43 protein-coding genes are annotated in these 43,240 nt (G+C 42.1%); 30 read left to right on the forward strand and 13 right to left on the reverse strand.

All coding sequences use genetic code 11. The features are described 5' to 3' along the window. Nucleotides 1-119: 119 nt before the first annotated feature. Nucleotides 120-725 (forward strand): HTH-type transcriptional regulator Hpr, encoded by a 606-nt coding sequence (locus DCC82_RS05595; RefSeq protein WP_012749335.1) that lies wholly within the window; start codon nt 120-122, stop codon nt 723-725. On the opposite strand, the gene DCC82_RS05600 is transcribed toward DCC82_RS05595, so the two are convergent. Beyond that, nucleotides 718-1,059: a YhaI family protein gene (locus DCC82_RS05600; protein ID WP_012749336.1), complete on the reverse strand. Its 342-nt coding sequence runs from the start codon at nt 1,057-1,059 to the stop codon at nt 718-720. The two genes, DCC82_RS05595 and DCC82_RS05600, sit on opposite strands and share 8 nt — an antisense overlap. Nucleotides 1,060-1,243: 184 nt before the next feature. Here DCC82_RS05600 and DCC82_RS05605 point away from each other — a divergent pair, with 184 nt between their 5' ends. Next, the gene (locus DCC82_RS05605) at nt 1,244-1,423 is read left to right on the forward strand and encodes a hypothetical protein (protein ID WP_012749337.1); all 180 of its coding nucleotides are present in this window, start codon (nt 1,244-1,246) and stop codon (nt 1,421-1,423) included. Nucleotides 1,424-1,489: 66 nt separating this feature from the next. Here the strand turns inward: DCC82_RS05605 and DCC82_RS05610 are convergent, their stop codons facing one another. Next, complete coding sequence (locus DCC82_RS05610; protein WP_073967926.1) at nt 1,490-1,576, reverse strand: YjcZ family sporulation protein; 87 nt, start codon at nt 1,574-1,576, stop codon at nt 1,490-1,492. Between the two features lie 185 nt (nt 1,577-1,761). Here DCC82_RS05610 and DCC82_RS05615 point away from each other — a divergent pair, with 185 nt between their 5' ends. Continuing rightward, the gene (locus DCC82_RS05615) at nt 1,762-2,592 is read left to right on the forward strand and encodes a peptidylprolyl isomerase (protein WP_062677430.1); all 831 of its coding nucleotides are present in this window, start codon (nt 1,762-1,764) and stop codon (nt 2,590-2,592) included. A 44-nt stretch (nt 2,593-2,636) separates the two neighbouring features. Here the strand turns inward: DCC82_RS05615 and DCC82_RS05620 are convergent, their stop codons facing one another. Continuing rightward, the gene (locus tag DCC82_RS05620) at nt 2,637-3,059 is read right to left on the reverse strand and encodes an HIT family protein (protein ID WP_012749339.1); all 423 of its coding nucleotides are present in this window, start codon (nt 3,057-3,059) and stop codon (nt 2,637-2,639) included. A gap of 520 nt (nt 3,060-3,579) precedes the next feature. Between DCC82_RS05620 and DCC82_RS05625 the strand changes: the two genes are divergently transcribed. From DCC82_RS05625 to DCC82_RS05665, 9 genes are all read left to right on the forward strand, one after another. Then, entirely contained in the window at nt 3,580-4,317 is a 738-nt protein-coding gene (locus tag DCC82_RS05625) for an ABC transporter ATP-binding protein (RefSeq protein WP_012749340.1), read from the forward strand. Then, nucleotides 4,314-5,528 (forward strand): ABC transporter permease, encoded by a 1,215-nt coding sequence (locus DCC82_RS05630; RefSeq protein ID WP_097354173.1) that lies wholly within the window; start codon nt 4,314-4,316, stop codon nt 5,526-5,528. The genes DCC82_RS05625 and DCC82_RS05630 overlap by 4 nt, the downstream gene beginning before the upstream one ends. Then, nucleotides 5,525-6,031, forward strand: coding sequence for an antibiotic biosynthesis monooxygenase family protein (locus tag DCC82_RS05635; protein WP_097354174.1), 507 nt, complete (start codon nt 5,525-5,527; stop codon nt 6,029-6,031). The genes DCC82_RS05630 and DCC82_RS05635 overlap by 4 nt, the downstream gene beginning before the upstream one ends. Before the next feature lie 156 nt (nt 6,032-6,187). Next, nucleotides 6,188-7,588, forward strand: a complete 1,401-nt coding sequence (locus DCC82_RS05640) for a hypothetical protein (RefSeq protein WP_097354175.1) — start codon at nt 6,188-6,190, stop codon at nt 7,586-7,588. A gap of 339 nt (nt 7,589-7,927) precedes the next feature. After that, on the forward strand, nt 7,928-8,965 hold the full coding sequence (gene hemE / locus DCC82_RS05645) for a uroporphyrinogen decarboxylase (protein WP_012749344.1): 1,038 nt from the start codon (nt 7,928-7,930) through the stop codon (nt 8,963-8,965). A gap of 15 nt (nt 8,966-8,980) precedes the next feature. Further along, nucleotides 8,981-9,913: a ferrochelatase gene (hemH, locus tag DCC82_RS05650; protein ID WP_012749345.1), complete on the forward strand. Its 933-nt coding sequence runs from the start codon at nt 8,981-8,983 to the stop codon at nt 9,911-9,913. Between the two features lie 18 nt (nt 9,914-9,931). Next, nucleotides 9,932-11,356, forward strand: coding sequence for a protoporphyrinogen oxidase (gene hemY, locus DCC82_RS05655; protein ID WP_012749346.1), 1,425 nt, complete (start codon nt 9,932-9,934; stop codon nt 11,354-11,356). A 94-nt stretch (nt 11,357-11,450) separates the two neighbouring features. Then, nucleotides 11,451-12,023 carry a TetR/AcrR family transcriptional regulator gene (locus DCC82_RS05660; RefSeq protein ID WP_012749347.1) on the forward strand — a complete coding sequence of 191 codons (573 nt, stop codon included), beginning with the start codon at nt 11,451-11,453 and terminating at the stop codon, nt 12,021-12,023. A 71-nt stretch (nt 12,024-12,094) separates the two neighbouring features. Further along, nucleotides 12,095-14,488, forward strand: coding sequence for a YhgE/Pip domain-containing protein (locus tag DCC82_RS05665; protein ID WP_097354176.1), 2,394 nt, complete (start codon nt 12,095-12,097; stop codon nt 14,486-14,488). A 149-nt stretch (nt 14,489-14,637) separates the two neighbouring features. On the opposite strand, the gene yhfH is transcribed toward DCC82_RS05665, so the two are convergent. Further along, nucleotides 14,638-14,775, reverse strand: coding sequence for a protein YhfH (gene yhfH, locus DCC82_RS05670; protein ID WP_012749349.1), 138 nt, complete (start codon nt 14,773-14,775; stop codon nt 14,638-14,640). A gap of 149 nt (nt 14,776-14,924) precedes the next feature. Here yhfH and DCC82_RS05675 point away from each other — a divergent pair, with 149 nt between their 5' ends. The 5 genes from DCC82_RS05675 (at nt 14,925) to DCC82_RS05695 (ending at nt 20,336) form a co-directional block, all read left to right on the forward strand. Further along, nucleotides 14,925-15,659 (forward strand): MBL fold metallo-hydrolase, encoded by a 735-nt coding sequence (locus tag DCC82_RS05675; protein ID WP_108430277.1) that lies wholly within the window; start codon nt 14,925-14,927, stop codon nt 15,657-15,659. Between the two features lie 190 nt (nt 15,660-15,849). Then, complete coding sequence (locus tag DCC82_RS05680; protein WP_012749351.1) at nt 15,850-17,388, forward strand: fatty acid--CoA ligase family protein; 1,539 nt, start codon at nt 15,850-15,852, stop codon at nt 17,386-17,388. A gap of 136 nt (nt 17,389-17,524) precedes the next feature. Next, complete coding sequence (locus DCC82_RS05685) at nt 17,525-18,517, forward strand: ABC transporter substrate-binding protein (protein ID WP_012749352.1); 993 nt, start codon at nt 17,525-17,527, stop codon at nt 18,515-18,517. Between the two features lie 54 nt (nt 18,518-18,571). Further along, nucleotides 18,572-19,576: an ABC transporter permease gene (locus DCC82_RS05690; RefSeq protein WP_097354178.1), complete on the forward strand. Its 1,005-nt coding sequence runs from the start codon at nt 18,572-18,574 to the stop codon at nt 19,574-19,576. Further along, nucleotides 19,542-20,336: an ABC transporter ATP-binding protein gene (locus DCC82_RS05695; protein WP_012749354.1), complete on the forward strand. Its 795-nt coding sequence runs from the start codon at nt 19,542-19,544 to the stop codon at nt 20,334-20,336. Before DCC82_RS05690 ends, DCC82_RS05695 begins: the two co-directional genes overlap by 35 nt. 30 nt (nt 20,337-20,366) lie before the next feature. Here DCC82_RS05695 and dat read toward each other — a convergent pair whose 3' ends face one another. After that, complete coding sequence (dat, locus tag DCC82_RS05700; RefSeq protein WP_012749355.1) at nt 20,367-21,233, reverse strand: D-amino-acid transaminase; 867 nt, start codon at nt 21,231-21,233, stop codon at nt 20,367-20,369. 333 nt (nt 21,234-21,566) lie between these two features. On the opposite strand from dat, the gene DCC82_RS05705 reads away from it, so the two are divergent. After that, the gene (locus tag DCC82_RS05705) at nt 21,567-22,286 is read left to right on the forward strand and encodes an AzlC family ABC transporter permease (RefSeq protein WP_012749356.1); all 720 of its coding nucleotides are present in this window, start codon (nt 21,567-21,569) and stop codon (nt 22,284-22,286) included. Continuing rightward, nucleotides 22,279-22,584, forward strand: a complete 306-nt coding sequence (locus DCC82_RS05710) for an AzlD domain-containing protein (RefSeq protein WP_062753883.1) — start codon at nt 22,279-22,281, stop codon at nt 22,582-22,584. The genes DCC82_RS05705 and DCC82_RS05710 overlap by 8 nt, the downstream gene beginning before the upstream one ends. Nucleotides 22,585-22,853: 269 nt before the next feature. Here DCC82_RS05710 and DCC82_RS05715 read toward each other — a convergent pair whose 3' ends face one another. Continuing rightward, nucleotides 22,854-23,444 (reverse strand): SCO family protein, encoded by a 591-nt coding sequence (locus DCC82_RS05715; protein WP_041269821.1) that lies wholly within the window; start codon nt 23,442-23,444, stop codon nt 22,854-22,856. Between the two features lie 84 nt (nt 23,445-23,528). Here DCC82_RS05715 and DCC82_RS05720 point away from each other — a divergent pair, with 84 nt between their 5' ends. The 10 genes from DCC82_RS05720 to DCC82_RS05765 all read left to right on the forward strand — a co-directional run bounded on the left by DCC82_RS05720 (nt 23,529) and on the right by DCC82_RS05765 (nt 40,378). Next, a complete protein-coding gene (locus DCC82_RS05720) occupies nt 23,529-24,215 on the forward strand; it encodes a M48 family metalloprotease (RefSeq protein WP_012749359.1) in 687 nt (228 codons plus the stop codon). Nucleotides 24,216-24,326: 111 nt separating this feature from the next. After that, nucleotides 24,327-25,613 (forward strand): isocitrate lyase, encoded by a 1,287-nt coding sequence (gene aceA / locus DCC82_RS05725; RefSeq protein ID WP_012749360.1) that lies wholly within the window; start codon nt 24,327-24,329, stop codon nt 25,611-25,613. 259 nt (nt 25,614-25,872) lie between these two features. Further along, the gene (locus DCC82_RS05730; protein WP_012749361.1) at nt 25,873-26,079 is read left to right on the forward strand and encodes a hypothetical protein; all 207 of its coding nucleotides are present in this window, start codon (nt 25,873-25,875) and stop codon (nt 26,077-26,079) included. A gap of 219 nt (nt 26,080-26,298) precedes the next feature. Next, entirely contained in the window at nt 26,299-26,841 is a 543-nt protein-coding gene (locus DCC82_RS05735; protein WP_108430278.1) for a competence protein ComK, read from the forward strand. 215 nt (nt 26,842-27,056) lie between these two features. After that, nucleotides 27,057-27,677, forward strand: coding sequence for a TVP38/TMEM64 family protein (locus DCC82_RS05740; RefSeq protein ID WP_012749363.1), 621 nt, complete (start codon nt 27,057-27,059; stop codon nt 27,675-27,677). A gap of 20 nt (nt 27,678-27,697) precedes the next feature. Beyond that, entirely contained in the window at nt 27,698-28,246 is a 549-nt protein-coding gene (gene lepB / locus DCC82_RS05745; protein WP_041269824.1) for a signal peptidase I, read from the forward strand. Between the two features lie 297 nt (nt 28,247-28,543). Beyond that, nucleotides 28,544-32,044: a helicase-exonuclease AddAB subunit AddB gene (gene addB, locus DCC82_RS05750; protein WP_286170429.1), complete on the forward strand. Its 3,501-nt coding sequence runs from the start codon at nt 28,544-28,546 to the stop codon at nt 32,042-32,044. Nucleotide 32,045: 1 nt separating this feature from the next. Further along, nucleotides 32,046-35,780: a helicase-exonuclease AddAB subunit AddA gene (addA, locus tag DCC82_RS05755; RefSeq protein ID WP_097354181.1), complete on the forward strand. Its 3,735-nt coding sequence runs from the start codon at nt 32,046-32,048 to the stop codon at nt 35,778-35,780. Between the two features lie 69 nt (nt 35,781-35,849). Continuing rightward, entirely contained in the window at nt 35,850-37,031 is a 1,182-nt protein-coding gene (locus DCC82_RS05760) for an exonuclease SbcCD subunit D (protein ID WP_097354182.1), read from the forward strand. Then, nucleotides 37,028-40,378, forward strand: coding sequence for an AAA family ATPase (locus DCC82_RS05765; protein WP_097354183.1), 3,351 nt, complete (start codon nt 37,028-37,030; stop codon nt 40,376-40,378). The genes DCC82_RS05760 and DCC82_RS05765 overlap by 4 nt, the downstream gene beginning before the upstream one ends. A 55-nt stretch (nt 40,379-40,433) precedes the next feature. Here DCC82_RS05765 and DCC82_RS05770 read toward each other — a convergent pair whose 3' ends face one another. From DCC82_RS05770 to DCC82_RS05800, 7 genes are all read right to left on the reverse strand, one after another. After that, complete coding sequence (locus tag DCC82_RS05770) at nt 40,434-40,655, reverse strand: spore germination protein (protein ID WP_012749369.1); 222 nt, start codon at nt 40,653-40,655, stop codon at nt 40,434-40,436. Further along, nucleotides 40,655-41,080, reverse strand: coding sequence for a spore germination protein GerPE (locus DCC82_RS05775; RefSeq protein ID WP_062677222.1), 426 nt, complete (start codon nt 41,078-41,080; stop codon nt 40,655-40,657). The genes DCC82_RS05770 and DCC82_RS05775 overlap by 1 nt, the downstream gene beginning before the upstream one ends. A 2-nt stretch (nt 41,081-41,082) precedes the next feature. Then, nucleotides 41,083-41,265, reverse strand: a complete 183-nt coding sequence (locus DCC82_RS05780) for a hypothetical protein (RefSeq protein WP_012749371.1) — start codon at nt 41,263-41,265, stop codon at nt 41,083-41,085. Further along, nucleotides 41,262-41,864, reverse strand: a complete 603-nt coding sequence (gene gerPC / locus DCC82_RS05785; RefSeq protein WP_041269825.1) for a spore germination protein GerPC — start codon at nt 41,862-41,864, stop codon at nt 41,262-41,264. Before gerPC ends, DCC82_RS05780 begins: the two co-directional genes overlap by 4 nt. 84 nt (nt 41,865-41,948) lie before the next feature. Next, a complete protein-coding gene (locus DCC82_RS05790) occupies nt 41,949-42,176 on the reverse strand; it encodes a spore germination protein GerPB (RefSeq protein ID WP_012749373.1) in 228 nt (75 codons plus the stop codon). 14 nt (nt 42,177-42,190) lie between these two features. Continuing rightward, nucleotides 42,191-42,412 carry a spore germination protein gene (locus tag DCC82_RS05795; protein ID WP_097354184.1) on the reverse strand — a complete coding sequence of 74 codons (222 nt, stop codon included), beginning with the start codon at nt 42,410-42,412 and terminating at the stop codon, nt 42,191-42,193. 64 nt (nt 42,413-42,476) lie between these two features. Next, nucleotides 42,477-42,701, reverse strand: coding sequence for a spore germination protein (locus tag DCC82_RS05800; protein ID WP_097354185.1), 225 nt, complete (start codon nt 42,699-42,701; stop codon nt 42,477-42,479). A 136-nt stretch (nt 42,702-42,837) separates the two neighbouring features. Here DCC82_RS05800 and DCC82_RS05805 point away from each other — a divergent pair, with 136 nt between their 5' ends. Then, nucleotides 42,838-43,062, forward strand: a complete 225-nt coding sequence (locus tag DCC82_RS05805; RefSeq protein ID WP_062677224.1) for a spore germination protein — start codon at nt 42,838-42,840, stop codon at nt 43,060-43,062. Nucleotides 43,063-43,240: the final 178 nt, after the last annotated feature.

Below are 43,240 nucleotides of genomic sequence, written 5' to 3' on the forward strand. Positions count from 1 at the left end.
ATGAACGGCGGGGAATGGTCACAAAAATAAAAAAATTAAACATTTTTATCTTTATTAATTTTTATTTTACTGGCATAATAGAAAGTAAAAAACACGGTGAGGAAAGAGTGGGTGGAACGATGAAAACGACAGAGCAAAATTATTCTATAAAAGAGGCGATGCTATTTAGCCAACGAATTGCTCAGTTAAGCAAGGCGCTTTGGAAATCGATCGAAAAAGACTGGCAGCAATGGATTAAACCATTTGACTTAAACATTAACGAACATCATATTTTATGGATTGCATATCATTTTAAAGGGGCGTCGATTTCGGAAATTGCAAAATTTGGAGTGATGCATGTATCCACAGCGTTTAATTTTTCAAAAAAATTAGAAGAGAGAGGCTTGCTTTCCTTTTCGAAAAAACAAGACGATAAACGCAATACGTACATTGAACTGACAGAAAAAGGAGAAGAAGTATTATTGAAATTAATGGAATCGTATGATCCAACGCAAAACGCGGTGTTTAACGGAGCATTGCCGCTGCGCGAGCTATATGGAAAGTTTCCAGAAATTTTAGAAATGATGTGTATCATCCGCAACATTTATGGCGATGACTTTATGGAAATTTTTGAAAGAGCGTTTGAAAACATTAAAAACGATTTCGTGGAACAAGATGGAAAACTAGTGAAACGAAACGCGAAATCGCAAGAAAAAGAAAAGGAGCTAACAAGTCAGTCTAGCTAACGGTTTTCATTAACTTTTTCAATTCCGTCATTAGGGGGACAAACATTTGCTGCTTAAGGAGAGCGTCAACTGTCTGTTCGAGCGGAAGGCTAGGATGGAGCATTCCCGCGAAATGAAGGAGAAGCGGGGTGAAAATCGTCAACCCTTCCGCTTTTTGTTTTTCATATTCCTCGCTTAACTGTTCGCAAAGGGCAAGCACTTCATCTACTTCTTCTTTTGTTAAATTTGCTTTAATAACAAGATAATAAAACGGTTTTTTTGTTTCATCGACCATTTCCATTAACAACGATCGATGGAATTCCAATTTGGCGATTCGTTCCTCTAGTGTTCCCATATGCGCGCTCCTTTTGCCGAACATAATGGACAAGTTTTTACGTATATTTTACCTAATTTATGAAAAACAACCAATAAAAAAGTTTTTTTCAGGGGAGAAGAGTTTTTCTGTAAAAATCATATTGATTTATAAAAAGAAACGTTGTAAAGTAAATGAGTAATTATGAATAGGAGGGGAAACAGGTTTGACGGTGTACTTTATACCCCTTGCTGTCATTATTTTATTTCTTATTAATCAATTAACATCTCGCCTTTGCGCGCAAAGGGAAATACCAGAAGAAAAGCAACCAAGTGTTTTTCGAACAATCAACGTTCTTATTACGATTTTATTAATTTCTTCCTATTTTGAAGTGTTATTTACATAGAAAAAAGCTGACAGCTTGTGCTGCCAGCTTTTTTGTAGATGTGTTGTAGACAAGGGGAAGGGGTTATTAGAATAAACATGAGCATCCAACAATAATTAACAAAATAAACAACACAACAATTAACGCAAAGCCTCCTGCATAAGGTGCGCCCATTGTAACACCTCCTTTCAAAAAGGAGCAATTCAGCCTCAGATGCTTCATCATCATCATATGTAAGGCAAAAACACATGTATGGGCGTATGACTAAAAGGAAAAAGTTTTTTTCTTTATGAAAAATATGTTATAGTTATTGTTGTAATTTTTTTTGTCAAAAAATTGGTGTGGGAGTTGTGGAACAAATGAGAAAATGGATGATCGTTGCAGCCGTCGCCGCTGTTTTTGGGCTTTCGGCCTGCAATAACGGCGATTCTGAAGTCATTGTAAAAACAAAGGACGGCAACATCACAAAAGAAGAATTTTATAATGAAATGAAGGCCCGCGTAGGCAAGGAAGTGATTCGTGACCTTGTTCATGAAAAAGTATTAAGCAAAAAATATAAAGTGACGGACAAGGAAATCGATAAAGAAATCGAGAACTTAAAAGAAATGTATGGAACGCAATATGATTTAGCCGTTCAGCAAAATGGAGAAAAAGCGATTCGGGATATGGTGAAACTGGATCTTTTGCGGCAAAAAGCAGCAATGGAAGATATAAAAGTAACGGATAAAGAGTTAAAAGACTATTATAAGAATTATAAACCGAAAATTAGAGCGAGCCACATTTTAGTAAAAGACGAAAAGACAGCAAAAGAAATTAAAGCGAAGCTTGATAAAGGAGAAGATTTCGCAAAGCTTGCGAAACAATATTCACAAGATCCAGGGTCAGCATCGAATGGCGGCGATTTAGGATGGTTTGGACCTGGAAAAATGGTGAAAGAATTTGAAGATGCAGCATATAAGTTAAAAGTTGGACAAGTGAGCGATCCGGTGAAAACAGACTATGGCTACCATATCATCAAAGTAACGGATAAAGAGGAGAAAAAGCCGTTTAACGAAATGAAAGAGGAAATCGAATTCGAAGTAAAACAAAGCAAATTGGATCCAGCAAAAGTACAATCAAAAGTAGAAAAACTGATAAAAGATGCAAAAGTGGAGATTGAAGATAAAGATTTGCAAGATGTGTTAAAATAACGGTCAAAAACAAAAGGAAGCGGGTAAGAATCGCTTCCTTTTGTTTATTCCAATCCTTTTTGAATTGTTGCGGCAATGGTTTGTAAATCGTCAAACGTATAATCGCTTGCATGGGATTTCCATACAGCGCCAAATCCATCTCCTTTGCCGTAACGAGGGATTAAGTGAACATGATAATGAAAGACAGTTTGCCCTGCTTGTTCACCGTTATTGTTTAGTAAATTTAAGCCGGCTGGGGAAAATTGTTTTTTGATCGCGTTTGCGATTTTTGGAACAACGGTAAAGACGTGGCTTGCAACATCTGGAGTGAGTTCAAAAATGTTTTCTTTATGTACTTTTGGAATGACAAGCGTATGCCCTTTCGTTACTTGGCTGATGTCGAGAAAAGCCAATACATGTTCATCTTCATACACTTTTGCCGCTGGGATGTCTCCGTTTACAATTTTGCAAAAAATGCATTCACTCACTAGAAAAAGCCACCTTTCCTATTTTTTCTTCCATTTTACCATAAAAAGAGCAGGATGTAATCTTGTATTGATTACATCCTGCTTTAGTGAAAAGGGGAGAGGGTTTATTCAAACAAAATGGCGTTTGATGAACACCCCATTTGCAAAAAAAGTTGTTAAAGAGTGAGTTTTCCTTTGTTCAAGATGACCATCCCCTTTAAGCTCTTACATAGAGGTTCGTTGCTTCATAGCAATGGAACGATGGTCTTGTCTTTCACAAACACCTCATTTACTTAAGGAGTTTCGCGCTTCCTCACTGCATTACAATGGTGTTACTTCGACAAGTGTGTCTTTCGTGAACACCTCATTTCTAAGTGGATGATTCATCATTTGCGCTGTTCCTCATCCCCTCTTCGCTATTTATCATGCCCGAGAAAAAAGGATGTATGCAAAAAGGAGAGAGATAATTTTTGGAAAGTATTTGTTGCTTTGATAAAATGAAAATGTAATCCGTAATTTATGAATAGAAAGGAAGCAGGCGATGGCGCTTTTGGAAGTTCAACATTTATACGGGGGATATACGAAGCAAAACGTGCTCGAAGATGTTTCGTTTACCGTCGATCGTGGGGAAATAGTTGGTTTAATCGGTCTAAACGGCGCGGGAAAAAGTACGACGATCAAGCATATTATTGGGCTGATGGAACCGAGGAAAGGGACGATTACGATTAACGGAAAAACGTTTTCGGAACAGCCGGATGTATATCGTTCGCAATTTACATATATACCAGAAACACCTATTTTGTACGAGGAACTGACATTGGAGGAACATTTGCAATTAACGGCGATGGCTTATGGTTTGGAAAAACATGAATACGAACGGCGTCTTCCGCCGTTATTAAAAGAATTTCGCATGGAGAAAAGGTTAAAATGGTTTCCTGCTCATTTTTCCAAGGGAATGAAGCAGAAAGTCATGATTATGTGCGCCTTTTTAGTGGAGCCAGAGCTTTATATCATTGACGAGCCGTTTCTTGGCCTTGATCCGTTAGGGATTCATTCTTTGCTTGAACAAATGCAGCAAATGAAGAAAAAAGGGGCGGGCATTTTAATGTCGACACATATTTTGGCGACAGCAGAAAAATATTGTGATTCGTTTGTCATTTTGCATAACGGAAAAGTAAGGGCGAAAGGAACGCTCGAGGAGTTACGTGAACAATTTTCTTCTCCAGCGGCAACGTTGGATGAACTATATATTGCGTTAACAAAGGAAGAAAGCGTATGATGGATGGAAAAAAACTATGGAACGACCGCCTTTATCAAGAAGTGCGAAAAATGCGGCGCTATTTGCGCTATATGCTGAATGACCATCTATTGTTTATATTGCTCATTGGCATCGGTCTAGGGGCGGTCGCCTATAATCATTGGGTACAAACGCTGTCTCCGCATTTTCCTTATCCAATCGTTGCTGCGCTGATTTTCTCTTTCGTATTAACGTTCGGTTCGCTGCGTACGTTATTTCGGGAAGCGGATATCGTGTTTTTATTGCCGTCTGAGACAAAGCTTCGTCCATATATTCAACGGGCTTTTTTGCTGAGTTTTCTTTTGCAGGGATATGGGCTGCTTCTTGTATGGTTGGCAATTGCGCCGCTTCACCGGAAGTTTTCCGATGTTTCTTTATGGCTGCTGTTTTTCGTGTTGCTCGTTTTGAAAGGATGGAATTTGTTTATAATCTGGAAAGGAAATTATTTTATTGAACCGCTTGCCCATCGTCTTAGCATGGTCGCACGGTTTGGGGTCAATGCTCTTTTTGTTTACTTTTTGCTTGTTCCTGCTTCGGTTTTGTTTTTGCTTGCTCTATGTGCCATTATTGCAGGCATAACGGTTTATTTGGTGCAAGCAACAAAGCGAAAAGGATGGAAATGGGAGCGTCTCATTGAACAAGAAACAAGTGCGGTGCGCACATTTTACCGTATCGCCAATTTATTTACCGATGTTCCACAATGGAAAGAGGAGGCGAAACGCCGGCGCTGGCTTGATTTTCTAGTTTCTATGATTCCATATCATCCAAAAAATACGTTTCTTTATTTGTATGCAAGAACATTCATCCGTTCGGGCGGATATTTAGGCCTTTATATCCGCTTAATCGCCATTGGATTGTTATTTCTTTATATTGTTCCATCCGAATACGGAAAAATCGCCGCGTCGTTATTTTTTCTTTACATTACAGGTTTTCAATTATTCTCGGTAATCGACCATCATCGGACAAACTTGTTGATCCGATTATATCCGCTTCCAAACGATGTGCGGAAACAAGCATTATGCCGCCTCCTCTTTTTCTTATTAATCGTGCAAAACAGTGTGTTCAGTTTGTTTTTATTCCTGCTTTATGCCGGCTGGATATGGATCGCGTCATGGACGGCAGGAGCTGTTTTTAGCTATTGGCTATTGTTTCATTATCTTTCCAAACGCCGCAATAGGAGGGAAAAACGATGAAAAAAATGTATATTACGACAGGAACAACGGATTATTTGCAAAAGGTGAAGGGCATGCATGCAAATGAAACGATGTTGTTGTTGGAAAGGGAAGAAGATGCTGTTTTGCTTCATGAAACAGATGGCGAAACGGTGTTTAAAGAGCCGCGCCGTTATGAGGTGATCGATGCAGTTGGTGAGTTGGGCGGAGCGTTTGTTGTATGCAACAATATTCCGGTGACCGACGAAGGGCGGCCGATCTTTGAGTACCGTTTTCAGCAGCGGGCAAGACTGATTGAAAACGAACCTGGGTTTGTTGCGATTCGCGTGCTTCGTCCGCTTTCTAACGATACGTATATCATTATGACATTATGGGAAGGAAAAGAACACTTCGAAAATTGGCAGCGTTCAAAAGCGTTCACAAAAGCGCATGAGCAGCGGAAAGAAGAACAAAAACCATCTCAACAAAAAATATTTCTGCGTCCATCTTATATAACAGTCTATTCGGTCGTTCAAGAAAGATAAAACAGTTTTTTACCTCCGCTTTTTCGAATGAATAAGCGGGGGTTTTTTGTATATAAGTGTTTCACACCTTTATTCTCCTTTCATATGCTGTAGTACATCCATGTTGGGAAAATGTCCTATTTAACAATGGAAAGCATATAGGAAAGGAGAATATAAATGGGTGTGGAATTAACGGTGCTGCACTGGATTTACTTAGCGTTTATCGTGTTTATTATCGGATTTATGATCGCACGAAAAGATACATCACTTATTTGCATTATCGGGATCTTTTTGTTAGCCGCTACAGCGACCCATTCGTTAAGCGCGGCGATCAGCGGGGTGTTTAATAGCTTTATTTACGCGATTACAGAGCTTTTGCCAACCATTTTAGTGATTTCCATTATTGTGGCAATGAGCAAAGTGATGACAACAACAGGAATTAATGATGTGATGATTTCGCCGTTTATCCGGTTTATCCGCACTCCGGGATGGGCGTATTGGACGATTGGGATTTTGATGATGATCATTTCTTGGTTTTTCTGGCCATCTCCCGCAGTTGCGTTAATGGGTGCAGTGTTACTGCCTGTGGCCATTCGTGTTGGGTTGCCGGCGTTAGGAGCGGCGATGGCGATGAATTTGTTTGGTCACGGTATTGCTCTATCAGGAGATTTTATTATTCAAGGAGCGCCAAAACTGACAGCAGATGCCGCTGGTCTTTCTGTCTCCGAAGTCATTTCTGCCAGCGTGCCGCTTGTGTTTGTGATGGGAGTTGTTACTACGGTTGCTGCCTTTCTATTGCTTCGTCGTGATATGAAAAGGGGCCATTTCGCTAATGAAACGAATGAAGTAGCGGCGACAGCGGATGAGGCAATCGAAAAGGCAAAACAATTGTTGTCTAATCAAGCGAAAAATATATTGGCGATCATCATTCCGATTTTATTTGTTCTAGATGTCGTCGCAATGTTTTATTTACGCCTGCAAGGTGGAGATGCGACTGCGTTAATCGGTGGAACAGCGATTTTTATTTTAATTCTTATTTCCATTTTTGCTTATAAACAAGAAAGTTTTAGTGAAATTACGAATTATTTAATCGAAGGATTTCAATTTGGCTTTAAAGTGTTTGGACCAGTCATTCCGATCGCGGCGTTTTTTTACCTCGGTGACGCAGGGTTTGTCAAAATCATCGGAGAACACTTGCCTAAACTATCGCAAGGAATTGTAAACGATCTAGGAATTGCGCTCGCTCATGTCGTACCGCTCAGCGATGGAGTTGGAGCGGTCACGTTAGCGATTGTAGGAGCAATCACAGGATTGGATGGTTCAGGATTTTCTGGTATTTCGTTAACGGGGTCGGTTGCTCATTTATTCGCGACAGCGATTGGCGGCGGTGCCGCGACATTAACTGCGCTTGGACAAATTACGGCAATTTGGGTTGGAGGCGGCACGCTTGTTCCGTGGGCGCTTATTCCAGCGGCAGCTATTTGCGGTGTAGACCCGTTTGAGCTGGCGCGCCGAAACTTGGTTCCGGTGGCGATTGGACTTGTTGTGACAACCATTGTAGCGATGTTTTTGATTTAACATTGACGAAAAAGCTGTCTCGTAGGAGTGAGCGAGGCAGCTTTTTTGATATAATAATAAAGGAACACGAATGATTTTTTGATATAACCATGAAAAGTATAAAAAACGGAATGACTGGCTATTTATTTCTGAAATCAGACGAACGAAGCGGTATTGTGCAGAAAGTCAGTAACAAACGAAAATAAATCGTCAATTTTTTGACAGTTTCCCCCCATTGCTATACATTGTCATAAGAACCTTGTATAGTTATAATTGTAACTTTGTATACAATTGCTTTGATGAAAAATTTTTTATCTTTTATAGATCTATCGATGTTGAATGAAAGAAAGGCGGATGAGGATGTCAAAACAAAAGAATGATACATTTTTACGCGCCTGCCGCGGCGAAAAGACAGATTATGTTCCGGTTTGGTATATGAGACAAGCGGGAAGGTCCCAGCCGGAGTATCGGGCGCTTAAGGAGAAATATTCGTTATTTGAAATTACCCATCAACCAGAGCTTTGTGCTTATGTAACAAGATTGCCGGTCGAACAATATCATGTGGATGCGGCCATTTTATATAAAGATATTATGTCCCCGCTTCCGGCGATTGGTGTTGATGTAGAAATTAAAGCAGGGGTTGGACCGGTGATTGCTAATCCAATCCGCTCTCTTGCGGATGTAGAAAAACTTGGAGAAATTCATCCGGAAGAAGATGTGCCATATGTATTGGAAACCATCAAACTGCTGACGACTGAACAATTAAATGTTCCGCTCATCGGATTTGCGGGTGCGCCGTTTACGCTTGCGAGCTATATGATTGAAGGCGGTCCATCGAAAAACTACAATAAAACGAAAGCGTTTATGTACGCAGAACCAAAAGCGTGGTTTGCTCTGATGGACAAGCTTGCTGATATGACGATTCGCTATGTGAAGGCGCAAATTCGTGCTGGCGCGAGCGCGATTCAAATTTTTGATTCATGGGTTGGCGCGGTGAATGTTGACGATTACCGCACATTTATTAAACCGACAATGGCTCGTATTTTTGCGGCGCTTCGCGAAGAAAACGTTCCGCTTATTATGTTTGGGGTTGGTGCGAGCCATTTAGCGAAAGAATGGAACGATTTGCCGCTTGATGTAATCGGACTCGACTGGCGGCTTTCGATTCGCGAGGCGCGGGAAAGAGGGATTACAAAAGCGCTTCAGGGAAATTTAGATCCAGCAGTTCTTCTGGCTCCTTGGGAAGTAATTGAAAAACGCGTGAAACAAATTTTGGACGAAGGCATGGAACAGCCGGGATATATATTCAACTTAGGCCACGGCATTTTTCCAGAGATTCAGCCAGAAACGTTAAAACGGTTAACGGCGTTTATCCATGACTATACGTCAAGAAAATAAGAGGTGTTAGTAAAGATGGCAAAAAAGAAAATGGGATTATTAGTGATGGCGTACGGAACTCCATATAAAGAAGAAGATATTGAACGATATTATACGCACATTCGTCATGGCCGAAAGCCTTCTTCGGAACTATTGGAAGATTTAAAACAACGCTACAAAGCGATTGGCGGAATTTCTCCATTGGCAAAAATTACTCTGGAACAAGCAAAACAATTGGAAAAGCGGCTTAACGACATTCAAGATGACATTGAGTTTCAAATGTACTTAGGATTAAAACATATTGAGCCGTTCGTGGAAGATGCCGTTCGCCAAATGCATGAAGATGGCATAAAAGAAGCTGTGAGCATTGTGCTTGCACCGCATTTTTCAACGTTTAGCATTCAATCGTATAATGAACGGGCAAAAGCGGAAGCAAAAAAATTAGGAGGACCGGTCATTTATACGATTGACAGCTGGCATGATGAACCGAAATTTATCGATTATTGGGTGGAAAAAGTAAAAGAAGTATACGCGTCCATGACCGAAGAAGAACGCGAAAAAGCAGTGCTCATTGTGTCAGCGCATAGCCTGCCGGAAAAAATTATTGCAGCGGGGGATCCGTATCCGCAGCAGCTTGCCGAAACAGCTAAACTAATCGCAGAAAAAGCAGGTGTAAAACATTATGCGGTAGGTTGGCAAAGTGCCGGCAACACACCAGAGCCTTGGTTAGGACCAGACGTACAAGATTTAACGAGACAGCTGCATCAGGAAAAAGGATATACATCGTTTGTTTATGTTCCAGTCGGTTTTGTCGCTGATCATTTGGAAGTGTTGTACGATAACGATATTGAATGTAAACAAGTAACAGAAGAAATCGGGGCAAACTATTATCGGCCGGAAATGCCGAATGCGAATCCAAAATTCATCGATGCATTGGCAACAGTTGTATTAAAACGGATCAAACTTTGATAAAGAAGGCGATGAACAGTGAGTGGCGAAAAACGTACGGTTGTGATCATCGGAGGCGGAATAACAGGAATTGCCGTTGCCTATTATTTGCAAAAAGCAATTAAAGAACAACAGCTTCCTATTGAATGTAAACTGGTAGAAGCGACCCATCGTTTAGGCGGCAAAGTGCAAACAATGATACGTGACGGTTTTGTGATTGAGCGCGGTCCTGATTCGTTTTTAGCGCGGAAAACAAGCGCTTTTCGTCTTGTGCAGGAAGTAGGGCTAGAAGACGAGATTGTTCATAACGCGACAGGAAAATCGTACATTTTAGCCAACGGCAAGCTTTATCCGATACCAGGCGGAGCCGTCATGGGGATTCCGACACAAATCGGTCCGTTTATCACGACAGGGTTGTTTTCTCCGCTGGGAAAACTGCGTGCTGCCCTTGATTTTATTTTGCCGCCGACAAAAACAGAAGGCGATTTATCATTAGGACAATTTTTCCGCCGCCGATTTGGCGATGAGGTGGTAGATAACTTAATTGAGCCGCTGTTATCTGGCATTTATGCAGGCGATATTGATCAAATGAGTTTAATGTCGACATTTCCGCAGTTCTTTCAATTGGAGCAGCGATACGGCAGCCTGGTGCGAGGTGCAAAACGAACGACGCCGAAAGCAGCAAAACAACGGAAAGGTGCGTTTCAAACATTAAAAACGGGATTGCAATCGTTAGTCGATGAATTGGAAAAACGATTGGAACAAGGCAGTGTCATGAAAGGGGTGCGGGTAGAAAACGTTAGACGCGAAGGAACGGAATATCGTTTGCGTTTAAGCAATGGAGAAGTGTGGAAAGCAGATAGCATTATCGTCGCGATACCGCACTCATCTGTACCAGCGATGTTTGCTGATTATCCGTTTTTCGCGCCGTTTCAATCAGTTCCATCGACGTCGGTAGCAACCGTGGCATTGGCCTTTCCGGAAAGCGCTATTGAACAAGATATTGATGGAACGGGCTTTGTCGTTTCCCGCCGCAATGATTATACGATTACGGCTTGCACATGGACACATAAAAAATGGCCGCATACCGCACCAAGCGGAAAAGCGCTGTTGCGTTGCTATGTCGGCCGTCCTGGCGATGAAGAAATTGTCGAACAGTCAGATGACGAAATCGTCCGCGTCGTGCTGGATGATTTAAACAAAATTATGCGTATTACGGGACGTCCGGAATTTTTCGTTATTTCGCGATGGAAAAGGGCGATGCCACAATATACGGTAGGCCATAAAGAGCGGCTTGCGAATATAAAAGCACACATGGACTCTGAGCTTCCAGGTGTGTTTTTAGCGGGAAGTTCGTACGAAGGATTAGGGCTGCCGGATTGCATTGCCCAAGGGGAAGAAGCGGTAAAAAAAGTACTCGATTATTTGCAAGTGAGCCATCGAAAGTTTGCGGAGGTTAACTAAAAAGAGTTAACCTCTTTCTTTTTTGTGAAAAATATGTTATGATTTTAGACGTAATGACCAAATTGTTCTTTTAGTCATTCGAAGGATGAGGGAAATGTCTATTGATCGAAAACAACAAATCATTGAAGCGGCTACTAAATCGTTTTCGTTATTTGGTTACAAGGCAACAACGATGGAGCAAATAGCGAAGCTCGCCAATGTCGGAAAAGGCACGATTTATACGTTTTTTAAAAACAAAGAAGACTTATTGGATGCAATTATCTCTTCACTTATTTTAGAAATAAAAAAGTCAGCGGAGCAAGCGATGAATCCCAATCGTCCCTTTTCGGAAAACGTGCATCGCGCCCTGTATCGCATTTTAGAGTTTCGCCAGCAGCATCAATTAACGGCGAAGCTTCTTCAAGAGGTGCGCAATGTCGGAACGGCGGCAGTCCAAGAAGTGATGAAAAAATTAGATTGGGCCATTATCGATTACATTCGTGAGAAAATCGAAATCGCTATAAAAAAAGGAGAAATTCGCGACTGCGATGCTGAAATTACAGCGTTTTTAATGTTAAAAGTATATATCGCATTAATTGTCGATTGGGAGCAAGATCATGATCCGCTGCCGAAAGAAAAAATTGCTGAACTATTTGAGCTTTATTTTTTGAAAGGATTGTCGAAATAGATAGTCCTTCTCTTTTTTATTTAAAAATGACTAAATGGACAAATTGGTCAATTGTATAGAGGAGGGAGAAAATGCGAGGACTCTCATTATTATGGAAAGAGGCGCATGCGATTTTTCGTAATCGAAAGACATTGATATCGATTATTGCTGTTATATGCATTCCGATATTATATAGTGGAATGTTTTTATGGGCGTTTTGGGATCCATACGCTCATCTGGATAAATTGCCTGTTGCCGTGGTGAACAACGACAAAGGAGCAGCGATGAACGGTGAAAAATTGGAAATTGGCGATAAGTTAGTAGAAAAGCTGAAAGAAAACAAGAAATTTGATTGGCATTTTGTTTCTGAAAAAGAAGCGGAAAAAGGATTGCAACATCAAAAGTATTATATGGCCATTGAAATTCCGGAAGATTTCTCGGAAAATGCTACGACTTTACAGGATGAACATCCAAAACCGATGAAACTCATCTATAAGCCAAACGAAGGATTTAACTTCCTATCGGCGCAAATTGGCGATAGTGCCGTAGAGAAGATTAAAGAAGAAGTTTCCAATACGGTGACAGAAACGTATGCGGAAGCGATGTTTGAAAATATCCGCGAGATGGCGAAAGGACTTGATCGGGCTAGCGAAGGTGCAAAACAGCTGCATGACGGCATTCAAAAAGCAAATGATGGCGGTGTCTCGCTGCAAAGCGGTCTGCATTCTGCGAAAGAAGGAAGCGGAAAATTAGCGAAAGGAGCGCATGCGGCAAAAAATGGTGCTAATGAGCTTTATAAAAACTTAAAACTGCTCGCTGAAAAATCGCTTACGTTTGAAAATGGATTGCAATCGGCTAGCGAAGGCGCTAATCAGCTAAACGCCGGGCTCTATCAGCTGCAAAATGGTTTTACAAAAATGCAGGACGGCCATTCACGACTATTAGCTGGCGCGAAACAAGTGGAGAATGGTGCGAAACAGCTGTCCGGCGGTCTTCATCAATCGCTTGATGGAATGCAACAAATGAAAGGAAACATTCCGTCATTGACACAAGGATCGCAAAATCTACAAAATGGAGCACAAAAGCTTTCCGCATCGATGGAACAATGGAAGCAAGGGGCTGAGAAGACAAATAAAGGAGCTGTCCAAGTAAGCCAAGGATTAGAAAAAGCAGTAGCCCAATTGGACGCGTTAGCAGCACAAGCAACAGATCCAAAGGAAAAAGCGCTATTACAAACTTTGAAAGAACAATTGCTTCCTCTATCCGAAGGAAGCAAACAAGTCGCTCAAGGAATGGAACAGTTATCGAATAGTGCCAGCCAATTAAAAACAGGTGCGGATCAGCTTGCTGCGGGAGCTTCTAGGCTCCATAACGGCCAGCTTGCGTTAAGCGAAGGAGTCGAAAAGCTTTTAGCAGGCCAGCAACGATTAGCAAGCGGTGCTGATGCGCTTGTCGCCGGTCAATCAAAAGTGGTGCAAGGATTGACAGTGTTTGGGAAAAAATTACAAGAAGGAAAAAATGGTGTTGATCAGTTAGTCGCGGGAAGTGATCGATTGTCTTCTGGCTTGCATCAGCTAGCCCAAGGATCAAACAAATTAAAAGATGGCGCCCATCAGCTTGCGGATGGATCCGGAAAGCTTGCCGATGGCATGAATGACCTTGAAAATGGCATTGTGTCGCTTTCCAACGGCATGAATCAACTTGCTAACGGTTCTGATCAGCTTGTAAGTGGAATGAAAAAATTAGAGGATGGATCGAATGAGTTGGCAGATAAACTAGCTGATGGCGCGAAAAAAGCGAGTGATGTCAAAGCAAATGATGATACTTATAAAATGTTTGCCGATCCAGTGAAAAAGAAAAATGAAAAAATGAATCATGTGCCAAACTATGGTACCGGATTTACACCATACTTCTTATCGCTAGGATTGTTTGTCGGCGCCCTTGTTTTGTCCATTGTGTTTCCATTGCGTGAACCAGCGGACGTGCCAAAATCAGGATTTAGCTGGTTTATTGGGAAATTTGGTATTTTAGTAATTGTTGGGATTATCCAATCATTGCTGGCAGATGCCTTATTACTTGGAGCATTAGACATTCATGTCCAAAGTGTTCCTAGATTTATACTATTTACGATGATCACAAGCATTACGTTTATTGCGTTAATTCAATTCCTAGTGACGACGTTGGAAGATCCGGGGCGTTTTATTGCGATTGTTGTATTAATTTTGCAACTTACAACAAGTGCTGGAACGTTCCCGCTTGAATTGATTCCAGACGTATTACAATACTTCAATGCTTGGTTGCCGATGACATATTCGGTGCTTGGATTTAAAGCGGTTATTTCTAGTGGAGATTTTGCGTTTATGTGGCATAACGCAGCTGTTTTAGCCTTGTTTATTGCCATTTTCATGGTAGGAACAATTTTATACTTTATTGCACAGCATAAACGTCAGTTTGATAAACAGATGAACGAAGCTTCCGAAGCGTAATGCTTTGGAAGCTTTTTTCATCTACGTTCAACGTTTATGAATGAAGCAGCGCGGACACATATAGATTCAATGACGATCCATACAAAAAAAATTAAAGATGCCTCTAGAGAGAAGCACCTTTACGTATATAGACAGAAACGTTTTTCGTGTTATTGATGATAAACGACGCCTAAACAATTAGTGCATGTGTTTCCGTAGCATTCATGCTGTTCTTCTATTTCTTTGCCGCATTGCACACATTTTTTTGGCGGTAGGTTTTTGAAAAATTCTAACACTTTTACTAACATTGCGATCGCCTCCATTGTTTTGTTACTTATATTGTATTATAACAGAATGTGATTTGTCAATAACTGTTTTAAAACAAATTTCACCAAAGATGCAAAGTCCACTAAATTTATGTATGATGATAACAGATGAGTACATAAGGAGGAGTACGATGAAAGTTACGGTTATTGGCTATTGGGGAGGTTTTCCAGCAGCGAATGAAGCAACCTCCGGATATTTGTTTGAGCATGACGAATTTCGCTTGTTAGTGGATTGTGGAAGCGGCGTGCTTTCGAAATTGCAAAATTATGTATCTGTCGAAAAATTAAATGCGGTAATCGTATCTCATTATCATCATGACCATGTCGCGGATATCGGTCCATTGCAATATGCGCGGCTGATCAAAAAGAATCTTGGAGTACAATTGCCAGTGCTTCCGATTTACGGGCACCCATTTGATCAAGGGGAATTTGCCCGTCTAGCGCATGAGGGGATTACCGAAGCGGTTGCTTATGATCCGGAACGATCGCTTCAAGTCGGACCGTTTCACATTACCTTTATGAAGACAGTGCATCCAGTTACTTGTTATGCGATGCGAATTACAGCAGGAGATACAACGGTCGTTTATACGGCTGATTCTAGCTATTTACCGGAGTTTGCGCCATTTGCCGAAAATGCGGATTTGCTTATTTGTGAATGCAATTTTTACGCCGGGCAAAACGCCGCTCCCGCCGGCCATATGACGAGCGAAGAAGCAGCAATGATTGCCCGTGATGCAAACGTAACGGAACTATGGTTAACCCATTTGCCGCATTTTGGAGAGCATACGCAGCTTGTCAGCGAGGCAAATGCAGTGTTTTCCGGCAAAGTGCAGTTAGCGAAAACAGGACTAGTGTGGGAAAAATAGAAAAAGTTTATCCCCCATTCAGCCAATCAAAATGTTTTCTGGAAAAACAAATGACAGTGACTCAATTAGGAGAGCAATCTTTTTCTTGCTCTCTTTTTTCTTTTTTCTTATAATAAAATCTAGTTAGAATTTTTTAAATTATAAAATGAATGATAATTCATTCAGTATCTTTTATGAGGGAGGGATTTTGGTGAATTTATCATCGCGGCTGGCAGAGGTAGCAGATCAATTGCCGAATAAGGAAGCCTATTGGTTTGAAGGGGAAAGTTGTACATATGGAGAGTTAGATGCGGCGATTTCCAAGTTTTCTAGCGGCCTGTATAACATGGGAATTCGACAAGGTGACCACATCGCCTTGTTAATCGGAAACTCACCATATTTCGTGATTGGATTATACGGAGCGTTGCGGTTAGGAGCAACCGTTATTCCGATTAATCCGATTTATACACCCGATGAAATCAGCTATATTTTGATGAATGGAGATGCAAAGGCGGTTATTGCCTTGGACTTACTCGTTCCGTTGTTTATACAAATGCAAGGGCGTTTGCCACTGCTAGAACATGTGATTATTTGCGAAACTCCGCAAGGAAAAGAAAAAGGAATTTCTTTGCCGGAACAAATGAAATCGTTTACAGATGTACTTCGATCTGGTGATGTGAACTTCCAAGGACCGAAGTTGGCGGATGACGATACCGCGGTAATTTTGTATACATCGGGGACGACAGGAAAACCAAAAGGAGCAATGTTGACCCATAAAAACTTATATAGCAACGCTAAAGATATTGCCAATTATTTAAAAATCAATGAAAACGATCGTGTTATTGCGACATTGCCGATGTTTCATGTCTTTTGTCTAACCGTCGCGCTGAATGCACCGCTCATGAATGGCGGAACGGTGATTATTGTTCCAAAGTTTAGTCCAGCGAAAATTTTCAACATTGCTCGGGAACAAAAAGCGACGATCTTTGCAGGCGTGCCGACGATGTATAACTTCCTATACCAATATGAGGGTGGAAGTGCCGATGATTTCCGTACGCTTCGTCTTTGTATTTCCGGCGGCTCTTCGATGCCGGTGGCGTTATTGAAAAACTTTGAGAAAAAATTCAAAGTGATCGTTTCGGAAGGATACGGATTGTCGGAAGCATCTCCCGTAACATGCTTTAACCCGCTGGATCGTCCTCGAAAACCAGGATCGATTGGAACAAGCATTATGAATGTCGAAAACAAAGTAGTGAACGAGTTTGGTGAAGAAGTGCCGGTGGGAGAAGTCGGCGAACTAGTTGTCCGCGGTCCGAACGTGATGAAAGGTTACTACAAAATGCCGGAAGAAACGGCGCATGTGCTTCGCAATGGCTGGCTTCATACAGGAGATTTAGCAAGAATGGATGAAGAAGGGTATTTCTACATTGTCGATCGGAAAAAAGATATGATTATCGTTGGCGGCTATAATGTATATCCGCGTGAAGTAGAAGAAGTTCTATACGGTCATCCAGATGTAGTGGAAGCGGCTGTAGTTGGCGCTCCTGATCCAGATTATGGAGAAACGGTGAAATGTTTTGTCGTTTCGAAAAATCCGCAATTAACGGAGGAAATGCTCATCGAATACTGCCGCAAGCATCTAGCAAAATATAAAGTTCCAAGCTCCATTGAGTTTTTAGATGAATTGCCGAAAAATACAACAGGAAAAATTTTGCGGCGTGCATTAAAAGAACTCTCATCGAAGTTGTAAAAAGTACCGAATTTTCGGTACTTTTATTTTTTTCTTAAAATATATAGTTGAAAATAGAATAATAAATTTATATAATTTAATGCATAAAAGCTAAAAAGTATAAAAGCGATAAAGTATTGTTTGCTAGGGGGATGGGATGATGAAAAAAAGGATTCAACAAATCGCAATGTTATGTTCGGCAAGTTTTTTATTATTGAGCGGGTGCGGTGCGAAAGAAACAAGTAAAAGTGAAGGAAACAAAGAGAAAACATATCGCATCGGGGTAACACAAATTGTGGAGCATCCATCATTGGACGAGGCGTTAAAAGGATTTAAGCAAGCGTTGAAAGATAAGGGGCTGTCCGTTTCCTATGATGTACAAATTGCCCAAGGAGATATGAACAATAACCAAACGATTGCCAATAATTTTGTTTCCGATCAAGTTGATTTAATTTTTGCTAACTCCACTCCAAGCGCTCAAGCAGCGTTGAATGCGACAAAAGATATTCCGATTGTGTTTACTTCTGTTACTGACCCGGTTGGAGCACAGCTTGTACAATCAATAGAAAAACCTGGAGGGAACGTCACTGGAACGACCGATACGCATCCTGATGCGATTCCGAAAACAGTGCAGTTTATTGATAAATACGTAAAAGGAAATCGCGTCGGCATGATTTATAACTCTGGAGAGCAAAATTCAGTGGCGCAAGTCGAAACCGTCAAAAAGGCGATGAAAGGAACAGATTTAAAAATTGTTCCTGTTTCTGTATCGACAACGGCTGAGGTGAAACAAGCAGCGGAATCACTTGTCGGCAAAGCGGACTGCATTTACATCATTACGGATAATACGGTTGTTTCCGCGCTCGAGTCGGTGATCCAAGTAGCAAGCGACCATGATATTCCATTGTTTGCCGGTGAATTAGATTCGGTGAAACGCGGCGGGTTTGCCGCTTACGGGTTTGACTATTATGACATTGGATATGAAGCAGGAGAGATGGCTGTACAAATTCTTAAAGATGGCAAAAAACCATCTGATCTGCCTGTGCAATATCCGAAGAAGTTGAAGCTGCTTATTAACAAAAAAGCGGCAAAAGATATGGGCATCGAGCTTAACCCAGAATGGGATTCCATTGCAGAATATATTGAATAAATATAGTGCATCCCTCCTTTAAGGAGGGATGTACTTTCAAAGGACGGGAGCATTATGTCAACAGCGATTTTTAGTGCGATTGAAGCAGGATTTATTTATGCGATTATGGCGTTAGGAGTGTATTTATCGTTTCGTATTTTAGATTTTCCTGATTTAACGGTAGATGGAAGCTTTGTGACCGGGGCGGCGGTGGCGTCTGTGCTTATTATTAACGGAACGAATCCGTTTCTTGCCTCTGCCGCCGCATTGTTAGTCGGGTTTGCTGCTGGTTCGATCACCGGAATATTGCATACGAAAGGGAAGATTAATCCGCTATTATCGGGAATTTTAATGATGATTGCACTTTATTCTATCAATCTGCGGATTATGGGGCGTTCGAACGTTCCGCTTTTACAGCAAGACACGGTAATGACGGCGATGACGGAAGCATGGCAAAATGCAGGGCTAGACAAAGCGATCAACAGCATGATCTCTTTTGCCGGATTCGTACCGCGCACATGGGCGATTTTCGTGACGATGGCTTTTGTCGTCATAGTTATCAAACTGCTTCTTGATCAGTTGCTGAAAACGGAAATTGGCTTAGCACTGCGCGCAACGGGCGACAATAAGCAAATGGTTTCTAGCTTCTCCGCCAATACCGATTGGCTGACGATTTTTGGACTTGGCTTATCTAATGCGCTCGTTGCTTTTTCGGGAGCGCTTGTCGCGCAATATGGAGGGTTTAGCGATGTCGGTATGGGAATCGGCATGATTGTCATCGGGCTTGCTTCGGTCATTATCGGGGAAGCGTTGTTCGGAGCGCGTACGATTGCGCGTGCGACATTAGCGGTCATCGGTGGAGCGATTGTATACCGCATCATTTTAGCGCTTGCCTTGCGTGTGCAGTTTTTGGAAACCGGAGACGTAAAGCTCATTACGGCGGTTATTGTAATAGTTGCTCTCATTGTTCCAAACATTGTCGCAGCGCAAAAAGAAAAACGGAGCAAAAAGCGCAAAACACAAGCGCAAGAGAGGGGGGAGCGCGTTGCTGAAGCTCAAACAGATTACAAAAGTATTTAACGAGGGAACGATTGATGAAAAAGTAGCGTTGCAGCCGATTAACTTAACATTAGCTCCCGGTGATTTCGTCACGATCATCGGAAGCAATGGCGCGGGAAAATCGACGATGATGAACATTATTTCTGGCCGGCTCTTCCCCGACACTGGTTCTGTCTGGATTAATGGAAAGGATGTAACGGCACTGAGGGAACATGAACGCGCCCGCTATATCGGCCGCGTGTTTCAAGACCCGCTCGCCGGTACGGCGCCGAATATGACGATTGAAGAAAATTTGGCGCTTGCCTATAATCGCACGAAGCGGCGAACGCTCAAATTCGGGGTGACGAAAAAACGGCGCGATTTTTTCCGTGAGACGCTCGAGACGCTTCATCTTGGCTTGGAAAACCGCTTAACCGCGAAAGTCGGGCTATTGTCTGGAGGAGAACGCCAAGCGTTGTCGCTTTTAATGGCCACATTTACGAAACCGGATTTGCTCCTTTTGGATGAGCATACGGCGGCGCTTGATCCAGCGCGTGCAGAGTTAATTACGGAGCTGACGAAAGAAATCGTAGAAAAATATAAACTGACGACATTAATGGTTACGCACAATATGGAACAAGCGCTTCGCTTGGGCAACCGTCTGATTATGATGGACCGGGGGCAAATTATTTTCGAAGCGAGCGGCAAAGAAAAGCAATCATTGACGGTTGAACGTCTATTACAAGAATTTCAGCGCATCCGCGGAAGCCAATTCGCTAGCGACCGCGCCGTGCTAGGATAATAGAAAAGCGGGGAACGATTCCCCGCTTTGTTATTTTGCGTTTTTGACAGCAAGCCCCGCCGCTTTTTCATATGCCGCTTGAAGTTTTCTTGTAACCTCTCCTGGCTTCCCGTCGGCAATGAGTTGCTCTTCGACTTGGATGATTGGAATAATGCTTGATGTGGTGCTTGTTAAAAACATTTCATCCGCTTGGGCAATATCTTCGATGGAAAACGCTTCTTCGACGAATGGAATGTGAAATAAATCGCAAAATTCTTTCACTTTCATGCGGATAATGCCGTTTAAAATGCGCTCTGTCGCTGGGTGGGTGTAAACTTTTCCGTCTTTGACAAGGAAAATGTTTGAGGAGCTGCCTTCGGTAATATCTCCGTCTCGGTAAAAGATTGCCTCAAACGCCCCGCGTTCCGTTGCTTCTTGTTTTGCCAGCACGTTCGGTAGAAGATTTAAACTCTTAATATAGCAATATTCCCAGCGGACATCTCTTGTTAAAATCGTACGCACTCCATTTTCGATTTCTCGTATTTTTCTTGGCATTTCCCGAATATAGGCGTACAAATTCGGACGATTCTCGGCCGGAAACGCGTGGTTGCGTGGGAAGCTCCCTCTTGTCACCTGAAGATAGAGAATCGCGTCTTCTTTCACATTGTTCATTTCCCGCAGCAGTTCCAGCTTTTCCATCAGCACATCTTTGTCAAAAGGAACAGAAAGGCGAATCGCCGCCGCAGAACGGTATAGGCGGTCGATATGCTCCTCAAGCAAAAAATACGTTCCTTGATAGATGCGCGCGACTTCATAAACCCCATCGCCAAACTGCAGCCCCCGTTCTTCCATTGGATAGGTTACTTCATGACGGGGAAGAAATTGTTTTTCCGTTAGTACGTACCGCTTTAACGTCATCGGTTCCAGCTCCTTTTTTCAGAAGTGTGAAAATTCAATTTATTATCAGTATATCACGAACAAAAAAGAGCAGCTTATAGCAATTCTTTTTTTTTACTAAGGTGATACCCATCTTCATCAATATGTCCCCTATAAAACATTGCTGGAATATAGAAAGACATGCCGCCGTTTTAATTGATGCTTTTTCGTTATTTAACAAGAGATTGGGAATCTGTGAAGGAGAGATCGCAGTTCTAATATATCCCCGTCGAATCATGATGAACTGATTATTGCAAAAAATAAACAATTTTTAGATAATATTACGTAAAGCTAGACAGAAACGGGGGATTCATCGTGGAAACGACATTGGCAGCGGGAAAATCATCGCCGTTTCGCCAAGGCGTGCAAGCAGGGGTGACGATTGCGATTGGCTATATGCCGATTGCGCTGATGTTTGGGTTTCTCGCGAAAACAACGGGATTAACGCCCGCGGAAACGGTGCTGATGAGCGTTATTGTGTTTGCTGGAGCTTCCCAGTACATTGCGTTAAACTTGCTTTCCATTGGCACGGGAATGTTTGAAATTGTGTTGACAACGTTTATTTTAAACATTCGCCATTTTCTTATGTCGGCTTCGTTAAATGAAAAAGCGGAACCGGACGTTCTTTGGAAAAAGGCGCTCTATGCATTTGGCATTACGGACGAAACGTTTTCCGTGGCGGCGATGAAAGAAGGGACCGTGACCGCCTCTTATATGTTTGGACTTATTTTGATGTCATACGGCAGCTGGGTGGTGAATTCGGGCATCGGTTATCTTGTCGGCGACAGCTTGCCGCAAAGCTTGCAAAAAAGCATGTCGGTCGCTCTATATGCGATGTTTATCGGTTTGCTCGTTCCAGCGTTGAAAAAGCAGCGAAAAATCATTTTGCTTGCGGGAATGGCAGCAGTCATCAATTCGCTATGCATGCTTCTCTTGCATATTTCCAAAGGGTGGTCAATTGTGATTGCGACATTAGCGGCAGCAATTGCCGTGCAATGTTTCGCGAAAGAAAGTGAGGCGGAACAAGATGAATAGCGCGATCGTTTGGATGATTATCGGTATGGGGCTTGTGACATATATTCCGCGTATGCTTCCGCTTGTCGTGTTTCAGCGCGTCAAGCTGCCGCTGTTTTGGCAAGGTGTCTTGAAAAACGTTCCGTATGCGACGTTAGGTGCGCTTATCGTTCCAGGAATCTTTTTCATCCATGAAGATATTTGGTTTGGCATTCTTGGCTTTATAAGCGCATTTGTGGCGGCATGGCTCGGCGCGAACGTTATCATTGTCGTTCTCGTATCTGTGGCGGTGTTGAGCGTTTATGCGCTGCTTGCATAAATGGTCAATAGAATGATAAACGCAGTAAAAAGGTAAGCCAAACATATTTCTGTTCCTAATATGTGCTTACCTTTTTTATTGCTAAAATGGAAAGGCAGATGGAGTGGGAGTGGCGGCAACAGAATAAGAGTGCTTCGGTTGACACTCATATGTTGATAAAAGCAGAGAGCGCAGGAAACAAGCAATCGTCTTGTGAACAGTTTGATATATAAAATAAAAAGCTTCAGCTCATCACAAGACTGAAGCTTTTTACTAGGATGATCCTTGTTTTATTTTATTTCGTCCATAATCGTCTCATAAACTTCCTGTACGTTAAATCGTTCTTTTCCCATGCCAAATTGTTCAATAACGCGCCCGTTTTCATCTAATAAGTAGGTTAACGTCGTATGGACAAGCATGCCGTTTCCAGGGTCGCGATATTGGAAATCAAAAGCATCGGCGACTTTTTTTGTATCTGCTTCATTTCCCCGCAAAAACAGCCAGCCTTCATTGCCGTTGGTGACTCCGTACGATTTCGCATATGCTTGCAGCTTTTCCGGAGTATCCCGCTTCGGATCGATGGTAATCGTAATAAACTCGACATTTTTCCCAAACACGTGCTCTTTTTCTAGTTTTGCGCGTAATTTTGTCATTTGAAATGTCGTATTCGGACAAACGTCCGGGCAATTTGTATACATAAATTCAAGCAAGCGAACTTTCGGTTTCATATCACTAAAACGATATTCATCCCCCCATGCTGTTTCCATTACAACATCGCTAGGCAGTTCCATCTTTGCCTGCCGATATACGGTGAAATAAAATGCTCCGGCACCAACACAAAGAATAAACAAGATGGTTAGCGATAAATACAATTTTTTCACCATTATCACTCTCCTATGTTTATCATACAGGAAAATAGTCATTTATACGGATGATATTTGTGACAGTTCTTTGGCGTTCTAATTATGGCGAAGTTGATTACACTAAAAATAGCAGTGTTGGTTGCTAAAAAGGAGGTTGCAAGTAATGAAAAAGTCGTTCGTTGGATACTCTTCATTTATGTGCTGTATGGAATAGGAATGGCATGGTATTTATTTGTTGCTGATACATCGATTCCGCCAGAGTGGAAAGGAACGAGCGCCGATCCGTCGACATTTTTAACATCAAGAGAGCAAATGTTAAGCGAAGAATATTCGAGGTGGAAGGATCTTTTATTTTTTCTCGCCGTTCCGTACGAATGGCTAATTTATTTTTGTCTCTTGGCGCTCGGTGTTGCTAAAGCGTTGCAAACGTGGGTGGAGCGAGCAACAAAGTGGTTTACGCTTCGATCCGTCCTATATGTATTTTGGTTATCCCTCATTGTGGCGGCATTTTCGCTTCCTCTAAATTTTGTCGGCTATCATCTTTCCCGCGCATATGGCATTAGCACGCAATCGGTATCAAGTTGGTTGAAGGATGAGTTGACCAATTTTTTTGTTGATACGGTGCTGTTTATGTTGATTGCAACAGTATTGTATTGGCTCCTTCGCCGCTTTGAAAGGCGCTGGTGGCTGTATGCGTGGGTGTTATGCGTGCCATTTATGATTTTTTTATGTTCATTCAGCCGGTTTACGGAAAAAACAGTGACAAAGCAAAAAAGATTTCCTTTTTGAAATTCTTTTTAAAAAATTTCAAAAAAACTGTTTTCTTTTTTGTGATTCTGTTATATAATAACAACGTACAAAACGATAATGTATTATAACAATAGAGATGGGGGAAGAGAAATGGCTAGTTTTGAAGAACGCGTAAAACAATTGGAAGAAAGTTGGAAAAATGAAGAGCGTTGGAAAGGGATTGTTCGTCCTTATAGCGCAGAAGATGTCATTAAATTGCGCGGCTCGATTGATATTGAATATACATTAGCTCGTCGCGGAGCAGAGAAACTTTGGAAATTGTTAAATACGGAAGATTACATCAATGCTCTTGGGGCGTTAACTGGAAACCAAGCAGTTCAGCAAGTGAAAGCCGGTTTAAAAGCAATTTATTTAAGCGGATGGCAAGTAGCGGCAGATGCAAACCTTGCAGGGCAAATGTATCCAGACCAAAGCTTATATCCGTCCAATAGCGTACCTCATGTGGTGAAACGGATTAATCAAGCATTGCAACGTGCCGATCAAATTCAATATTTGGAACAAAGCGGAGATATCGATTATTTCGTACCGATTGTTGCGGACGCAGAAGCAGGTTTTGGTGGTCAATTAAATGTGTTTGAATTGATGAAAGCGATGATTGAAGCAGGTGCAGCAGGTGTTCACTTCGAAGACCAGCTTTCTTCGGAGAAAAAATGCGGTCACTTAGGCGGAAAAGTGTTGCTTCCAACGCAAACAGCGGTACGTAACCTAATTGCGGCACGTCTTGCAGCAGATGTCATGGGTGTACCGACTGTGTTGATTGCACGTACAGATGCGAATGCGGCGGATTTAATTACGAGCGATATCGACCCTCGTGACCAAGAATTTATTACTGGTGAACGGACACCGGAAGGATTTTACCGCACGAGAGCAGGGCTTGACCAAGCGATTGCTCGCGGCTTAGCGTATGCGCCGTATGCGGATTTAATCTGGTGCGAAACAAGCGAGCCAAACTTAGAAGAAGCGCGTCGTTTCGCAGAAGCGATTCATGAAAAATTCCCAGGCAAAATGCTCGCTTACAACTGCTCGCCATCATTTAACTGGAAGAAAAAATTGGATGACGAAACGATTGCAAACTTCCAAAAAGAACTCGCAAAAATGGGCTACAAATTCCAATTCGTTACACTCGCTGGTTTCCATACATTAAACTACAGCATGTTCGAATTGGCACGCGGATACAAAGAGCGCGGCATGGCGGCATATGCAGAATTGCAACAAGCAGAATTTGCCGCAGAAAAATATGGCTACACGGCAACAAGACATCAACGCGAAGTGGGTACTGGTTACTTCGACGAAGTAGCGCAAGTGATTTCCGGCGGTCAATCATCGACAGTTGCGTTGAAAGGTTCGACAGAAGAAGAACAATTTACGACAGCATAAGGGAAAAATGGGGGATTTCATATAGAAGAAACAAGGGCATGCTTGACATAAGCGTGCCCTTTTGTTATCGAGATGATATATAGAAATGATAAAATTAGACAAGAAAGTATACATATTCCTGTAAAAATATGCTAGAGGATCATATGATCGCTTTTTATGGTTGCCTTCCCAATGAAATATTACAAAATAACAACATGCCTTCTAGTTTTGTATAATTTGGAAATACTAACACATCCTAAACATGGGAGGCGATTATCATATGCAAAAGGAAAATGAAAAAAGAGAAATGCCATTTGAGCCAACGTTGCATCCAGAGTTTCGCATAAGTACAGATTTTCATTTTCAGCAGGCATTTTTGAATGAGGAAACATATGCTGGAGGTTCGATTGGCGAGCATACAGCTATTGAACAAGCAAATGAATATTTAGCGGAAGAAGAAATTCGGCAAACATTTCATAATTCATGAACCTCTTCCGCTTTCATTCCATTAATAAGTGGAAGAGTTCGCGAGAGATTAGCCATTCTAAAAACACCTTTCTCCCATGACTTTGGTCATGGGATTTATTATTTAACGTGATTTTCATCATAAAAATTGTTCATTATTTTTTTGAAAATATAGAAAAATATAACTATTAATGATATGATGGAATTAGGTACAATGTATAAGAGAGGAGAGAAATTTGTAATGAAAGTAAATGAGTTTATCATCCTGAATAAATTTATTATTAGCCGCTATACCATGGCGGTTTTACCGCATCACTTACATGGTAATTTCTACGCAAAAGTTGTGGAAGAAGATGGCGAGTATATTGTTAAAATGAGGCCAATTGATATTATTAAACGCAGCTGCGACTATTATGGTTCTAGTTTTCGAGGCAGAAAAGAAGGCACCCGAGCTGTCATCGGCATTACGCATAAAGCGCCGATCGCAATCGAACCGCTCAACGAAATTTACGTTTTCCCAACGATTTCCCCTAGTGATCCCCGCTGTGTTTGGCTATCACACATTCACGTATATAAATATGAGCCCACAAAAAATGATCAAACAATCGTCTATTTTACCAACGAAAAAAGTATTTTACTTGATGTTTCCTACCACTCTTTTGTCAATCAACTTTATCGTACGGCACAGCTCAGAACAAAACTAACAGAGCGAATGGAAGCAAGAGAACGTAAACTGCAGTATGTGTTTCGGATGAATCATTCTAAAGGGTGGTTGCAGCAATAGTTTTTTAAAAAGCCGAAAAATCTCCCACTTCAGCGGATTTTCTTCATCGCAAGTAAGTGGGAGAAAAACGGCTCTTGCAGCTGTTATTTTTTCATTACTATTATTACTATTTAATTTCCATTGTTTTGATCATTCATATCCATAAAGATTAGTTCAAATTCCCCTTAGAAGTGTGTAAAATAAAATATATAGCATAATATGAATGGGGAGTATAAATGGACATCGAAGCAATCAAACAATGGTTTACCCTTGACAACGCACTATCCATGCTGGAGCAGTATCGCTCCTTTGGAGTGTTCCCAGGAATTGCAGCAACGTTGTTGGAATCGTTTTTTCCTGTTTTACCAATGTTTGTTTTCGTTATGGCAAATGCGGCAGCATTTGGTTTGTGGAAAGGTTTCCTTATTTCGTGGATCGGCGCCTGTCTCGGTTCCATTCTCGTTTTTTGGCTTACACGAAAAATTGGACAAAAGCGTTTTTTTCGTTTTGTAAGCCGCCATCGAAAAGTCAGGCAGTTTATGCACTGGATTGAGCGTCATGGTTTTGGCCCAGTGTTTTTAATATATTGTTTTCCGTTTACTCCATCAGCGGTCGTCAATGTTGTTGCAGGGTTGTCGCGGATAAGCCAGCAGCAATTTATTTTAGCCGTATTATTGGGAAAGATGGTAATGATTTTTACAATTAGTTTTATTGGATATGATATTGCCGCGCTTGTGAAACAGCCGTTGCGTACAGTCGCGATAGCGGTTGTTATCGCAATGTTATGGTATGCTGGAAAGAAAGTGGAAGCGAAGTTTTCGATAACTGAAAAACGGTATAATGAGGGAGATGGATAATGGCAGGTGGCGATTGGAACATGGGGGAGAAGAGACGGCGGTGGCGCAGGTCATTTCTTTTCGGAGGTGCACTCACTTTTATTTTGGTATTACGGTTTCTTTGCTTCACCAACTATATGGTGGAGGGGAAATCGATGATGCCGACATTGCAAGAAGGAAATTTGTTGATTGTAAATAAACTAAGTTATCAAATTGGCGATATTCATCGGTTTGATGTTGTCGTCTTTCATGCGAACGAAAAGGAAGATTACGTAAAACGTGTGATCGGACTGCCTGGTGATCAAATTGAATATAAAAATGATGTGCTATATATTAACGGAAAAAAAACCAATGAACCGTATTTACAACCGTATAAACAAAAATTGATTGGCGGAAAGTTGACGGGAGATTTTACGCTGGAAGAACTTACAGGGAAAAAGAGAGTGCCGGAAGGATATATTTTTGTCCTTGGCGATAACCGGTTAAGCAGCTGGGACAGCCGGCATTTCGGATTCGTGAAAATAAGTCAAGTAGTAGGAAAAGTTGATTTGCGCTATTGGCCTGTTCAACAATTTTCTGTCCGATTTTGATATAGTTTAAAAATTTTGTTTGGAGTGGAAATGAATTTCTATTTGCGGCAGTAAACGCATGGCTATAAAATGATAGAAGAACGGACGCCTTTGGAACGAGGGGAAGTGTAAAACGGTTTTTTAGTTTATCGCTTGGCGAAAACTTCAATCGCTTGAGTTCAAACGAAGTGAAGTGGCGGGTAGTTCGCGTAAAAGGTATTCATCGATGCGGTATAGCTCGTGAATACTATTTTTTCTTCCAGAATACGAACATATGTGCTAAAATGAAGGAAATAATAGAAAATGAAGGTGATATCGATGTCGCTTCGATTTCTTTTAGGAAGATCGGGAAGTGGAAAAACAACAACGTGCTTAAATGAAATTCGTCGTAAATTAAAAGAAGAGCCAAAAGGGAATCCGATTATTTATCTTGTTCCAGAGCAAATGACGTTTCAATCAGAATATGCGTTAATACATACACCAGGATTAGGCGGAATGATCCGGGCGCAAGTTTTTAGCTTTACACGGTTAGCATGGCGTATTTTGCAGGAAACTGGCGGAATGAGTCGATACCATGTGAATGATATTGGAATGCAGATGATGATTCGAAAAATTGTCGAACAAAAGAAACAGCAATTGAAATTATTTGGCCGCGCCGTTGATAAAACAGGCTTTATCAAACAGCTTCACGACATGATTACAGAATGTAAACGTTATTGTGTTACCCCACAGCATCTTCGTGAACATGTAAAAGCGCTGACGGAACAAAGAAAAAAGCCGGCTGAAAAGGTGTTAGCCGATAAATTAAACGATATATCCATCATTTATGAGGAACTAGAGAGAAGTTTATTGAACCATTACATAGATTCGGAGGATTATTTGCGGTTGCTTTCCGAAAAAATCCCGCAATCCCGCTATTTGCGTAATGCAGAAATTTATATTGATGGGTTTCACCAATTTACACCACAGGAGTATATGGTGCTTGAACAGCTGCTTATTCATTGTAAGCGTGTTACTGTGGCATTAACAGTAGATGCGCCTTACGATGACCGATTGCCAAATGAATTGCATTTATTTTATTTAACGGCAAAAACTTATCATGATATTCGCCAAATGGCGCTCTTAAATGATGTTGCCATCGAAGAAACCATGATTTTAGATAGAAATATGCGCCATCAAGAAAAAGCGCTTGCTCATCTTGAAGCGTATTATCATGAGCGCCCCGCGGTTGTCTATTCAGAAGAGACAGAGGCGGTTAATGTGTATGAAGCGGCAAACCGCCGCGCGGAAATCGAAGCGATTGCTCGAGAAATCGTTCATCTTGTGCGTGACAAAGGATATCGTTATCGTGATATTGCTTTGATTGTTCGCAATACGGAAGATTATCGCGATTTAGTGAAAACCATTTTTTATGATTTTCATATTCCTTATTTTATGGATGAAAAAGAGCCGATGCATCATCACCCGCTTATTGAATTGCTGCGGGCCAGCATGGAAATTATTACATCACGCTGGCGTTATGAATCGGTATTTCGCGCCATTAAAACCGATTTATTATTTCCAGTGGAAGAAGATATCGTTGCGTTGCGAGAAGCGATGGACCAGCTAGAAAATTATGTTCTCGCATACGGAATTAAAGGAGAAAAATGGACAAATGGTGAACGTTGGACATACCGCCGCTACCAGGCATTAGAAGGGTTATCCATCCCGCAAACAGATGAGGAAAAGCAATACGAAGAAAAGTTAAACGAATGGCGTGATATAATTGCAGCTCCGCTCTCTAAGCTAGAGCGCCGAATGCGAAGAGCAAAAGACGGCAGAAGCCTTTGTGAAGCGATTTATTTATTCTTAGAAGAATTGCAAATTCCTAGAAAACTAGAAAAAATGAGCAAAGAATCGGAAGAACAAGGCAGGTTGATGGAAGCAAGACAGCATGAGCAAGTATGGAATGCGGTGATTGATTTATTAAACCAATATGTAGAAATGTTAGGAGATGAATCGATACCGGTAGCAGAGTTTGCGAAAATCATCGAAACAGGGCTTGACCGTCTCGAATTTTCGCTTGTTCCACCCGCGATGGACCAAGTGATTATTGCCCAATTAGACCGTTCTCGTCTTATTGATGTAAAATGCGCGTTTATTATTGGCGTAAATGAAGGTATCATTCCGGCGAAAGCAAAAGAAGACGGATTGCTGGCGGAAACGGAACGGGAACTTTTACAGCAGTTTGGAACGAGAGTTGCTCCAGGAGGAAGAGAACAATTATTTTATGAACCGTTTTTCATTTATTTAGCATTAACGAGTCCAAGCGAGCGGCTATATGTGACCTATCCGCTGGCAAATGAAGAAGGAAAAGCGCTCTCTCCTTCGATCATTATTAAGCATCTTACTGATTTATTCCCGAATTTGCAAAAGCGTGTCTGCGGAAATGATCCGCTTGATGCGCCGTTTGCGGAACAACATGAATTTGTCACTGTTCCGCGTGCGACGTTAACATATCTTGTAACACAACTGCAAGCATGGAAACGGAATTACTCGATTGCGCCGCTTTGGTGGGATGTATATAACTTTTACGTAAGTGATCAACAATGGAGAAGTCACGCGCGCAAAGCGATTGCAGGGGTATTTTATACGAATGAGGCAACGCCGTTGAAAAAAGAAATTAGCAAGCGATTGTACGGCAAAAAAATTCAGGCGAGCGTATCGCGCATGGAGCAATTTCAAAAATGCCCGTTTTCCCATTTTGTTTCCCATGGCTTACGGTTAAAGGAACGGGCTGTTTTTCGGCTCGATGCTCCTGACATTGGACAACTATTTCACTCTGCGCTGAAAATTATTTCCGACCGCCTTCGCGAAGCAAAAATTGATTGGCGCCATTTGTCCAAAAAGCAGTGTGAGCAGCTGTCAATGGAAGCGGTGGAACAAATCGCACCGCTCATTCAGCAGCAAATATTGCTTAGTTCCAATCGCTACTATTATATGAAACAAAAGCTGCAAAACGTTATTGCGCGGACAACGAATGTATTAAGTGAGCACGCGAAAGCAAGCAGTTTTGTGCCGATTGGCCTTGAGTTGGAGTTTGGACCAAATGGCGTGCTTCCACCGCTTACGTTCCGGCTTCCGGACGGTACGGTGATGGAGCTTGTCGGACGAATTGACCGCGTTGATAAAGCGGAAAGTTCAAGGGGAGTGCTATTGCGCGTCATTGACTATAAATCTAGCGCCAAAACGCTGAATTTAACGGAAGTATATTACGGCCTTGCGCTGCAAATGCTCACTTACTTGGACATTGTGCTCACTTATGCAGAACAGCTAGTCGGCAAGGAAGCTTTTCCGGCCGGGATTCTTTATTTCCATGTGCACAATCCAATTATTAAAAGCGATCAGCTCCTTTATGATGAAAAAGAAGTGGAACGAAAACTGTTGGAACAATTTAAAATGCGCGGGCTTTTGCTCGGGGATGTGGAAGCAATCCGCTTGATGGACACGCAAATGGAGGAAGGAAAATGGTCGTTAATCGTTCCAGCCCAAATTACGAAAAAAGGCGCTATTCATTCCAGCTCATCGGTGGTCAGTGAAGAAGATTTTTCGCGTCTTCGCCAACATATCCGCCAGCTGTTTCAAACCATTGGTATTCAAATCGTCGACGGAATCGTCGACATTTCGCCATACAAGTTAAATGAACAGACGCCTTGCGAGTTTTGTGCATTTAAGTCGGTTTGTCAGTTTGATGAATCGTTTTCAAATAATCGCTATCGCTTGTTAGTTCCGGAAGAAAACCGCGAAATTGTTCAAAAATTTTCAGAAGGGAAGGACTGAAATGAATATCGTTTTTCGTCCGAAACCGAAGGAAAGTCAGTGGACGGATGAACAATGGAAGGCTATTGTTGCGGATGGCCAAGACATTTTAGTGGCAGCGGCGGCAGGATCAGGGAAAACAGCGGTGCTTGTCGAACGGATTATCCAAAAAATTACGGCGAAAGAAGACCCGATTGATGTCGACCGGCTTCTTGTTGTGACGTTTACCAACGCTTCTGCGGCCGAAATGAAAACGAGAATTGCCGAGGCGATCGAACGCGAGCTGGATAAACAGCCAAACTCGCTCCATTTGCGCAGACAGCTTAGTTTGTTGAATCGTGCTTCGATTTCAACAATTCACTCCTTTTGTTTGGACGTTATTCGCAAATATTACTATTTGATCGATATTGATCCCGTATTTCGCATTGCTGATGATACGGAAATGGAATTGCTGAAAGAAGAAGTGATGGAAGAACTCTTGGAAGAAGAGTACGGAAAAGCCGATAACGAGCTGTTTTTCGAAGTGGTGGACCGTTATACAGGGGACCGGAGCGACGCTGAACTGCAAGAAATGATTTTGGCTATCTATGAATTTTCCCGGTCGCATCCGGAAACGTATAGATGGCTTGACCAACTTGTTGCGATGTATGACATAGACGAGGATACTCCATTAACGCAGCTTCCGTATATTTCTTACTTAAGAAAATATGTAGAGATGGAATTGGCAGCGGCAAAACGCCTTATTGCAAGAGCTTTACAACTGGCTCATTTGCCTGGAGGGCCGTTGCCGCGAGCTGAAAATTATCGCGATGATTTGCAGCTCATCGCCCATTTAGAAGCATTGTTAGACCGCTCATGGGACGAGCTATATGAAGCGATGAAGTCGTTGTCGTTATCGCGTTTAAAATCGTGCCGCGGCGACGAATACGATCCGCAGCTCGTGGAAGAAGCAAAATCATTGCGCGATCAAGCGAAAAAGAAATTGGAATCGTTACGGGACAATGTATTTTCTCTCCGCCCGACTACATGGCTTCGCCATATGCGGGAGATGAAACCGGTCGTTGAAACGATTGTTCGGTTAGTAAAACAATTTACGGAAATGTTTCAAGCACGCAAGCGTGAAAAAGGAATCGTCGATTTTTCGGATTTGGAGCATTATTGTTTGCAAATTTTGCGCCATCCGAATTCAGCTGACGGACAATGGCTTCCGTCTGACGCTGCTTTGGATTATCGCGCTCAATTTGTTGAAGTGCTTGTTGACGAATATCAAGATACGAACATGGTGCAAGAAGCGATATTGCGGCTTGTGACAAAAGGAAATGAACATACCGGAAATTTATTTATGGTAGGTGACGTAAAACAATCCATTTACCGCTTTCGCTTGGCGGAGCCGATGTTATTTTTAAGCAAATATAAACGGTTTACGGCAGACGGTAAGCAATCGGGAATGAAAATTGACTTATCCAATAACTTTCGCAGCCGCGCGGAAATTTTGCATGGAACGAACTTTATTTTTAAACAAATTATGAGCGAAACAGTCGGGGAGATGGAATATGACGAAGCGGCGGAATTAAAATATGGCGCCGTTGACTATCCGGACAATGAGCAGGCAGTGCCGGAATTGATCATTATTGACCGAAATAGCAAAGACGACGAAGAAACCGGGGAGTTTGACACGAATGATCTAGCAGCAGCACAGCTGGAAGCGCGCATGATGGCAAAAAAAATAAAGGAAATCGTCTCCGAGCCGTTTCACGTTTACGATCGCAAAGCAAAACGAATGCGCCGCGCCATGTATCGAGACATCGTTATTCTTCTCCGTTCCATGACGGCCGCTCCGCAAATAATGGAAGAATTTCGCGCGCAAGGCATTCCGGTGTATGCGGATCTATCTTCTGGATATTTCCAAGCGACAGAAATATCTATCATGCTGTCGCTGTTAAAAGTGATCGATAATCCATATCAAGACATACCGCTTGCATCGGTTTTGCGTTCTCCAATTGTCGGTTTGAATGAAAATGAATTAGCGCTTATCCGCATTCATGAGAAGAAAGGCACGTTTTATGAGGCAATGGTGTCATTTTTGACTAAAACGGTGGATGACAAAGAAGAAGCAGCGTTGCAACAAAAATTGCGCCTGTTTTACGAACAGCTAAAACATTGGCGGACAATGGCGCGTCAGCGTTCGTTGGCGGATATTATTTGGCAGCTATATCGGGATACGCAATTTTACGATTTTGTCGGTGGTTTGCCTGGCGGGAAACAACGACAAGCGAATTTGCGCGCGCTTTATGACCGAGCTCGGCAATATGAAACGACGTCATTTCGAGGATTGTTTCGCTTTTTACGGTTTATTGAACGCCTGCAAAATCGCGGAGATGATTTAGGTGCGGCCCGCTCTCTTGGCGAACAAGAAGATGTTGTTCGCATTATGACGATTCATAGCAGCAAAGGGCTTGAATTTCCAATCGTTTTTATTGCAGGGCTATCGCGTCCGTTTAATACGCGAGACTTATATGAATCGTATTTGCTGGATAAAGAACTCGGGTTTGCGGCGAGATTTGTAGATCCAAAGCTGCGCATCAGCTATCCGACATTGCCGCAAATCGCGATAAAACAGAAGAAACGGCTCGATTTTTTAGCGGAAGAAATGCGAATTTTATATGTTGCGTTAACAAGGGCAAAAGAGAAACTATATTTAATTGCAGCGGTGAAAGATGCGGAAAAAGAAGTAGCAAAATGGAAAAGCACTGTGATGGAAGAAGAGTGGCTTTTGCCGGATGATGTCCGTGCTTCTGCGCGTTGTTACTTAGATTGGATCGGAAGAGCGCTCATCCGCCATCGTGACGGGCGAAACTTCGGTGATTTGTCCTATGTATGTGAGAAAATCGCTTCCCATCCGTCTATTTGGCATATGGAAGTCATTCCGGCGAGCCAATTGTATGACGTGGATAAAGAAGCCGAGCAGATGGATGAGCAAATAATCACCGCGTTAAAACGAGGAGAGCGTGTTCCGAACGCGGGGGAATGGAAGGAAGAGGTTGATCGCCTTCTTTCGTGGGAATACGTATATGAAAAAGAAATGCTTGTCCGTGCGAAGCAAACGGTATCTGAGTTAAAACGACATCGTGAAATTTTTGGGGAAAATGCCGACCGAATGCCGCTTCATTCATTTTCCACACCGCTGTTTGAGCGTCCAATGTTTATGAGTGAGAAAACATTGACACCGGCAGAAAAAGGAACGGCAATGCATATTGTGATGCAGCAAGTCGATTTGACAGCACCAATTACGGAAGAGACGGTTCGTGAACAAATAGCCAAATTAGTTCAAATGGAGCTGCTAACACACGAACAGGCGGAAGCGATCGATATTTCGAGCGTTGTTGCGTTTTTCGACACAGAAATCGGCAAGCGCCTACGTGCCGCAGACGAAGTGTATCGTGAAGTGCCGTTTAGCTTGGCGCTGCCGGCAAAAGAAGTATATGAAGACGGTGTTGGCGAAGAAAGAAAAGTTCTTGTTCAAGGCGTCATTGATTGTTTATTTGCTGACGAAAAAGGACTTGTATTAATCGACTTTAAAACAGACACCGTAACTAATCGGTTCGCAGGAGGTTGGCATGAAGCAAAACAGGTGATAATATCCCGCTATAAAACACAAATGCAGTTATACCGTCGCGCTGTAGAACAAATTTGGAAAATCAATGTAGATGAATGTTATTTATATTTATTTGATGGCTCACATCTTATTTCCATATAGAAACTAGAAACGGAAAAGAGGATCTCCTCTTTTCCGAATACTTTCTAGAAAGAAAGGAACGGAAAGCGTATGCGCATTTTACATACAGCCGACTGGCATTTAGGAAGAACGCTGGAAGGAAGAAGCCGTCTGCCGGAACAGGAACAATTTATTGATGAGCTTGTCGACATCGTGGAAAAAGAAAAAATTGATGTCGTGTTAATGGCGGGAGATGTGTTTGATTCTGTTAATCCGCCGGCAGCAGCTGAACAATTGTTTTACGAAAGTCTTGCCCGCCTTTCAGATAAAGGAAAACGTCCGGTTGCTGTTATTGCCGGTAACCATGATCATCCGGAGCGGATTAGCGCTGCTAGGAAATTAGTAGCCGATTACGGCATCCTTTTGCTAGGGTGGCCGGATACGACCGTCTATCACATTGAAGTGCCAGCGCGAAATGAAACGATGATGCTCGCTCCGCTCCCGTATCCTTCTGAATCGCGTTTAGCAGAATTGCTGTCCAAAGAACATTCCGAAATTTCTTTGCGTGACCGATACGACGAGCGCATTCGCCATCTATTTGCAGCGATGTCCGCTTCGTTTTCGGAAAAGACGGTAAACATCGCAATGAGTCATATTTATGTGGCAGGAGGAAGTACATCCGATTCGGAACGGCCGATTGAAGTCGGTGGTGCTTACACAGTAGCTGCTACTAGTTTGCCAAAACAAGCTCAATATGTCGCGCTTGGCCATTTGCATCGGCCGCAAGATGTAAAACGTGCTGAAACGGCGGCGCGTTACTCTGGTTCACCGCTTGCATATAGCTTTTCTGAAGCGGGATACGCTAAATCTGTTACGATTGTCGATGTAAAACCAGGGGAAAAAGCGATAGTTTCCGAAATACCGTTGTCCTCTGGCAAACCGTTAGTAAGGTGGCAAGCAACCGAAGGAATTGCCCAAGTATATCGCTGGTGTGAAGAAGGAAAAGATCCATCTGCATGGATTGATTTGGAAATTCACCTTTCACAGCCGTTATCCATGGAGGAAATTTATCGATTGCGCAAGCTTCATTCTGGTTTTGTGCATATCCGTCCTGTCTTTCCAGAAAAAGAAGAGCATATAGAGAATCGGAAGCAAGAGCGATTATCATTAGAAGAAATGTTCCGCCGTTTTTATGAGCGCCAGACAGGCGGCGGCAAGGCGGACGACGAGCTTGTCCGATTATTTTTAGAACTGGTGGCGGAACAGGAAGAAGAGGGGGAGACGGAAGAGTGAAGCCGATTTCATTAACGATAGCGGGTTTGCACAGTTTTCGCGAGAAACAAACGATTGATTTTCAATCATTATGCGAAGGTGGCGTCTTTGGCATTTTCGGCCCAACTGGAAGCGGGAAATCGACGATTTTAGACGCGATTACACTTGCGTTATTTGGCAGTGTGGAACGTGCGCCAAACCATACGCAAGGAATTATGAATCATGCGGAAAATGAACTGTTCGTTTCTTTTACGTTTGAATTAGAAAATGCCACATGCACGAAGCGATATACGGTAGAGCGCAGCTTTAAACGTAGCGATGAATGGCGGTTAAAAAGCGGAATATGCCGGCTTATCGAAGTTGGCGCAGAAACCGTTGTGTTGGCGGATAAGTTGACGGAAGTCAATAAAGCGATAGAGCAATTGCTTGGTTTAACGATGAAAGATTTTACGCGCGCCGTCGTGCTGCCGCAAGGGAAATTCGCCGAATTTTTATCATTGAAAGGCGCCGAACGACGGCAGATGCTACAGCGCCTTTTTCATTTGGAACCATATGGAGACAAGTTAAATAAAAAATTGAAAGAAAAACTCGCTGCCATTTCTAATGAATTAAATGAAGTGATCGCTGAGAAGACAGGTTTAGGAGATGCATCGGAAGAAGCGCTTGAACGCGCGAAACAAGAGTTAGAGACACTTTGGGATTTACTGCAAAAGCGAAAAGCAGAATTACATGATATGGAAGTAACGATGGAACGAACGAAACAGTTATGGGCATGGCAAAGGGAAAAAGAAGAACTTGAAGCCGAACTAGCGCGCCTTGCCAGTGAAGAATCACATATTCGCTTATTAGAGAATAGAAAAGAACGCGCGGAACAAGCGGAACGAATGTGGCCATATCTCGAACAGTATGAAGAAGCGCGCCGGTTTGTGATCAATGCAGAGGAGAAACAAAAGGAATTACAGAAAAAACTCGTACAAGCTAAAGAACTTTATGAAAAAGCGATGCATCGTTATGAACGTATTCGGCAAGAAAAGGCCGCTTCCGAACCTCATTTATTAGCAAAAAAAGAACAGCTCACCCAGGCAAAACAGTTAGCGGCTCAAATCCATGCGTTAGAAACAGAATTAAACGAAATGAGGAAACAAATTCATTTGCTAGAAGAAGAAGAACGGAAAAAGCTTGTCGAATGGCAGGAAGCAGCAAAGTTGTATGAACGCGGGCTGGAAAAACAACAAATGTTAAAGGCAGAGCTGCAAAAATATGCAGCTTCTATAGAGCAAAAGGAAGTGGTTGAGCGAGCATACGATGAAAAACAGCAAATTGAAAGAATAACAGATGCGCTTCAAGATATTCAACAACGGCTGGCACAAAAACAAAAAGCGCAACAGCAGGCCAATAAGGAACGAGAAAAAAGAAGACAACGCGCAGAGACGGCAAAAGAAAAATTGCACGTTTTGTTCCAAAAAATAGAGAAAGTCTATCATTCTGTCTGTGAGAGACAATGGCAGTTAGAAAAACGGTTGTATCGGTATGAACAACAGCTCGAGCAAGAACGCGAAAAAGCGGAGCAGGCGAAAACTGCAGAGATGGCAGCAATTCTTGCTAGACAACTTCGCCAAGGAGAACCATGTCCTGTCTGCGGGTCATGCGAACATCCGAATCCGTATGTATATGAGCACAATAACGTTAGCAGCGGGAAAATCGCTATATTGGAACAGCAGGTAAAACAAGGACAAACTTATATGCAAGTGTTGCACACATTAAAAGCACAGCTTGAACAATTGGCGCAATTTATTGGAAATGAGTGGACGTTCCAACGATTCGACGTAAGTAAATTAAAGGTTGAAGAAGATATCGATATTGCCGTGGAAGTGAAAGCACTTCAACAAGATTGTTTGCAATTAAAAGAAGCCCTTCAGCAGGCGCTGCAAAAGTGGCGTGATGCCGAATCGTCACAGCAAGCCATCGAGCAAGAATTAAGATTGCTAGAAAAAGATGTACAAGAATTACAAACGGAGCGGGAATATCGTTTCAATGAATACAATCAATTAGAAGCAAGCTGGCGTGAAAAATATACCGATTTTTCTTTTGATACGATCGAAGCGCTCCGCAACCAAATGCGAAAACATGAAGAAATCGTTCGGAAATTGCAAAAACGAATCGATGACAGCATTCCGTTTCTTGAAACTAAATTAAATGAAAAAGAGCGATTAGCCCAACAGCAGCGAGAGCTGGAAACGGAAAAAGTCCGCCTTGTTTCCTTGTGGAAGGCTAAACAACAACTGGCAGATGACTATAAACAGCAGTTAATGGAAAAAGCAGGTGGAAAGCAAGTAGAAGAGCAACTTCTTCAAGTGGAAAAACAGCTGCTTTACTTAAAAAAAGAAGAAGAAGAAGCATATCAAAGATGGCTGCAGGCACAAAAACAATACCAAGCTTTAGAAACGGAAGCAAAAGCGATACAGCAGTCGTTGGAAGAAGGAAAAGAACGGTACGAAGAAGCGAAATTGCGTTGGCTTAATGAATTGAAAAAAACAACATTTGCCGATGAAAACGAAGTGAAAGAAGCAAAGGCGGCAGAAGAATTACGCCTCGAGTGGGAACAGCAAATCAAACATTATTGGCAGAAAGTGCAACATGCCCAGCATCGTCTTCAGCAGCTGACCGAAGCGATCGGTGGGGAAATGATTGATCAACAACAATGGGAACAATTGCAGACTGTATATGAACAAATAAAACAACAAGTAGATGAAGCCATGCAGCAAGTGGGTGCCGCGCAAAACAAAGTGGAAGAATTAACGGAAAAACATAAACGGTTTACGGAATTAGAGAAAAAACAACAAGAGTTAGCCGCTCTTATGGATCGTTATAAACATTTGCAGTCGATTTTAAAGGGAAACAGCTTTGTCGAATTTATGGCGGAAGAACAACTCATTCAAGTGACAAGAATGGCTTCCGAGCGATTAAGTTCGTTGACAAGACAGCGCTATTCATTGGAAGTCGACTCACAAGGAGGGTTTCTCATTCGCGATGATGCCAATGGCGGGGTAAAGCGTCCAGTGACAACATTATCAGGAGGAGAAACGTTTTTAACATCATTATCGCTCGCATTGGCGTTATCAGCACAAATTCAATTGCGTGGGGAATATCCGCTCCAGTTTTTCTTCTTGGACGAAGGGTTTGGCACGCTTGATGCGGAACTTCTTGATACGGTTATTTCTGCACTGGAAAAGCTTCATTCGCAGCGGCTTTCTGTCGGGGTAATCAGTCATGTGCAAGAAATTCGCTCCCGCCTGCCGAAGCGGCTTATTGTTGAGCCGGCGGAACCGTCTGGGCGAGGAACAAGAGTTAGATTAGAAGTCATGTAACTTTTACTAATAAAAATGCAAAGCAGCCATTTCCTGAAAAGGAGTGGCGGCTTTGCTAATTGTTTGCAGCAACATTGCTGTCAAACGTATCGGAGTCAAACGTGTTTGTTAAACTGATGCCGTTGTTTGTAATGATAAAATCCCCAGTATTAAATCCTCCTGAACCAGCCATTGTTTTTGTGGCTACTTTTGGAGCGATATAAAGACAATCCCCCATTTGCACAACTGCTCCACTGCTGACAGTATTAATTTTAATGGGTCCGACGACAGAAGGCATTATTTCTCATCCTTTGTTATTGATGAAGTGGTTTCTGTATTTGTCATAGAAGGCAATGAAGAATCCGGAGCAAGCTGACGAATATGTTTAATTCTTGCTTCCGCATCAACAGTAGAAGTCGATCCAATATGAACAACGGAAGAAGTGGAAACCGCTAACATACGAATGGAGCGAACGGAAATAACGGGAGATTGATGAAGGGTTTGAATGAAAATATCATTGCTGTTTGGCTGCAATTTGGGAATTGGTCTTGTAAAGATAGGAAAAATTTCTTCTCCTTCGCCCCCGAAAAATAATTCATATTGTCGTTGAACCGCTAAAACGCGAGAACGCGAAGTAATTTCCCGTGAATCACCGATTTGTAAAACAGAACTATAAACAACTGTTTCTCCATGAAAATATTCTACCATCGATGTTCGTTTCATGATTATTCTCCTCTTGGAGCGAGTGGGACGAATGGACCGATAATTAACGATTCCGGCGGTGTGTCGAAAGTGGAAGCGAGATTAATAACATCTGCATCTCCAACTAAAAAAATGGCGGAGCTTGTTATAGCTGTTAAGTGAATATCGCCAACATGGATATCGCGGTTAATCACTGTATAGTTCATTGTTCTCCCCCTTGTTTTGGTAAATGTTTTAGAAAAAGGTCAAGCGATTGTTCAATATCCATCTTTACTTTTTGAAAAATTTCGTTTTCGACCGATTTATCATTGTCCGATGCAGGGACGTATCCGTTATTCATTTTTTGCTGTAAATAAAAATGGATTCGTTCGTCCACTTGTCGAGCGATGTCTTGCAAAATAAAATGTCGATACGTGTCATCAAGACGAAGTGCATATTGTTCTTCCAATTTCTTTAACGTTTCCTTTGCTTCCTTTTCTAAATAAGCATGAACTTTTTCTTGAATGGTGCGGAATAAGACTGGTTCCGGCTTTGGAACTATTGTTTTTTCAGGTTGAACGGCAAAATCTTCGATAGTGTTGCCAACACCGTTGGGAGTAATGCCAATATTTAATGTCCCTTCCAATGTTTCTACTTTTAATTGGTCAAATTTATATTCGATTCGTTCAATGGTTGTACGCGGTTGTTGTTGAAGTTCTATTAGCTGTTTTTCAAGGAGGAGAAGCCGCTGTTCTAACGATTGTATTTTTTTTGTTTGCCATGACAAGTAGCGCCGCAGTTTCGCAAAATAGTCATATAGGAACATAATGTTGAAATCATCCTCTCCAAAGTCCCTTCTTACTTCAATATATGGACGGCCTTTTGTTGTCATCACTATTTTCATGCTTTTTTAGCGAGTTGCTGAATGAAGCGGGACTAGAGGACTGCTAGATGCTCCTCCTGCCAATGGAACGATGGCGGTAGCGTGTGGAGCAGGCTTCGTGAATCCTCCTGTGTTTGTTAGTGTAGAAAGCGCTTGGATGCTGCCAGCGCTGCCGATTTGCAGTACGGATGAGTTCATAACAGAACCTATTTTCAATTGATAAATGCATATACTTTGGCTAATATAAAAATTCATTGGTTCTCCCCCTTTTAGGCGTTAGCTGCTACATTTTCATCCGCGATGTCCGCATCGTTTATATTCGTATTGCTGTAATAGTTATAAATATGCAAGCCATCTCCTGTATTAAATGAACCGGCACCGGCAAATGTTTTGGCAACACTGTGTGGCGAAATCGCAAACACGTCTCCAATGTGAAACACGCCGCTGCTTCCGATACTGTTTAACTTAACAACTCCGACAAATGCTGGCATAACGCATGCACCTTTCTCTTGTTCTTATGATAATGTATGGGCATGGCGACAAAAAGGTGAGCGTTTATTTATTTGCGACAGTATTGGAATCAGCAACATCCGAATCGCCGGTATTTGTAAAGCTGGCGAACGTATTTGTTTGTAGAAAATCACCATTATTGCTGCCGCCAGAGCCAGTATTTGATTTAAGTGTACTTTTTGGCGCGATTTGTAATACATCCCCAAAATTAACCGTTCCGTCACCACTAACGTGAGTAATTTTAATTGGGCCGCCAATAAAGGATGGCATGCGCTCTACCTCCTTATTTTATATGCTTACTGTTAGTGTATGAAAAAGCGACAAAACAGTTAAACGCACGATGGATGTCCAGACGAATCGATTTTTTTGTCATATGATATATAAAAATATAAAAAGGAGAATGGATATGCCGGCGACGATTATCGGGGGAGTTAAAGTGACGAGTGTAAGCGGAAACGGGACAGTAAATATGGGAGATGTGCTGCAAATCGCTCCAAAAAGTACAGCGAAAACGAACTCAGGAGCGGGGGGAGCAAATACAGGCGATTTTTTGCAGACAAATACATTTTGCAGTGTAACAAATACGTTTGACCCTGATGTAAAAGATTCAGAGGTACGCAAAAATAAATAGATGGTCGCAATGAAAAAAAGACCATCTTTTTCTTTTATATAGTGTAAATCTTAAAAAATTATGTATAATATAATTGTGAATTTTCAAAAATATTTTGTGGGGGATGGATGGGAGGTGAAAAAATGTATTTTTGTATCAAACAACAGCTAAATGGTTTGAACAAAGAAGAATACTTGAC

Source organism: Geobacillus sp. LYN3 (genome assembly GCF_003064505.1).
In the GTDB taxonomy this organism is placed as follows: domain Bacteria; phylum Bacillota; class Bacilli; order Bacillales; family Anoxybacillaceae; genus Parageobacillus_B; species Parageobacillus_B toebii.

What these genes read in the sequence shown, in the direction of transcription:
- DCC82_RS05595 (WP_012749335.1), top strand. Translation starts at nt 120, where the DNA reads ATGAAAACGACAGAGCAAAATTATTCTATAAAAGAGGCGATGCTATTT.
- DCC82_RS05600 (WP_012749336.1), bottom strand. Translation starts at nt 1,059, where the DNA reads ATGGGAACACTAGAGGAACGAATCGCCAAATTGGAATTCCATCGATCG.
- DCC82_RS05610 (WP_073967926.1), bottom strand. Translation starts at nt 1,576, where the DNA reads ATGGGCGCACCTTATGCAGGAGGCTTTGCGTTAATTGTTGTGTTGTTT.
- DCC82_RS05615 (WP_062677430.1), top strand. Translation starts at nt 1,762, where the DNA reads ATGAGAAAATGGATGATCGTTGCAGCCGTCGCCGCTGTTTTTGGGCTT.
- DCC82_RS05625 (WP_012749340.1), top strand. Translation starts at nt 3,580, where the DNA reads ATGGCGCTTTTGGAAGTTCAACATTTATACGGGGGATATACGAAGCAA.
- DCC82_RS05630 (WP_097354173.1), top strand. Translation starts at nt 4,314, where the DNA reads ATGATGGATGGAAAAAAACTATGGAACGACCGCCTTTATCAAGAAGTG.
- DCC82_RS05635 (WP_097354174.1), top strand. Translation starts at nt 5,525, where the DNA reads ATGAAAAAAATGTATATTACGACAGGAACAACGGATTATTTGCAAAAG.
- DCC82_RS05640 (WP_097354175.1), top strand. Translation starts at nt 6,188, where the DNA reads ATGGGTGTGGAATTAACGGTGCTGCACTGGATTTACTTAGCGTTTATC.
- hemE (WP_012749344.1), top strand. Translation starts at nt 7,928, where the DNA reads ATGTCAAAACAAAAGAATGATACATTTTTACGCGCCTGCCGCGGCGAA.
- hemH (WP_012749345.1), top strand. Translation starts at nt 8,981, where the DNA reads ATGGCAAAAAAGAAAATGGGATTATTAGTGATGGCGTACGGAACTCCA.
- DCC82_RS05660 (WP_012749347.1), top strand. Translation starts at nt 11,451, where the DNA reads ATGTCTATTGATCGAAAACAACAAATCATTGAAGCGGCTACTAAATCG.
- DCC82_RS05665 (WP_097354176.1), top strand. Translation starts at nt 12,095, where the DNA reads ATGCGAGGACTCTCATTATTATGGAAAGAGGCGCATGCGATTTTTCGT.
- yhfH (WP_012749349.1), bottom strand. Translation starts at nt 14,775, where the DNA reads ATGTTAGTAAAAGTGTTAGAATTTTTCAAAAACCTACCGCCAAAAAAA.
- DCC82_RS05675 (WP_108430277.1), top strand. Translation starts at nt 14,925, where the DNA reads ATGAAAGTTACGGTTATTGGCTATTGGGGAGGTTTTCCAGCAGCGAAT.
- DCC82_RS05685 (WP_012749352.1), top strand. Translation starts at nt 17,525, where the DNA reads ATGATGAAAAAAAGGATTCAACAAATCGCAATGTTATGTTCGGCAAGT.
- DCC82_RS05690 (WP_097354178.1), top strand. Translation starts at nt 18,572, where the DNA reads ATGTCAACAGCGATTTTTAGTGCGATTGAAGCAGGATTTATTTATGCG.
- dat (WP_012749355.1), bottom strand. Translation starts at nt 21,233, where the DNA reads ATGACGTTAAAGCGGTACGTACTAACGGAAAAACAATTTCTTCCCCGT.
- DCC82_RS05710 (WP_062753883.1), top strand. Translation starts at nt 22,279, where the DNA reads ATGAATAGCGCGATCGTTTGGATGATTATCGGTATGGGGCTTGTGACA.
- DCC82_RS05720 (WP_012749359.1), top strand. Translation starts at nt 23,529, where the DNA reads ATGGCGAAGTTGATTACACTAAAAATAGCAGTGTTGGTTGCTAAAAAG.
- aceA (WP_012749360.1), top strand. Translation starts at nt 24,327, where the DNA reads ATGGCTAGTTTTGAAGAACGCGTAAAACAATTGGAAGAAAGTTGGAAA.
- DCC82_RS05730 (WP_012749361.1), top strand. Translation starts at nt 25,873, where the DNA reads ATGCAAAAGGAAAATGAAAAAAGAGAAATGCCATTTGAGCCAACGTTG.
- DCC82_RS05735 (WP_108430278.1), top strand. Translation starts at nt 26,299, where the DNA reads ATGAAAGTAAATGAGTTTATCATCCTGAATAAATTTATTATTAGCCGC.
- DCC82_RS05740 (WP_012749363.1), top strand. Translation starts at nt 27,057, where the DNA reads ATGGACATCGAAGCAATCAAACAATGGTTTACCCTTGACAACGCACTA.
- lepB (WP_041269824.1), top strand. Translation starts at nt 27,698, where the DNA reads ATGGGGGAGAAGAGACGGCGGTGGCGCAGGTCATTTCTTTTCGGAGGT.
- addB (WP_286170429.1), top strand. Translation starts at nt 28,544, where the DNA reads ATGTCGCTTCGATTTCTTTTAGGAAGATCGGGAAGTGGAAAAACAACA.
- addA (WP_097354181.1), top strand. Translation starts at nt 32,046, where the DNA reads ATGAATATCGTTTTTCGTCCGAAACCGAAGGAAAGTCAGTGGACGGAT.
- DCC82_RS05760 (WP_097354182.1), top strand. Translation starts at nt 35,850, where the DNA reads ATGCGCATTTTACATACAGCCGACTGGCATTTAGGAAGAACGCTGGAA.
- DCC82_RS05770 (WP_012749369.1), bottom strand. Translation starts at nt 40,655, where the DNA reads ATGCCTTCTGTCGTCGGACCCATTAAAATTAATACTGTCAGCAGTGGA.
- DCC82_RS05775 (WP_062677222.1), bottom strand. Translation starts at nt 41,080, where the DNA reads ATGAAACGAACATCGATGGTAGAATATTTTCATGGAGAAACAGTTGTT.
- DCC82_RS05780 (WP_012749371.1), bottom strand. Translation starts at nt 41,265, where the DNA reads ATGAACTATACAGTGATTAACCGCGATATCCATGTTGGCGATATTCAC.
- gerPC (WP_041269825.1), bottom strand. Translation starts at nt 41,864, where the DNA reads ATGTTCCTATATGACTATTTTGCGAAACTGCGGCGCTACTTGTCATGG.
- DCC82_RS05790 (WP_012749373.1), bottom strand. Translation starts at nt 42,176, where the DNA reads ATGAATTTTTATATTAGCCAAAGTATATGCATTTATCAATTGAAAATA.
- DCC82_RS05795 (WP_097354184.1), bottom strand. Translation starts at nt 42,412, where the DNA reads ATGCCAGCATTTGTCGGAGTTGTTAAGTTAAACAGTATCGGAAGCAGC.
- DCC82_RS05800 (WP_097354185.1), bottom strand. Translation starts at nt 42,701, where the DNA reads ATGCCATCCTTTATTGGCGGCCCAATTAAAATTACTCACGTTAGTGGT.
- DCC82_RS05805 (WP_062677224.1), top strand. Translation starts at nt 42,838, where the DNA reads ATGCCGGCGACGATTATCGGGGGAGTTAAAGTGACGAGTGTAAGCGGA.